We start from the raw sequence: 55,538 nt of genomic DNA, 5'->3' as shown, positions 1-55,538 counted from the left end.
GCTTGGCTCGCCGGGAGGGCGCGAGGCCCCGACCAGGCGACCGGACCACTTCGTTCATCCGCCTCGGGAATTTCCCGCCACCCTCTCGCCTTCTTCTACCTGCATGCAATATATTGCATGCAGTTGTCCGACCACCTCATCCCGAAGGAGCAGCCATGTCCACGTCCGCGTTCACCCCTGAGGGCGATCGGCCCACGGTCGTCCTCGTCCACGGCGCGTTCGCCGAGTCGTCCAGCTGGAACGGAGTCGCCACCCGGCTCCTCGCCGAGGGCCTGCCCGTCCTCGCGGTCGCCAACCCCCTCCGCGGGCTCGCCCCCGACGCCGAGTACCTCCGCAGCGTCCTCGACGGGATCGACGGACCTGTCGTCGTCGCCGGCCACTCCTATGGGGGCTCCGTCGCGAGCGAGGCGGCGGAGGGCGCGGCGAACGTGCGGGCGCTCGTCTACGTCGCCAGCTTCCTCCTGGAGCCGGGCGAGAGCACCGGGGAGCTGGCCGGGAAGTTCCCGGGCGGCGAGCTCGGCCCCGCCCTGACCCCGGTCCCCTTCGCGTCCGGCGGGTTCTCCGGCGACGACCTCTACATCCAGCAGGACCGGTTCCGCGAGGTCTTCGCGGCCGACGTCGACGAGCCCACCGCCGCTCTGATGGCCGCGACCCAGCGGCCGATCGCGGCCGCCGCGCTCGAGGACTCGGCCACGGCCGCCGGGTGGAGGAGCATCCCCTCCTGGACCCTGATCACGCGTCAGGACCTCGCCGTCCACGCCGAGTCGCAGCGGTTCATGGCCGAGCGCGCCCGCTCCACCGCGGTCGAGATCGACGCGTCGCACGCCGTGACGGTCTCGGAGCCGGACGCGGTCGCGCAGCTGATCCTCGACGCGGTGCGGGCGACGCGGTGACGGGGCCGGCGGGCCGAGGGGCCGCCTCCGGCCGCCGGACCCGGGCTGCCGCGGTCGTCCTCTCGTCGGCGCTGCTGCTCGTCGGCTGCGCGGGCGCGGCGGATCCCGGCCCCGCCGTCGAGGACGCCGCCGAGGCCGCGGCGGGCGGATCGTTCGCCCTCGCGGAGGTGGACGGCGTCGACGGCTCTGACTTCCTCGTCGTCTGCCCCTACGAGTCGCCGGAGTCGGTCGAGGAGCGGACCGGGATCTCCTGGTCCGGGCCCGACCGGTCCGAGGACGAGGGGATGCAGACGCTGGTCGTGCTCGACGGCGGCGAGGTCGTGACGACGAGCGGACTGGACCGGGACCGCGCCGACTTCTGCTCGGGCGACCGGTGGGAGCCGCTCCCGCTCGACACCCGGCTCGCGGTGAGCGGAGCGGGCGCGGTGTCGGTGGAGTGAAGCCGGTGGCGGCGGTCGAGTGGCGTATGCAATATATCGCGCGGTGCTATCGTCGCCGTATGCCCATCCCGAAGACGACCGCCGTCACCCCCCGGTCCCTCCTCCGCGACGACGTCTACCGCGCCCTGCGCGACGCGATCGTCGATGGGACGTTCGAGCCGGGGGAGCGCCTCCGCGACCAGGAGCTCGAGGCCTGGCTCGGGGTCAGCCGGACGCCGATCCGGGAGGCGCTGCTCCGGCTGGCCCGCGTCGGCCTCGTCTCGGCCAAGCCCGGCCGGGCTACGATCGTGACCCCCGCCACGGCCGAGAGCATCAGCGACGCCCAGCAGATCGCCGCCGCCATGCACGAGCTCGCCACGCGCCTCGCCGGCCCGGCCGTCACTGCGGAGGCGCTCGCCGCGATGGAGTCGGCGAACGACGACTTCGCGCGGGCGCTGGCAGACGGCGACGTCGAGTTGGCGCTGCGCTCCGACGACGCGTTCCACGCGGTGCTCACCGGGCTCAGCGGCAACGGGATGATCGAGGACGTGCTCGAGCAGGCCACTCCGCTCATCCGCCGTGCCGAGCGCCAGCGCTTCGCCTCCCTCGCGGCCCGCGGATCCGTGGAGCAGCACCGCGCGATCGTGGAGTCCCTCCGTGCGGGCGACACGGACGGCGCCGCCCGCCTCAGCCGGGAGAACTGGATGACGCTCGACCGCCACCTGCACTCGGCCTGACGCGCTGCTCCTCCGCGGGGAGGAGCCCGCGCTCGGTCATGCGCGAGGCCGACGCGATCGCATCCGCGACGAACCGCTCGGTCAGCTCGGCATGCCCTCGCCCGCGCGCTCCGCATCCATCCCGAGAGCGTAGCGCCGCCCTCCCCGCGCCTCCGCCGCCGGGATGCGGGTCGAGGCGGGTGCCGGGCGCGGCGCGGAACGACGGACGGCCGACGCGCGGGCGACCGGAGCGCTCTGGAACACTCGAGCGAGGGGCGGGGGCTCCGGAGCGGGGGAGCCGTGGCGTCACGCTTCGTCGAGCTCGACGGTCTGCGCGGCCTCGCCGCCCTCGGCGTGGTCGTCTACCACTTCACCACCGCGTTCTCGCTCGATCATCCGGATGCACCGCCGGGATCCGTCGCGCTCCCGTTCGGCGAGTTCGGCGTCCAGCTCTTCTTCGTCATCAGCGGTTTCGTGATCCTGATGTCCGCGGACCGCGCGCGGCGGCCGTCGGACTTCGCGATCTCCCGCGTCAGCCGCCTCTACCCGGCCTACTGGATCGCGGTGGTCGTCTCGATCGTCGTCGGCGCTCTCGCCCGCGTCCCCGGCACCGACCTCACGCCGCTGGAGCTGCTGCTCAACTTCACGATGGTGCAGCGGCTGCTGCTGGTGCCCAACGTGAACGGCGCGTTCTGGACGCTGGCCGTCGAGATGCAGTTCTACCTGCTGGTGCTGCTCGTGCTCGTCCTCACGAAGTGCCGGTTCACGGATCGGCTGGTCCGCGTGCTGGTGGTCGTCTGGCTCGGCGTCGCCGTGACCGCCTCCGTCGCCGCTCACCTCGCCTCGGGAGGCGTCGACGTCGTCTCGGCGCCGGTCGCCGTCCGGGTCCTGGCGAACCTGACGCTGGCCGAGTACGGACCGCTCTTCTGCGTCGGGATGCTGCTGTTCCTCTCGCGACGCCAGGGGCGCTTCGAGCTCCTCGCCGTGCCGGCGGCTCTGATCGCGGCCCTGAACGCCCAGCTCCTCCACGGCGGGCCGGACGGAGCGGTCGTCCTCGGCGTCTGCGCGGCCGTCGCGGTCGTCGCGATGCGGCGCCGGACCGCCGTGCTGAGATGGGCGCCGCTGCTCTGGCTCGGGCGGATCAGCTACTCGCTCTACATCCTCCATCTGGTCGTGGGCAGCGCGATCGTCAGCGCGCTCTGGCCGCTGATCGGCCGCGACGGAGCCGGACTCGTCGCCTTCGTCGTCGTCCTCCTGCTGTCGTGGGGCGTCAACGCGGTCGCCGAGGAGCGGTGGAGCCCCGCCTGGCGCCGCGCCCTCACCCGTCGGCGCGACCGCCGGCTCCCGGCGGGGACGGCGACCGCGGCCTGACGCGGCTGTGCACTCCGCTGGCCGCTCAGCGAGTGCGCCGCCGAGGCCTGTGGACGCCGGTGGCCGCGAAACGCATCTCCGCTCGACGTTCCCTGCACCTTGGCTGAGCCACCGGGACGTCCGGGCCCCGGGCCACGTCTTCATCATGTGCCACGGATCGTGAGCACCGCGGCCCCGGCCACGACCTCTGACCATCTGGAGAAGATCATGACCAACGTCACCCCCACCAGCCTCGCCAACGCCTCCTCGGCCAAGCACGGCACCGCCACCTCGGCCGGCAAGAACACGATCGCCGACGGCGTCGTCGAGAAGGTCGCCGGCATCGCGGCCCGCGAGGTCCCCGGCGTGCACGACCTGGGCAACGGCGCCGCCCGCGCCATCGGCGCCATCCGCAACGCGATCAACGCGCAGGACCGCGGCCAGGGCATCTCCGTCGAGGTCGGCGAGAAGCAGGTCGCCGCCGACATCACCGTCGTCGCCGAGTACCCCGTCGCGCTGCAGAAGCTCGCCGACAGCATCCGCTCCGCCGTCTCCGAGGCCATCTCCTCGGTCGTCGGCATGGAGGTCGCCGAGGTGAACGTCACCATCTCCGACGTCTTCATCCCCTCGGACGACAAGGACGACGAGACCGAGAGCCGCGTCAAGTGACTCCGTCCCACATCGGCCTGGTCCTCGGCGCGGTCCTCGCGCTGACCGCCCTCGTCTTCGGCTTCTGGGCGCTCCTCTGGGTCGCGCTCGCCACGGCGATCGGCTACGGCGTCGGGCGGGTCGTCGAGGGCAAGCTCGACCTGCGCTCCCTCGGCGACACCCTCCGCGGGCGGCGGTCCTCGTGACCGCGGCGGTGATGGCCGACGAGGCCAGCCACGGCCGCACGACGATCAGCTCGCGCGCCGTGCGCCGAGTCGTGTCGGCCGTCACCGCGGAGGCGCTGGACGTGAACTCGTCCGACGTGTCCGTCGAGCTCGACGACGAGGGAGGACGCCTCCACGTCGTCGCGCACGCCCCCATCCACGTCACGCCCCTGGGCGAGACGGGCCGCCGCTCCTCCGGGACGCTGCTGGACCGACTCAGCCGGGCGCAGACGACCATCCGCTCGCGCTGCCTCGAACTGACGGGCTCCACGATTGGCCGTGTCGACCTCCGGATCACCGGTGCCGACCTCCGAGAACGAAGGAGGGTGTCGTGACGACTCCCACCACTGCCGGCCGGGCGCTCTATCCGCGCCTGGTGCGGCGCGAGACGCACTCGTCCCGCTCCGGATCGGCGATCGGCCTCGCCGTCCTGCTCATCCTCCTGTTCGCGTGGCTGGGCACGGAGGCGGTCCTCGCCGTCTTCGGCCAGCCCGCGCTGCTCGTGGCCCCGCAGGACGGAGCGTCCTCGCTGCTCAACGCGGCCGCGGCGCCCATCGCGCTGACCGCCGCCGCCGGCGCCGTGCTCGCGCTGATCGGGCTCGTCCTGATCGTCGTGTCGCTCAAGCCCGGCCGTCGCGGCCGTCGCGCCGTCAGCACCGACCGCACCGCGGCCATCGTCGACGACCGCGTCATCGCGCGGGCCGTCGCCCGCACCGCCGGCTACGCCGGTGACGTCGACCCGGACAACGTGTCGGTGTCGGTCGGATCCCGCGTCGTCGACGTGACGGTCTCCCGCACCTCCGGCCGCAGCATCGACGTCACGCCGATCCGCGAGGCCGTCGACGCCGAGCTCGCCACGTTCGACTGCACCCCGCGCCTGCGCTCCAAGGTGCGCCTGTCCGAGAAGGGAACGGTCCGCTGATGACCACCACGAACCGATTCCTCAACCGGCTGCTCCTGTTCGTCGTGGGCCTCGTCCTCCTCCTCGCCGGCGGCGCCGTCGCGGTGGGGTCGCTGCTCCCGCAGGTCCAGGAGAACGTGTCCACCGCCGCGCAGGACGCGGCCGACCCCACGAGCCAGGCCCTCTCGGGCGGCACCCCGTGGATCCTCTGGGCCATCGCGGTCGTCGCGCTCGTCCTCATCCTGCTGCTGGTGCGCTTCATCGTGCGCCAGGGCCGCGGTCGAACCGCCACGCTGCTGCGCGTCGGCTCCGGAGAGGGAGCGGGGACGCCCACAGGCGGCTCCGTCACCATCGACGCGAAGGTCGCCGAGCAGGTCCTCGAGGAGGCCCTGTCGCAGGAGCCGTCCATCGTCGCGGTCGACGTGACCGCGTTCGAGATCAAGCACCAGAAGGTGCTGCGCGTCACCGCGCACACCCGCCGCGGCGCCTCGCCCGCCCGCACCCGGCAGACGGTCGACCAGGCCGTCCGCCAGTGGGACGCCCTCCTCGGCGAGGAGACGCCCGTCGTCATCCAGATCGTCAGCGGTCTGCGGACGAAGATGAGCGGCACCGCCCGCGTGCAGTAGCCGCCGGCGCCACCGTCCGGCCCTCCCGATCGGGAGGGCCGGAGAGCCCCGCTCAGGCGGGATGGAAGTCTTTCTGAAGGAGCACCCCATGTCCGATCCGATGGAGCCCGGCACCGTCGAGCGCATCCGCACCGATGAGCAGCCGACCCCGAACCAGCAGAGCCGGCGCGAGTCCGCCCGCCGCGACGGGAAGCCGTCCGAGCCCGAGTCGACCGAGAGCCGGGTCGCGACCGCCGCCGGCGAGAGCGCCCAGCGCGTGTCCGGCGTCCACCACCTCGGCGGAGCCGTCGCCCGCGGCCTCGATCGCGCCTCCCGCCGCGTGCTGGGCACCAGCACCGTCCCCGGAGTCACGGTCTCGAAGGCCGACGGCGTCACCACCGTCGACATCGACCTCGTCGTCGAGTACCCCCACCCCGTCCGCGAGGTCCTGGACGCCGTGCGCGATCAGGTGCAGCGCGTGGCGGAGCCGGTCGCCGGCGGCCACGTCGTCGTCAACGTCGAGGCGACCGACGTCCACGGCCCGTTCGACCCGATCGAGAAGCCGGAGGAGGACGAGGAGCCGCTCGTCGACACCGCCAAGCGCGCCGCGTCCGACGCCCGCGACTCCGCCAAGGAGGCTGCCGGGAACGCCCGCGACGCCGTCTCCGGTGCCGTCGACTCCGCCCGCGGACGCCTGGCGGATGCCGCCGACGACGCCGCGGACGCGATGGACCGCGCGGCCGACGAGCGCGCAGCCGCCCAGAAGACGGCCGTCGACGAGCGCGCCGCCGAGCGCGACGAGGACGACCCCCGCGTCGAGACGCACGCGGCTCCGGCCGTCGTCGAGACCGCGGAGTTCGTGGTCCGCGTCCAGGTCGAGCCGGTGGACGACGACGGCGACCCCCGCACCGCGACCGTCGAGGTCGCTCCTGCGGAGGAGTCCGAGCACGTCGAGCGCGACGAGGCCGCGGCCGATCGCGACGCCGCGTCCGACGACGCCGACGCCCACCGCTCCGAGGACGACCGCGCGTCGTCCACCGCCGGTCGGGAGTAGTCCCGTGCGCACCCGCTCGTACGGCGCGCGACGCAAGCCGCGTGCGGCCTGGATCGCGCTCGGCACGGGCGTCGTGCTCTCGTTCGTGGTCGTCGTCGCCGTGCTGCTGCCCGTCCTCGGGCTGATCGGCGCGGCCGACGGCACCACGGCCGGGGCGCTCGACGTGCCGGTCGGCGCGATCGTCCTCTCGATCGTCCTCAGCTACGCGGTCGGCCTGGCCTGCCTCGCCGTCGCGTTCCTCTCCCGCAACGCGGCCCTCGCCTGGGTCGCCGCAGTGGCCGCCGTCATCGCGACGCTCATCGGCTCGACCTGGCCGCTCGTCGCGACCGGATTCGCCAGCGTCGACCAGGCGAAGGACGTCATCCCCTTCATCCAGGACCTGATCGCCCGGGTCCGGGGGTAGCGTCGGGGCGATGAGCTCCGACTACCTCCGCGCCTACGACGACCAGCTCCGCTCCGACGCCGAGACCCCGAGCGCCGTCTCCGTGACGCACGAGGGGCCTCTGCGTCTGGTGACCTTCGCCGGCGGACGCGGCTTCGTCACCTACCGCGACCTCGCCGGCGCCTCCTCCGCGGAGATCGCCCGCCTGGTCGCCGCGGCCTGCGCGCACTTCGACGCCGATCCCGGCATCACCCGCGTCGAGTGGAAGACCCGCGGCCACGACGAGGCCCCCGGCCTGCACGACGCCCTCGTCGCGAACGGCTTCGCGCCGGACGCGGCCGAGTCGATCATGATCGGCCCGGTCGAGGCGCTGCTCTCGGACCGGCCGGTCCCGGAGGGGGTCGTGCTGCGGCGGGTCGTCGACGAGCCGGACGTCCGCGCGTTCAGCGCCATGATCGACGCCGCCTTCGAGGAGGAGATCGACGTGTCGATCGCCGATTCGCTCGTCGCCCGCCTGGCGCGCGGCGACGGCATGGAGCTGTGGGTCGCCGAGGTCGACGGGCGGATGGCGTCCGGCGGCCGGCTCGAGCCCGTCCCGGGCACCGCCTTCGCCGGCATCTGGGGCGGAGCGACGCTGCCGGAGTACCGCGGACGCGGGCTCTACGGCCTGGTCACGGCCGCCCGCGCCGCCTCCGCACAGGCACTCGGGAAGACCCTCGTGCACAGCGACTCGACCGAGTACTCGCGGCCCATCCTGGAGCGCGCGGGCCTCGTCCGGGTGTCGACGACGACCCCGTACCGTCGACGGCGTCCGTAGTCCGCTTCTCCGGGCGTGCGCGGGGATGTCGAGACGCGCGCGGTGCGCGCTACTCGATCAGCATGTCGGGGACTTCTGCTGGTCGAGTAGCCCGAAGCGGCGTATCGAGACCTGCCCGTTCGTGCGTGGAGATCTCGATACGCGCGCTGCTCCGATCAGCTCGGGGACGTGATCTCGAGCGCGATGTTGTCGGGGTCGCGGAACTCGAGGAGGCTCATGCCGCCGGCGTCCTTGATCGGCTCGTGGGCGATGCCGAGGTCGTCGAGCACGGCCGCGGCGGCCTTCAGCGCGTCGAGGTCGGGGACGGTGAAGCTGACGTGGTCGAGCCCGACCCGGTCCTCGTCGAAGCGGTCGTCGCCGGCCGCGACGGGGCGCAGGCCGAGCAGTCCGCCCGGGAACTGGTAGATCACCCCGCCGAACACGAACGCCAGCTGCTCCTTCTCCTCCGGCGACGCGTCGGCCGGCGGCGCCTCGAAGGCGACGTCGAAGCCGAAGACGGAGTCGTAGAAGGGGCGCGAGACGGCGATGTCGCGGACGGTGAGTCGGACGTGGTTGTAGTCGACAGCGGGGATCGGCACAGGGGTTCCTCTCGGCGGGGCGGGCGGAGTGCCCGTCTCCAGTGGTTCGGAGGCGGCGGGCCGCCGGTTCGGGGCTGGCGCCGCCTCCGAGGATCGGGTAGCGCGTCAGTCCAGCTCGGTCGGGCGCGCCGGCTCGGCCAGCAGGGCGCGCGCCGCCATCCCGATCACCGCGCTGTAGGTGGGGTAGGCGAAGCGGACGTTCGCGAGGGTCGCGAGGTCGACTCCGGCCGCCATCGCCGTGGTCACCGACTGCACGACCTCGATCGCGTTCTCGCCGACCGCGTGCGCGCCGAGCAGCAGCTCGCGGCGCCGGTCGGCGATCAGCGTGAGGAACCCGTTCTCGCGGTCGTCGATGACGGCGCGGTCCAAATTGGAGAACGGCACCGAGGCGACGACGCACTGCGGGTCGCGCTCGCGGGCCTGCTCCTGCGTGAAGCCGACGCCCGCGTAGTCAGGGTCCGTGAATCCGCCCGCGGGCAGGAGGAACTGGGGCGTGCGCCGGTTCGCGCCGAGCACCGCGTTCTCGGCGGCGGCCTCCGCCTCGAACTGCGCCGCCTGGACGAGCATGTCGCGCCCGTTCGCGTCGCCGACCGCGAAGATGTGCGGCACGACGGTGCGGAAGTACTGGTCGGCGGGGATCGCCGAGCGGACGACCTCGATGCCCGCGTTCTCGAGTCCGAGGTCCTCGACGTCGGCGGGCCAGCCGGTGGCCATGATCACCGCGTCGACCTCGGCCGTGCGGTCCTCGCCGCCCTCGCGCCACGCGATCGCGAGCGAGCCGTCGTCCTGCCGCTCGATGCCCGACACCGTCTCGATCCCTGTGCGGACGCGGACGCCCTGGCGCTCGAAGGCGGCGCCGACGTGCTCGGAGATGCTGGAGTCGGAGGTCATCAGGATCCGCGGGGCGACGTCGAGGAGCGTCACCTCGGAGCCGAAGGCGTTGAAGACGGTGACGAGCTGGGCGCCCGTGTTGCCGCCGCCGATCACGGCGACGCGGCGCGGCAGCTCGGTCAGCCCGAGCACGTCCTCCGGCACGGTCGCGAGCTCGGCGCCCGGGATCGGCAGCCGCCGCGAGTGCCCGCCGACGCAGACCATGATCGAGCGCGCGCGGATCCGCCGCCCGCTGTCGAGCACGAGGGTGCTCTCGTCGACGAAGCGGGCGCGGCCCTCGTGGATCAGGTCGACCCCCGCCTCCTCGAACCGCTGCGCCTCGCGCTTGATCGAGCGCACCAGGTCGACGCGCTCGTGCACGTGGCGCACGGTCGCGGCCCAGTCGAGGACGGGAGTGCCGATCTCGATCCCGTAGTCGCCGGCGGAGCGGGTCTCGCGCATCATCCGCGCCGTCTTCGCGAGGACGCGGGTGGGCACGCAGCCGGTGTTGACGCAGGTGCCGCCGACGCGCGCGGCCTCGAGCACGACGACGCGCGCTCCCAGCTCCGCGGCGCGGAGGGCGGCGGCCGTCCCCGCGGGTCCTGCGCCGATGACGGCGACGTCGTACTCGGCCTGCTCGGGAGTGCTGTCGGGCACGGGGACCTCCGGTTCTGGGTGTGCTCCGATCCTGCCGCTCCGCGCCCCGCTGCACCCGGCCTTGACAGCCCGCCCGCGGACCGGCGTCGCGGGCGTCCCGACGCTGAACATCGGCCGAGGACGGTTGCCCGGCGGGCGCCCGGCACGGTGGGATGACCGGGTGGGCTGCGGCGGGGGACTCGAGCGGAAGGCGCTCCGATGAGCGCCCGCACCTTCGGGGTGGAGGAGGAGTACCTCCTCGTCGACGCCGGCATGTTCCTCCCGACGCCCGCGGCGCCGCTGCTGCTCGGCTCCGTCCGCGGCTCCGCGGCGGTCGCCCTGGCCGCCGAGCTCAAGGCGGAGCAGATCGAGGCGGTCGGCGCTCCCGCCCGCACGCACGACGCGTTGCTGGCCGGGCTGCGCGAGGGCCGCCGCCTGGCCGACGACTCCGCCCGCGAGGTCGGCGCCCGCGCCGTCGCGGTCGCGACCAGCCCCGCCGCGTTCGAGCCGCACCTCTCGGCCGACGAGCGCTACGACCGGATGGCCGAGCGCTTCGGCCTCGTCGCCCGCGAGCAGTTCACCTGTGGCCTGCACGTCCATGTCGGGATCGGGTCGCCGGAGGAGGGGATCGCGGTCCTCGACCGGCTGCGCGGCTGGCTGCCCGCCCTCCTCGCCCTGAGCACCAACTCCCCGCTGAGCGCCGGCGTCGACACCGGCTTCGCCAGCTGGCGCTACCAGTCGTGGGGGCGCTGGCCCACCGCCGGCCCGGTCGGGATCTGGGGCGACGTCGAGCAGTACCGGAGCGTCGTCGCCTCCCTCACCTCCTGCGGCGTGCTGCTGGACGAGGGCATGCTCTACTTCGACGCCCGTCTCTCCCGCGCGCACCCGACCGTCGAGGTGCGCATCGCCGACGTCCCGCTGCACGCGGAGGACTCGGCGCTGATCGCCGTCCTGATCCGGGCGCTCGCCGAGACGGCCGTGCGCGACGCGGGCGCCGGGGTCCCGCCCGTGCCGCTGCCGACTCCGGTGATCGCCGTCTCCTCGTGGCTGGCGAGCCGCCACGGCACGACCGGCGACCTGATCGATCCGGTCGACGGCTGCCCGGCCCCCGCCCCCGCGGTACTGGCGCGCCTGCTCGACCACGCGGGTCGGGCGCTGGCGGAGTCGGGCGACGAGGAGGTCGCGGCGTGCGGCGTCGAGCGGGTCCTGGCGCGGGGCACGGGCGCCGAGCGGCAGCGCGCGGTGTGGGAGCGGACGGCGTCCGCGGCCGAGGTGATCGCGGACGCGGCGGAGGCGACGCGCGCCTAGCGGCTCACTGGTCGCAGGCTCACGGCTCGCTGGTCGCGGGCCCGGCGGTTCAGGGCTCGCTGGTCGCGGGGTCCGGTGACCCGGACTCCACCGTTCCGGACTCCTCCGCCTCGGGCTGCGGCGGCTCCGGCACCAGCTGGTAGCCGCCCTCGATCGTCCCGTCCGGGCGGAGCAGGATCTGCGTGTACACCGGGGCGCCGCTGCGGAGCGTCGTGCCGCTGACCCGGAGGGGCTCCCCGGCGAAGAACGCCTCCGAGCCGGTGCAGCCGGCGAAGAAGGACGCGTCCGGGCGCTGCACGGCGAGGCACACCGTGGTGCCGTTCGGCTCGGTGATCAGCAGGCGGTCGTTCTCGGCGGTGTCGAACCCGGAGCCGTAGACGACGGCCTCCCCGGCGAGCAGGGCGAGACCCGGCGGGACGTCGGTGGTCGGCTCCCAGCCCTCGACGAGCGCGGCGAAGCGGTCGGCGGGATCCGCGGAGGCGGTCGGCGGGGCGACGGGGTCCGCGGGCGGAGGGAGGAGGAGCGCAGTGGGGACGATCGCGCCGACCGCGGCACTGCCGACGATCGCGGCGGCGAGCACGAGGCGGCGGCGGCGGGGGTGCGGCGTCCGCGGGGCCGGCCGGTCGGGGTGCTCGGCGGGCGACTCCGCAGTCTCGGAGCCGGCGGTCGCCGACAGCGGGAGTGCGGTCGCCGGCAGGGGGGCACGCGAGCCGGTCGCCGTCCCGGGATGCGCCGCGCCCGGCTGCGCTCCGGACGGCGCGGCGCCGGTCTGAGCGCCGGATCCCGTCACTCCGGGAGGAGCGTCCTCCGCCTCCAGCTCGCCGAGCCGTCGCAGCGCCTCGCGCCGCTCGTCCCGGTCGGCGCCGTCGTCGCGGGGTCGGGCCGACAGGATCCGCTCGAGATCCCTGCGCTCATCGTCCTCGGCCTGCACTCCGTCAGTATGGCGGCGCCGGACACGGGAACGGCCCGCGACCCCCGGGACTCCGCCTTCTCAGCGGTGTCCCGGTGGCCGCGGGCCGTTCCGGTGCGGGCGTCAGCCCGACGGGTTCTCGACCGGGTCGCCCTCGGGGTCGGTGGCCGTCTCGGGGTCGACGTGCTCGGGGTCGGTGGTCTGCGGGTCCTCGGGAGTGTTCTTCTCGGTCATCGGATCCTCCTTGTCGCCGGATGCGGAACGTGCGGACAGGTTCCACGCTACGGCGGGAGCTCCGTGGAGCGCGCCCGGTTGACTCCGCCGCCCGGTGTCCGGAACCGAGGTCAGGAGCGGCGGATCCGCCCGAGCGGCCCGTCACGCTGCTTCCCGCCTCGGCTCCGGACGCCGCTCGCCTCAGCCGGCCCCTTCACCCGTGGCAGCCGCGGGCCTCCACCGCAAGGCCTGGCAGCGCTCTGTCGCGATTCGTACGCTGAACCCATCGAGCCGAGGAGCAGCAGCGCCACATGATCCGCACCACCGTCACCATCGAGGGCAAGACCTACGGGCTGTCCCAGGGGACCGACGTCGCCGAGCTGAAGCGGTCGGCGACCGAGGCGACGCAGGCCGGAGGAGGCCTCGTCGACTTCGTGATCGTGGGCAACCGCCAGGTCAGCGTCCTGATCTCGACGGGTGTTCCGGTGATCTTCGAGGAGCTCGAGGTGCCGGACGACGACCGCGACACCGGTGACGTCCACCAGCCGTGGGACGACATCGACTACCTCGACTGACCCCGTCCTCCCGGTCGCGCCGAGTCGCGGCCGGGTCCCAGACGCCTGAGGGGCGCCGCCGGCTGGACCCGGCGTCTCTCGGGCACCTCGTGCCGCGCTACTCCGCGGACTCGCTCTCGGCCAGCTCGCCCTCGACCAGCGTGCGGGCGGCCGAGGCGAGGGCCGAGCGGATGCGCTCCGCCGGCTCCTGCAGCATCGCCGCGATCGCGTCGACGTCGTGGCCGCCGGTGTGCCGGAGCAGCCAGGCCTGGCGCTCGAGCGTCGGCAGGGCGTGCAGGCGGCGGTGGAAGCCCGAGCGCAGCAGGTCGTCCTCGCGGATCGCCGGCGGGGCCTGCTCGGTGCGCTCCATCGCGGAGCCGCCGCGCTGCACGCTCGCGCGCCCGACCTCGGAGCGCATCAGGTCGAGGGCGCCCGTGTCGTCGAGTCCCTGCGGCCGTCCGCTGCGGACGGTGACCGCCGCGTGGCGGAGGGCGGCGCTCGCCGCGGAGTCCGACAGCGTGAGGCGGTAGGCGTACGCGTAGAGGCCGAAGGCGCGGTTCTCGAGGGCGCGGCCGGCGAGCAGCTCGCCCTGCTGCTGCGACTGCGTCATGCCGACGGCGGCGACGGGTCTGTCGTAGGTGGTCACGGTGACTCCTCGGCTCCGCGCGCTCCCGGTCGGGAAACGCGTCGGAGGCGATGCTAGGGAGTCGAGAACGATCGTTCTACCCTTGACATTTCAGAATCTTTTTCGATGCATGCGCATGGAAGCGCTTTCCCGACAACCGTCCTGGAAAGTGGAAGCGCTCTCACTCCCGCGCCGAGAGGATGCAGAACTCGTTGCCCTCCGGGTCGGCGAGCACGACCCAGGACTGCTCGCCCTGCCCGACGTCGGACCGCGTCGCCCCCAGGCCGACCAGCCGCGCGACCTCCGCCTCCTGGTCGTCCGGCACGAAATCCAGGTGCAGGCGGTTCTTCACGGTCTTGCGCTCGGGTACGTCGAGGAAGAGCAGGCTCGGCCCGCGGCCCGACGGGGCGAGCAGCTCGATGCCGTCCTCGTCCTCGTCCACGACGTCCCAGCCGAGCGCCTCCTGCCACCAGTGCCCGAGGGTCCGGAAGTCGGTGCAGTCGACGATGATCTCTTCGAGTCGGAGGGCCATGCACCGACGCTAATCGGCGCGGGGCGTGTCGGGGAAGTGCGTCCGGCGGGTCCGCGCGGCGCCGCGGCTCCGTCCGGACGTGTCGTCCGCGGGACGGGTGCCCGTGCCGGTTCGGCACGACGGCTGGCGGCCGGAGCGGCGGCGCGGCATCCTCGACGCGGGTGCCCCTGCGCCCGGGGACGAGGAGCAGCATGAGCACCGCACGCGAGCAGTGGGAGGCGCGCTACGCCGACTCCGATCGGATCTGGTCGGGCCGGCCGAACGCGACGCTGGTCGGGCTGGTCGGTCCGGTGCCGCCGGGCCGCGCCCTCGACCTCGGCGCCGGCGAGGGGGCGGACGCGCTGTGGCTGGCGTCGCTCGGCTGGCGCGTCACCGGGCTCGACCTCTCCGAGACGGCGTTGGGCCGGGCGCGCGCGGCCGCGGCCGAGCGGGGCGCCGATGTGGACTTCGTGCAGGCCGACCTCGCCGAGGACTGGCCGGTCGTGGGGGAGTTCGATCTGGTGACGGCGAGCTTCCTGCACTCGATGGCCGAGTTTCCGCGGATCGACGTGCTGCGGCGGGCGGCCTCCGTCGTCGCTCCCGGCGGCCGCCTCGCCGTCGTCTCGCACGCCGCGCCCCCGCCGTGGGCGAGCGGCGACGACCACCGCCACGGAGCGATGCACCTCGTCGGCCCCGAGGAGGAGCTCGCCGAGCTGGCCCTCGACCCCGCCGAGTGGACCGCGGAGCTCGTCGAGACGAGGGAGCGCGCCGTGACCGCTCCCGACGGCACGGCAGCCGTGCTCCTGGACGGCGTGATGCTCCTGCAGAGACGCGGCTGAGTAGGCGCCGCTCGAGGACCCGCGGCCGGGCTAGCGTGGTCCGCGACCCCGACCCCGCAGGAGGCGCCGATGCCGCTCGATCCGTACCTCGCCGCCCGGCTGCCCCTCCTGGCCGGCCTCGCGTATCCGCTCGACGCCGAGCAGACCGCCCGCATGGCCGCGTTCGAGGAGGATCCGGGGCCCTGGTCGCTGCCCGAGGGGATCGACGTCGTCACGGAGACGGCGTCCGGCCCGCACGGACCGGTCCCGCTGCGCGTGTACTCGCCCGCCGCGCCCGAGCGCGCTCTGCTCTGGGTGCACGGAGGAGGGTTCGCCGCCGGGAGCATCGACATGCGCGAGTCGCACGTCGTCGCGGCGGAGCTCGCGCACCGGGCGCGGGCCCGGGTCGTCTCCGTCGACTACCGGCTCGCCGGCCCCGACGTCCGCTACCCCGTCCCGCTCGACGACGTGCACGCCGCCTGGCGGCACCTCCGCAGCACGGAGTCCGGATCCACGCCCGTCGCGATCGGCGGCGCGAGCGCGGGAGCGGCCCTGGCACTCGGCGCGGTCCTCCGCGAGCGCGACGCCGGTGCGCGGCTGCCGGAGCACGTGCTCCTGGCCTACCCCTTCGCCCACTTCCCCAACCCCGCCGTCGACGACGCGATCGCGGCCGAGCTGCGTGAGCTGCCGCCCGTCCTCCGCTTTCCTCCGTCGAGCATCGAGGGCATGGTGCGCACCTACCTCGGGCGGATCTCCGACCTCCCCGTCGAGGCGCTGCCCGGCTCCGCGCCGCTGGCGGGTCTGCCTCCGGTCACGGTCCTCGTGAACGAGTACGACGAGCTGCGGGGGTCGGCCGAGCTGCTCCTGCGCCAGCTCGCGGAGGCGGGCGTCGCCGTGACCGGGCACCTGGCCGTAGGCATGCCCCACGGGCACCTCAACCGGACGCCGGCGCTGCCCGAGGTCGACCGCTCGCTGCACCTCTTCGCCGCCCAGCTGCGCGCGATGGGCTGAGGCGCTCTGCCCCGTCCCGTCCCGCTCTGCCCCGCTCAGCTCAGGCGCGGTCCGCACCGTCCCGCTCAGGCGCGGTCGTGCAGGGTGACGTGGTAGCCGTCCGGGTCGGCGAAGGTGAAGGTGCGCCCGAACGGGCCGTCGATCGGAGCCGCGACGACGGGGTGCCCGTCGGCGACGAGCGCGTCGTGGATCTCCTGCACGCCGGTCGCGTGCAGCCAGATCGCGGCGCCCACACCGGGGCGGGAGGCGGCGTCGAGGTCGGTGCCGGGCGCGAGGTCGCGCAGGGCGAAGGCGATCGGAGTCGTCGCGAAGACGACGGCGTGCGGCGGGCCGGCGGGCGAGCGGACCAGGCCGAGGTACTGCTCGTAGAACGCCTGGGACGCCGCGAGGTCGCGGACCTGGAGCGAGACGAAGTCGGGGCCGGTGACGGGCATGGGGTTCCTCCTCGGTTGTGTCAGATTTCTGACACACAGGAGCGTATGTCAGAATACTGACATGAGTCAAGACGGCATCGACCTCGAGACCTCGCTCGGCTACCTCCTCAAGGAGGCGTCGAGCGCCCTGCGCGCGGCGATGGAGGCCGTGCTGCGCCCGCTCGGGATGACGGTCACCCACTACTCCTGCCTCGAGCTCCTCGCCCAGCGGCCGGGCCTCTCGAACTCGGAGCTCGCGCGGGGCGCCTTCGTCACCCGGCAGTCGATGAACGTCCTGCTGCAGACTCTGGAGCGCGACGGCGTCGTCACCCGCCCCGACGCTGCTCCGGTCGGCAAGGCGCTCCCCGCCAGGCTCACGGAGCGCGGACGCCGGAGCCTGGCCGAGGCGTCCGCCGCCGTCCGCGGGGTGGAGCTGCGGATGCTGGAGGAGCTCGCGGAGGAGGAGCGGCAGGCGGCGGCGCGCCTGCTCCGCGGGATGATCCGGTCGCTCCGGGCGGACGACCGCGCCTGAGGGGCGCTGTTCCGCCGTCTGTAGGAACGGGCGCCGCCCGCTCGCCGGTACGGTCGCGCTCATAGCAGCAGGAGGAGCGGTGCGCCCGCTCGACGTCGGGATCGTCGGCGGCTCGATCGGCGGACTGTTCGCCGCGGCCCTGCTCGTCCGCGACGGGCACCGCGCGACGGTCCTCGAGCGGTCGGCGACAGGCCTGTCGCGGCGGGGAGCCGGGCTGGTGGCCCAGCAGGACCTGATCGACCTCCTGCACGCGATCGGCCGCGACGACGAGGCGCGGGTCGGCGTCGTCGCGCACGAGCGGATCACCCTCGACCGCTCCGGGCGCGTGATCGGCCGCGACCCCTCCCCGCAGACGCAGGTGTCGTGGGACCACCTCTACGACAAGCTCCGCTCGCGGATCCCCGCCGACCGCTACCTCCTCGGCCATGCCGTCGCCGGGGTGCGCCCCTCGACCGGGACGGACCCGGTCGTCGTCGAGCTGCGCGACGGGAGCGGCGTGGAGTTCGACGTCGTCTTCGGAGCCGACGGACTCGGATCCGTCGTGCGCGCGGCGGTCGCGCCCGAGGCGCGGGGGAACCGCTACGCCGGCTACTCGACCTGGCGCGGGCTGATCCCGGAGTCGGCGCTCCCCGCCGAGGCCGCGGCGACTCTGCTCGGGCGCTTCGCCTTCTACACCGCGCCCGGCGAGCACATGCTCGGCTACCTCGTCCCCGGACCCGCCGGCGAGGTGGAGCCCGGCCGCCGGCGCTACAACTGGGTCTGGTACCGGCCCCTCTCGGAGGACGCCCTCCGCGGAGTGATGACGTCGTCGGGCCGTCCGCCGGAGAGCGTGTCCCTCGCGCCCGGCGATCTCGCTCCCGATCTCCGCCGTCGGCTCGAGGAGGACGCGGTCGACCGCCTGCCGCCGCCCTTCGCGGCTGCCGTCCTGGCCGAGCCGCAGCCCTTCCTGCAGGCGATCGTCGACTACGTCCCGCCGCGGACGGTCCGCGGCCGGGTCGCCCTCCTCGGTGACGCCGCCGTGACGGTAAGGCCGCAAACGGCCATGGGTGCGGCCAAGGCGGCGGGCGACGCGCTGGCCCTCGCCGGCTCCCTCGCGCGGCACCCGGTCGACGAGGCGCTCCAGCGCTACGAGGCCGAGCGGCTCCCCGTCGGCCGCGCCATCGCCGAGTACGGCAGGCGCCTGGGCCGCTCGATCCCGCTGCTGTCCGAGTGACCGCAGTACCGCGCTCCTGATCGATCCCGGACGTCCGCAGTGACCACCGCCTTCCCGGTGACGAGCCGCCACTGCGAAAGAGTGCGATCGAGAGCGAAGAAGAAGGTCTCCGCTGGAAGTCCTCAGGTGAGCCGAGGGCCGTGCTCGTCACGAGTTCATCCCCCGCCCCCGCCTGGCCGCTCCCCGCCGTCCGCCGCGCGTCCCTTGCTCCTCGACCGCGGAGACGGCACCCTCGGGTGACGGCCCACGGCGAAGGAGACGCATGGACGACGACGGACTCCTGGCTGCGCTGCTGCGGGGACGGCCGGCGACGCTGGCCGACGCGGCGGAGCTGACCCACATCGACGAGGCCGAGGTCGCTGCGGCGATCGAGCGGCTCCGCGGCCGGGGGCTCATGGGCGGCGAGGGCGAGCAGCTCGACTTCCCGGCGCCGATGGAGTGGGCGGCCGCGGCCATCGCCCGGCACACCGAGTCGGCGCGGCGGGCGGGCAGGGAGTCCCTGGACGGGATCGAGCGCGTCGTCGCGGGCCTGCCGATGCTGCTCGGCGCCTGGCGGGTCGGCGAGGACACGACGGATCCGGTGCCGACCCTCCTCCGTCACGGGCCGCACGCGTCCGAGGACCTCTGGTTCGACCTCGTCCGCCGCGACTCCGGCTCGCTCGTGGCGGTGCTCCCGAACGTGGAGCGGTTCCTCGATCCGCCGACGGAGCGGGCGATCCGCTTCGGGCACGCGCTCGCGGCGAAGGACCGGGTGCGCGTCATCATGCCGGCCGCCGGCGCGCGCGACCCCCGGGTGCTCGCCCGGGTGGAGGCGTACCAGGCGGCGGGCGTCGAGTACCGGCTCCTCGAGAGCCCGCCGAGCTGGTTCTGGGTCGACGGCGACCACCTCGCCGTCCCGTTCGAGTGGGGTGAGACGAAGCCGACCAGCGTGCTCGGCGTGCGCCACGCGGCGCTGGCGGGGCTGGTCGAGTCGTACTTCGAGGTGCTGTGGCGGCAGGCCGCTCCGATCGGCGCCGTCGACCAGAGCTGGCTGCCGCTGCTCCGGCTGATGCGCCAGGGCGTCACGCTCGAGACCGCGTCGCACCGGCTCGGCATGAACCCTCGGACCGGCCGCCGCCGCGTGGCCGCCGCGATGGAGCACTACGGAGTGGCGACGCTCTTCGCGCTCGGCACGGCGTGGGCGGCGGACTCGCGCACCCGCGACGGCGACGCCGGTGCCGGCGAGTCGGTGCTCGACGATCCGGAGGCGCTCGAGCCGGGAGCGCTGGACGACGGCGAGATCGACCTCGCCGAGACGGTGCCGCGCGATTGAGCTCCCGCGGGACCGAGCCGTGCGGCCGACCCCTCGACGCCTTCGGGTGGCAGTGAGGAGTCGGCCGACGCGCCCGCCCGGGCACCTCTCCAGGGTCCGGACGTGACCACTGCGGGGACAAGAGCCTGTAGCGGACACGTCCGGAAGAGGACACCGCACCCGGGAGCGGATCGCCGGCGCTCCCGCTCCGGGGTGGGCGCGTGCCAGGCTTGCCGCATGGATCTCGAGGTGCGGCCGGGGCTCGTCGTCCCCGCATCGGAGCTGCAGTGGCGGTTCTCGCGCTCCTCCGGGCCCGGCGGGCAGCACGTGAACACCTCCGACAGCCGCGTGCAGCTCACCTGGAGCGTCGAGGAGTCGACGGCCCTCTCGGACGAGCAGCGCGCGCGCCTGCTCGAGCGCCTCGGGAGGCGGCTCGTCTCCGGAGCGGTCACCGTCACGGTGGCGCAGGAGCGCTCGCAGCTGCGCAACCGCGAGACGGCCCTCGAGATGCTCCGCGGGATCATCACCGCGGCCCTCGCGCCGCCCTCCGCCCCGCGGCGCCCGACCCGGCCCACGCGCGGCTCCACCCGCCGCCGGCTCGCCGCGAAGCAGCAGCGCTCCGAGACGAAGCAGCAGCGCCGGCGGCCGCCCGGCGACTGAGCGGAGCCGGGGGTCCGCCTGGCGGTTGCGCGGGGTCGCAGGGTCCGCCCGCACAATGCGCGGCGCCGCGGACCCCGATCGCGCCGGACCCGGCTCAGGGAGTGAAGAACGCCTCGATCGCCGCGGTCAGGGCGACCAGGTCGTCCACGTGGGCGAGCTCGCGCGCCGAGTGCATCGAGAGCAGCGGCACTCCCACGTCGACCGTGGAGATGCCGAGCCGGGTCGCGGTCAGCGGGCCGATCGTGGATCCGCACGGCACCGAGTTGTTCGAGACGAACTCCTGGTACCCGACCCCGGCGCGCTCGCAGACGCCCGCCCACAGCGCCGCGCCGCGCGCATCCGTCGCGTAGCGCTGCGTCGCGTTGATCTTGAGCAGCGGCCCCTTCCCGGCCACCGGCTGGTTCGCGGGATCGTGCTTCTCGGAGTAGTTGGGGTGCACGGAGTGGCCCGCGTCGGCCGAGAGGCACCAGGAGGCGGCGATCGCCCGGGCGCGCTCGTCGACGCCGGCGCCGAGGGCCGTGCCGATGCGCGAGAGGACGTCCTCGAGGAACGGCCCGCTCGCTCCGGACCGGCTCGCCGAGCCGAGCTCCTCGTGGTCGAAGGCGGCGAGCACGCTGATGTGCGCGGGCGGCGCCGCGGGATCGGCGCTCGCCGCGAGGAGTGCGACGAGGCCGGCGTGCACGGAGCTGAGGTCGTCCATCCGACCGGCGGCGAGGAACATCTCGTCGAGGCCGAAGCGGCGCGGCGCCTGCGTGTCGGCGGTGAGCAGGTCGTAGCCGGCGATGTCGGAGGCGTCGTCGAGCCCGGCGTGCGCGGCGAGCAGCTGGAGCAGGTCGACCTCGGAGGCGTCGCCGATGCCGAACACGGGGACGGTGTGCTTCTGGCGGTCGAGGGTGAGTCCCTCGTTCGCCGTGCGGTCGAGGTGGATCGCGAGCTGCGGGATCCGCAGCAGCGGGCCGGTCCGGAGCAGGCGCGTCGAGCCGTCGCGGGTGACCACGCGCCCGGCCAGCTCGAGCTCGCGGTCGAGCCAGGAGTTGAGCAGCGGGCCGCCGTAGATCTCGACGCCGGCCTGCAGCCAGCCCTTCGAGCCGATCGTCGGCCGGGGCTTGAGCATGAAGCCGGGGGAGTCGGTGTGGGCGCCCAGGATGCGGAAGGGCGTGGTCGCCCCGGAGCCCTCGGGCAGGTGCCAGGCGATGATCGCGCCGTCGCGGACGACGTAGTACCGGCCGGGCCCCGCAGGCCACGCCTGCGTCTCGTCCAGCCCCGTGAATCCGGCTCCCTCGAGGCGACGTGCCGCCTCGGCGGCCGCGTGGTACGAGGAGGGGGAGGCGGTCAGGAACTCGGCGAAGTCGGCGATGTGGTCGTCACGCGTGGTCATCCCTCCAGTGAAGCACGCGGCGCGGCCGGGACGGGGAGGGTGCCGGGGGAGCCCCTGCGGCGGCCGTCACGGCCGGGCAGGGGCACCCCGGGGCGGAGGGTCAGCGCCGGGTCAGGTCGACGTCGGCCTCCGCGGCGATCGCCTTGATCAGCGCCGAGGCGTTCTCCCCGCCGAAGCCGGCGGCCATCGCCTCGTCGATGTAGTGGCGGGCCGTCGCGACGCCGGGGACGGGTGCGCCGACGCTGTCCGCGTAGGCCTGGATCAGCCCCGCGTCCTTCTGCATCAGCGCGAGGGCGAAGGACGGCGAGTAGTCGCCGGCGACAGCCTGCTCGACCCGCTGCGGGCGTCGCACTTCCCCGTTCGAGTCCGCGACGGCCGAGGACGCGGTCATCACGGACGCGGAGTTCAAGTCAGTTGCCGCGGATCTGATGAACATCCGCAGCACGATCGGGTACGTCTCGAGCAACCTCAACCAGCTCGCCCCTCGGTGGCGCCAGCGGGCGAGGGCTGATGCGCAGAAGTTGTGCGCGGGAAGAGGTGCTGAACCGCTCGTCGCCGCGTGAGGAGGGGGCGACGAGCGGTTCAGCGCTGGTCTTACGGGTGTCGTTAGCGCACGACTCCGTCGATCTCGAAGCTGTCGAAGCTGCCGGCGAGGTACGGGTCGGGGAACTGCGACTTGCCGAGGAAGTTGCCGCTGGTGCGGCCTAGGTCCTTCGGAGCGAGCGGCATGGCGGTGTTCTGCCCGACCTGCACTCCGTTGGCGAAGATCGTTCCCGTCGTCGTGCCGTTCGTATTCGCCTTGAAGGTCACCTTGATGTCGGTCCACTGCCCAGCGGGCATCGTGAAGTTCGTCGAGATCCGTGTCTCCGCTCCATTACCGGAGGTCGTGAGGGCGAGCCCTAGCTTCCCGTCAGTCGACTTCGGCGTGAGGAACACGTACTTCTGGGTGCTGCTGCCGAAGTCGAACAGCCGGCTGAAGGTGGAGATCGAATCGACCTTCACCCTCATCGAGATGGTCAGGTCCTTCGAGCGTGACAGGATGTCCGACGGCAGCTGGGCGAAGGCCCCGTCGCTTCCGTTCAGCCGCAGCACGCTCGCCGTGCCGTCGGTGGAGGTTGCCGCCGTCCCCTTGAGCGCGAGCGCGTTGCCGTTGCCGGAGGCGTCGGGGACGGTGCCGTTCGACGATGAGTCGAAGGTGTAGGTCACCCAGTCGGCCGGGAGCGGCTGCAGGGCTTGAACGGTCACGGACACCGTGTCGGTGGTCGCAAGGACGCCGTCGCTTGCCCGGAGTGCGAACACGTAGCTGCCGGCGGTACTCACCGACGCAGACGTGCGGCGAGCAGTCGGCCACGCGAAGGTCGCGGTGGCACCGGCAGGAGCAGACTGCACGCTCCACTGCGTCGTCAGGGTTCCGTTCGGCGAGCCGAGTCCGTCGTCGGAGGCGGATCCGCTGAGCTGGATCGGATCGAGTCCGAGGGACAGCCCGGCCTGGTCGGGTCCGGCGTTGACGGTCGGCGCCGCATTCGCGCCCGGGGCGGTCGAGACCAGGTGGACGATGTACGTGCTGCCGGCGGGCGCATCGAACGGGACGCGGACCGGCGCGGGAAGCGTTCCCGCGAGAGAGGCGGGCCGGTAGACGTTGACGGTGCGCTGGCGCACGCCGTTCACGATGACCGCGTAGCTGCCCTGCGCGAGGCCGCTGACCTCCGCGATGCCGGAGTGTGCGGTGCCGGTGCGGTTGAGCATGTCCAGGCGCAGGTCGGCGCTGTTCGAGCCGACGATCGCCTGCGAGTAGGCGTCGTTCTCGAGGTCGACCGACAGCTGCTGGGTCACCAGGTTGAGGCGGCGCTGCAGGCCGTCCTTCGGGATGACGGTGGTGGAGTAGGCGTCCCGCGAGACGTCCGCTCCGTATCCGACGACTCCGAAGATCGGGTCATCGGTGACGACGTCGGCGCTGAGGGTCTGCAGGGTGCCCCACAGTCCGAGATCGCTCTCGCCGGTCATGCCCCGCCAGCCGTTGTTCAGCTTGACGTTCGCGCCTCCGCCGACCCCGAGGGTGCCGAGGTTGCCGCGCTCGGCCTGGTACGACCACGATGCGGCTCCGATGTTGGCCGGCGCGTTGCTGATCTGGCCGGAGTTGATGGTCGCGAGTCCTGCGACCTTGCCGGCGTAGTTCAGGCGCTGCAGCTCGGCGCGGCGCGCGGCGGTGATGGCCGTGGTTCCGGTCTCTAGTGCTGCGGTGTGGTTGATGTAGTCGTCCATCGTGTAGCCGGCGAGGGAGGCGCTGTACTGGAACTGCCACCAGTTCTCGCCCGTGATGGTGGTGGGGTCGGAGTACCAGTACCAGACGGGCATGCGTCCGCGGGCGGCCTCCGTCTTGGCGACGATGTCGCGCATGACGCGCAGGGCGTTCGTCTTGTCGTCGTTCACATTGAGCTTGGCGAGGGTGTAGACCGCCTCCTCCCCCGTGTTGTCGTAGCTGTACTCGGAGCCGTAGGGGTAGGCGTTGGAGGAGAAGTTGGCGTACTTGATCGCCATCTTCGCTTCGATGTCGTTGGCCTGCGTGTCCAGTCCCTCGGCGCGCAATGCGGCGATGAGATCGGGTGTCGAGAGCTCACCCATGAGTCCGGTCTCCCAGTTGTAGGCGACGGGTCCCTCGTAGAGCTCCTTGAAGATCCCGTACGCCGTCGTCAGGTACCACTGAGCGGGGTGGGCGTAGGCGATCGCGGAGGGGTTCTGCTTGGCGATGTTGTACATGCCGAAGAACGTGTTGTAGACGTGCGGGTAGGCGTAGCCGCGGTAGCCGGGCGTGGTGTTCAGGCTGCCGGGCTTCCCCTGCTCCCAGAAGTCGTAGACGGTGTACTTCGGCGCGGCGCTGGGCGACGTGTTCCCCATCAGGTTCTCCCAGACGGCCTTCTGGAGGTAGTCGTCGAGGGCCTTGATCTGGGTGGCGTCGGGCAGGGCGACGAGCTTCTCCGCGAGGAACTGGCCGTGCGGGAGTCCCCAGTCGTCGCCGAGCCCGTAGTAGCCGGCGTACTCGTTGCGGCGGCCCTGAGGGGCGTTCGTCGTGGTGGCGAGGCTGCCGTCGGGGGCGTTCATCATCCAGTCGTCGAAGGTGTAGTTGCGGATGTCGCTCGCGGAGAGTCCGTCGGACGGCTTCCACTGGGTCTTCTCGACCATGAACTTCGCATGCGTGTCGAGGAGTCCCGCGACACTGTCGATCACGGAGAACTGGAGGACGGACTGCCGCGCGGCGCCGGTCTGGTCCGTGTACGAGACGGTGACGTCGTTGGCGCCCAGCTGCGTGCGGTCGAAGGTCATCCCGTAGATCCGGTAGTCGCCGTTGCTCCGGGAGAACGTCACGACGGGGTTCGTGGGCGCTGACCCCTTGAGGTCGTTGCGGTTGCGCGCGGTGACTGACGTGATGGTGCCCTTGATCCGGAACGCCATCTCTGCGCGCCGGTCGATGGGCACGATGAGTCCGGGGACGACCGTGGTGTCGAGCAGCCCTCGATCGAACATCGTCTGCTTGAGTGCTGCGTCGTCATCGACCTTGCCGATGCGATAGGTGTAGCTCTTCGTCGCGCCCGGCGCGATGGCGACACTGGTGGAGCTGAGGTAGCCGCGGTTGGTCTTCTGGATCGCGGTGGAGTGCGGGTAGTAGATGTTGAGGCCCTTGATGTTCGAGCTCTCGTTCGCCGAGTTCCAGGCCCAGGAGGTGTTGCCGACTTCCTCGGTGCGCCAGCGGTCCTGGTACTCGAAGCCGGAGCCGGATGCGGTGTCGGCGGTCATGGCGATGAACGGGCCCTGGCCGCTGGGACGCTCGAGAGTGACGTAGGAGCCGTTCTTACCCACGTAGGAGTGTGTGAGGACCCGGGTCTCGTAGATCGAGTCGCCCTGCCTCCATAACTCGTTGCCGGGAACGGGGACACCCCAGTCGCCGATGACGAGCTGCGTGGCCGCGGTGTTCTTGACGTCCTGCTTCCAGACCAGGGAGCCGTCGGAGGCGAGAGAGTACGTCTCGGTGACGGTGAAGCCCTTCACGCCTTCCGCGTTGGTGGAGTTCTGGTGGGTGACCGTCACACTGCTCGACGTCGCCGAGACGGTGCGGCCGTCGGCCGACTGGGAGGTCCACGCGGTCTTCCAGGGGTTCGCGCCGACACCGGTGGTCGACACTGCTCCCGTGCCGTTCGCGTAGGAGAACATCAGGTTCCCGAACCACTGGCGGTACTTGCTGTTCGTCTCGCGGGCCTGCTCCGGAGCGCTGTCCGGGTTCATCAGGTATTCGGTGTCGTGTAGGTCGCCGACGATCTTGAGCGACTGCATCGACCCGTCCGCGGCGAAGCTCGCGCGGATCTTGTCGGAGGCGAGCGTGTAGGGGTAGCTGGTGGCGGCGTCGGCGGTCTGGCCGACCACCACCGATCCTGCTGCGGCGATGACGCTGATCGTGAGTGCCGCGAGCAGCCGAGAGGCTCTGCGTGAGAGGAGGGACATGTCCTGCCTTCTTCGTCGAAGTGCGGATACGGTGACCGGCGGCCGCCGCAGAGGAGCGAGGATCCGCCCGGCGGTGGGAGCTCGCCCGGGAATCAGGAGTGGTTCACGGGAAGCCAGATGCGCATCGACACGGGACCTCGGGATCCCCACGACCGGTACGGGGTGAGCGCCACGGTCAACGGCCGTCGGTGCGGGGTTCGAGGGATTCTGGAGAAGGGCCATTCGTGCTCGTCGCGTTCGGCGACGCTGCCGGCGAGAGTCACACGCCCCTCTCGTGCGATCGGGACCGCTCCGGCGTCCAGGGCGATGTCGTCGACGTGGGCGCCGGCGGGGAGGTCGACGGACTCGAGGCAGAGGATGTCCGGTCCGTGCTGGACGGCGACGGTGCCGCGGGTGGCATCGATCCTCTCGTCGGGCTGCACGAGGACGGGTTCGAAGGGGAGGTCGAGTTCGATCCGGTCGCCGACGCGGAAACGCCGTTCGAGGTGGAGCGTGCCGTGGAACGGTCCGGTCGGCGTCTCGGCAGCATCCCCGCCGGCGGAGACGACGACGACGTCCGCGTTCGTCGCCCAGGTCGGGATCCGCAGCGTCAGAGTCCACGGCTCGACGGGTGTGCGCGTGATGGTCACGGCGACTCGCCCCCGCTCCGGCAGGTCGCTGGAGACCTCCATCGAGACGTCTCCCTGGAGGAGAGCGGCGGAGATCGTGGCGGACGCGTACTGGTGCAGCTGCACACCCTTCGCATCGGTGGTGGCGAGGTAGCCGGACAGCGAGGCGAAGGTGCGGGCGAGGTTGTTGGGGCAGCAGGCGACGTCGAACCACGCCGCCCGCTGACTGGAGTCCGCGCGCTTGGACTGCTCCTCCGGGGAGGACGCGACGCCCGGCTCGCGCCGGTGGAGGGTGTTCGCGTAGAAGAAGGAGCGGCCGTCCTCGGACACGGCGGTGGCGATGATGTTGTGCAGAGTGCGTTCGATCAGGTCCGCGTAGCGCGGGCGGCCGGTGGCGAGCAGCAACCTCCACGAGAGCATGATCGAGCCCACGCCGGCGCAGGTCTCGCAGTAAGCGCGGTCATTGGGTAGCTCGAAGTCGGCGCCGAACGCCTCGTCCTGGTGATGCGAGCCCATTCCACCGGTGATGTAGGTCCGGCGTGCGACTGTGGCCTCCCACTGCCGCTCGACGATCGCGAGCAGCTCGGCGTCATCAGTGTCCACGGCGACGTCGACCACCGCGGACGTGAGGTAGAGGGCGCGCACCGCGTGTCCGCGGAGGACCTTGGCCTCGCGGATCGGGACGTCGTCCTGGAAGTAGGCGCGACCGAACTCGACGTCTTCCAGGCTCTGGTGACCGCGGCGGTCCAAGAACACGCGGGCTTGCTCGAGGTAGCGCTCCTCCCCCGTGGCGCGGGCGAACTCCGTGAGCGCGACCTCGATCTCCGGATGTCCGCAGACCGTCTGGCGGCCGTCCGCCCCGAACTCCGAGCAGATGTGGTCGGCGAGACGGCGCGCGGCCTGCGTGAACCCGTCCTCACCGTGGGTGCGCAGTCGCGCGACCGCGGCCTGGAGGAGGTGTCCGGCGTTGTACAGCTCATGGCCCCACTCGAGGTCGCTGTAACGCTCAGCCTGACCGTGCCGGCCGAAGCGGGTGCCGAGATAGCCGTCGCTCTCCTGCGCACTGACGATGCGGGCGGTGAGAGCGCGGATGATCGATTCGGTCTCCGGGTCCTCACGTCCGGCGGTGTGCCAGCAGAGCCCTTCGAGGGTCTTGTAGACCTCGGAGTCGGCGAACTCGCGTCCGCGACGGCCTTCGGCGAGTCCGCCCCCGACGGCGAGCTCGAAATTGCGCAGCCATCCGGCGCGCTCCAGCCAGCCGAGGTTGTGCTCGAAGGTGGCGGTCGCGTTGACGGCGACCCGACGTCCCCAGAACCCCTCCGGGTCCAGCTGGACCCGGTCGATGGCGAGGGGTGTCAGGGTCCCGGCGGCCGGGTCAACGGGCAGGGCTGGGGAGAAGGTCATGACGGGATCTTTCAAGAGTGGCGCGGGACGAGAGGAAGGACGACTGCTACTTGACGCTGCCGACGGCGAGGCCCTCACGCAGCAGCCGGAACGACAGCACGTAGACGGCCAGCAGCGGCAGCGAGGAGATGACCGCGAGAGCCATCAGCCCGGGCCAGTCGATCCCGTACCCCGACGTCTGCTGCGCGATGAGAGCGCTGATCGGGTAGTTGACCGGAGAGAGGAAGAGGTTGATCGCGAAGAGGAACTCGCCCCAGGCGACGAGGAAGATCAGCGAGCCGACCGTCGCCATGCCGTTTCGAACGATCGGGACGACGACGGCGAAGAAGGTGCGCAACCGACCGGCCCCGTCGATGGAGGCGGCCTCTTCGATGGCGTCGGGCACCGCGGCGAAGAACGGTCGCAGCAGCAGCACGGCCCACGGCAGCAACATCGCCGTATCGGCGAGGACGAGACCGGCGGTGGTGTCCAGAAGACCGAGCCTGCTGAAGATCGCGAACAGAGGGATGATGCTCGCCGTCTGCGGCACCATCTGCAGGAAGATCAGCAGCCCGAGGACGAGACCGGCGACGACGCCGTCGACGCGGCGCAGCGCGTAGGCGAACGGGACGCCGAGCGCGAGCACCAGTGCAGTGGTCCCGAGGGCGATCTGCGCCGACTGGGCGAGCGCCGTCGCGAGGGCGGGGTTCGCGAGCGCCTCCGCATAGGCGTCGAAGGAGGGCGCCGAGAGGATCGCTCCGCCGACGACGTCGCCCTGGCGCTTGAGGGAGGTGAGCACGATCCAGACAAGGGGCAGCCCGTACAGGACGTAGAGCACCACGCGTACGGTGAAGGCGACCGGCTCCCGGGTGCGGGACGGTCGCGCGACGCGGGTCGCAGCGCCGCCTCGCAGGCGGGTCAGGGGGGCGGTGAGGGTGCTCATCAGGACTCGCTCCTGGTCGATCGGACGTAGACGACGGCGAGGACCGCCACGATAGCGAGGGCGATGATGCCCGTCGCGGAACCAAGTCCGTAGTCGTGCTGGACGAAGGCCTGGGAGTAGCTGAGGTAGGGCAGCGTGGACGTCGCGTCTCCGGGGCCGCCGGCGGTCATCACGTAGATGAAGTCGAAGCTGCGGAAGGCGTAGACGACGGTCAGGATCGCCAGGATGACGGCGGTCGGCCGCGCCGCGGGGATGAGGATGCTCCGGATCTCCTGCCAGCGGCTCGCGCCGTCGACCGAGGCCGCCTCGAGGATCTCGGGGTCGATGCCCAGCAGAGCCGACCGGAAGACCAGCGCATTGAAGGGGATGACGGCCCAGGCGTTCACAATCGCGACCGAGAGCAGCGCGAACCTCGCGTCGTAGAGGAAGGGGACGCCCTCCGCCGAGAGGCCGGTCGCCCGCACGAGCGTGTTGACCAGACCCTGATCGGCGAGGAGGAACTTCCAGATGCTGCCGTTCACCACGGGCGGCATGGCCCAGATGAACACCATCATCCCGAGGAGGAAGGCACTGCCCAGTCGGGAGGACCGGAGGGCGATCGCCGCTCCGAGTCCTCCGACGACCCCGACGACCGTGACCAGGACCACGAAGGCCCCGGTGCGCAGCGTGGCGCCGCCGAGGTCGGAGCCCTCGAGCAGCGCGAGGAAGTTCTGGACGCCGACGAACGGCCAGTCCCCGTTGAGGGTTCCGGAGCTGACCTCGCTGACGCTCATCCTCATCAGCAGGTAGATGGGGTAGAGCGACAGCGCCGCGAGCAGCACTCCTCCCGGTGCGGCGAAGCCCAGTCGGCCGCCGCCGACGCCGGATCGTCTCCGGGTCGTGGTCGAGGTGCTGCTCACGGTCGCTCCATTCTCTCGTCGGGGTCTGCTACTGCTGGAGCAGCGGCGTCAGGGTCGTCATCAGGTCGCTCGAGAGCTGCTCGGGGGTCCCGCTGCCGGCGACCGCCGCGCTCCAGGACTCACCGACGGTCTGCAGCACCTTCGCGACGTTCTCGGACGGGATCGCCGGGTCGGGCGAGGTGTGGCCGTCGTCCTGGAGGATCGCCGCGAACTGGGAAAGGATCGGATCGCTGCCGACCTTGTCGTCGGCAGCCGCGTCGGCGCGGGCGGGGATCGAGCCGAAGGCGTCGAGCAGCGTCAGCTGCCCCTGCTTCGAGAAGAACTCCTGCTCGAGGTACTCCTGCGCGAGCGCCTTGTTCTCGGAGAAGGCGCCCACGTTCTGCACCTCACCGCCGAGGTAGACCGAGCCGCCCTCACCGACGGGGATCGGCACGACCCCGTACTCGAACGCGGCGTCCTTCTCGGCCGAGGTGATCTGCCAGTTGCCGTTGACGGCGAAGGCCGTGTTCCCCGCGGCGAACTGCTGGAAAGGGACCGTCTGGTCCCACGTCGCCGCCTCCTTGGTCAGGTAGCCCTTCGCGGTCCAGTCCTGCACCATCGCGAACGCGTCCTGCAGAGGCTGCTGCTCGGGTGCGGCGTAGTCCCACCCGGCACGCGAGAGCCACGGGAACGCCTGCCACTCGCCCTCGGAGTTCGCCTTGCCGGTCAGCGTGATGCCGTCCTTGCCGGCGGCCGTGGCCGAGGCGAGATCCGCCTCGAGCTCCTCGAACGTGGTGGGAGCCTCGACACCCAGCTCGGTGAGGATGTCCTGGTTGTACCAGAGGCCGATCAGGTTCACGAAGCCCTGCACGCCCATGACATCGTCGCCGACCTTCTGCACGACGGCGTCGGGGAACTGCCCGGCGTCGGCGTACTGGTCCCACCACTCGTTCATCGGCTCGATGGCCTTCGCCTCGGTGAGGGTGAAGGTATCGGCGGCGTTGTAGACGACCACATCGGGGCCGGTGCCCGTTCCCGCGGCCTGCACGAGCTTGTTCGTCAGCTGGTCGAACGGAACGTAGACGTTCTCGACCGCGACCCCCTCGTGCGTCGATTCGAAGTCCGACGCGAGCTCCTCGAGTCCGGCGGTCTGGCCGTCGACGGAGTAGTAGTGCCAGACGGTCAAGGTGTCGCCGCCGTTCCCGGCCGAGGCGCCTCCCGCGGACGACGGCGTGCAGCCGCTGAGAAGAAGGGCCGCAGTCGCGGCTGTGACCGCTGCGACGATGCTGATCCGGGTGCTGTGACGCCTCACGACGTGCCTCGCTTTCACTGTCTTCATTGACTCGGCCACCTGGTGCAGGCATTTCATCGATGAAATCGAGGACCGCTGTCGGCGATAGTAGAGCCGCCGGGCCGACCCCGTCAACATTCGACACCATCCCTTTCGGATCGCGGTGTGCTGGTCGAGGCGTGCATACTGTGCGCACCAGTTCATCGATGAAACGGAATGGCCATGACCTCGCACCCCGTCCACCGAGCGCACGGCATCGTGCACCCCGCCTTCACGGTCGGGACGATCGATCCGCGGCTCTTCGGATCGTTCGTGGAGCACCTGGGCCGAGGCGTGTACGGCGGCCTGCTCGATCCTTCGCACGAGAGTGCCGACGCCGACGGATTCCGCACCGACGTCCTCGCGCTCGTCGAGGAGCTCGGGGTCACGACCGTCCGCTACCCGGGCGGTAACTTCGTCTCGGCGTACGACTGGCGCGACGGCATCGGTCCGGTCGAGGACCGTCCCGTCCGGCTCGATCCTGCCTGGCACACCGTCGAGCCGAACCGCTTCGGGGTCGACGAGTTCGTCCGCTGGTGCCGGGCGGCACGCGTCGAGCCGATGATGGCGCTGAACCTCGGGACCGACGGAATCCGCTCGGCCCTGCACCTGCTGGAGTACGCGAACCACCCCGGCGGCACCACTCTCTCGGACGAGCGGCGCGCGAACGGCGCCGACGAGGCGCACGGCATCCGTCTCTGGTGCATCGGCAACGAGATGGACGGGCCGTGGCAGATCGGCCACCTGAGCGCCGACGAGTACGGGCGTCTCGCCGCCCGCACCGCCGCCGCCATGCGCGCACTCGACCCCTGCCTCGAACTGATCGTCTGCGGCAGCTCGAACGACCGGATGGCCACCTTCGGAGCCTGGGAGCAGGAGGTACTGCTGCACACGATCGAGCACGTCGACTTCGTGTCCTGCCACCAGTACTTCCGCTACGACGGCGACCTGGCCGCGTTCCTCGCCTCCGGCGTCGCGATGGATCGCTTCATCACCGCCATCGCCGACACGATCGGACAGGTGCGCGCACAGACGCGATCAGAGCGTCCGATCGCCATCTCCTTCGACGAGTGGAACGTGTGGGACTTCGTCGCCCACGACGAGCGCGTCGCCGGAGGGCTCGAATGGGAGGAGGCGCCCCGACTCCTCGAGGACCGCTACACGGCAGCGGACGCCGTCGTCGTGGGCGACATGCTCATCAGCATGATCAACAGAGCCGACATCGTCCGTGCAGCGAGCATGGCTCAGCTGGTGAACGTCATCGGTCCGATCATGACCGAGCCGGACGGCCCCGCCTGGCGGCAGAGCACCTTCTGGCCGTTCGCCCAGGCACGGCGTTCCGCCGGCGCGACCGCGCTCCGGACCGTCGTCGAGGCGGACAGCACGGGAGAGGGCGAGGACTCCGCTCCCGTCCTCGCCTTCGCCGCAGCGGCACACGCCGACGGCTCCCTCGACCTGATGATCGTCAACCGCGCGACCGACGGCGTCACGGAGACCACGGTCGACCTCACCGCGTTCCCCGCCCTCACCGTGACGGAGGCGCTGATCCTCCGACACGAGGACCCGTTCGCGACAAACTCGGCGGAGCTCCCCGACACCGTCACTCCGCGACTCCTCGCCGTTGCGCTGTCCGACGGCGTCCTCTCGTTCCGGATCCCCGCCATCGCCTGGGTGACCGTGCGCCTCTCGCCGACCGTCGACCTGGGATGATCGGGGAACGCTCATGGGAGGGATGATGCCGATGCCGCGATCGCGAACCCGCCCGGTGACCATGGCCGATGTCGGCGCTGCTGCAGGCGTCACCGCTCGCACGGTCTCCAACGTGCTCAGCGGCAACGCCAACGTCAGACCCGAGACCCGCGATCTCGTCCTCAAGGCAGTCCGCGATCTCGGATACCAACTCAACGTCTCCGCGCGCGGACTGCGCACCGGCCAGACCGGGCTCATCACCCTCGCGATCCCGGATCTCGCGATCGAGTACTTCGGCCAGCTCGCGACGGTCATCATGTCGGAGGCCGAGCGGCACGGCTGGACCGTGATCATCCAGCAGACCGGAGCGCGCCGAGACGCCGAGATCGCCGTCCTCTCCGGCTCCAGCCGCCAGCTGTCGGACGGACTGATCTTCCAGCCTCACGCACTCGGCCCCGGAGACGAGAAAGTACTCGTCGGGGACCGCCCACTCGTTCTCCTGGGCGACAGGATCTTCGACGGCCCGGTCGATCACGTGACCATGGCGAACACAGCCGCCGCGGCCACCGCCACGCAGTACCTGATCGACCGCCAACACCGGCGCATCGCCGCGATCGGCAGCAACCCCGCCGGCGGATCCGTCAGCGCCGCAGCACTCCGCTTGGACGGATACCGCGGTGCTCTCGAGGCGAACGCGATCCCGTTCGACCCCGCCCTCGTCGCGGTCGCCACCGAGTGGCACCACGCCGACGGCGCCGTCGCGATGACGCAGCTGCTCGACTCCCGCGTCCCTCTGGACGCCGTCTTCTGCTTCAACGACACCCTGGCCTTCGGGGCACTGCACGCACTGCACGTTCGCGGCATCCGCGTACCGGAGGACATCGCGGTCGTCGGCTTCGACAACGTCACCGCCGCCGCCTACGCGATACCCTCCCTCACCACGATCGATCCCGGCAGCCGCCAGATCGCCAAGACGGCCGTCGACCTCCTCGCTCAGCGCATCCGGAACGGCCCTCCGGCGCACCCGAGCGAGATCGTCGTCGAGCACTCGCTCATCTCCCGCCGCAGCGCGTAGCACAAGCACATTCGTCAGCGACGAGCCGGTCCGCGCCCGAGAACACGTCTCCGAGCGCACACCGCTCGGCGTGCCCCGTCCACTGACCGACGCCCCACCGGCGCAGCGACCCGGCGCGAGGACTGGCCGGTGACGTCGCGAACGGATCCGTATGGAGAGCAGCACCTTCGCATGCATGTCGAGGTGGCTGGTCCGGTAGCCGTGAGCCTCCGATACGTCGCGCAGGCCGCGCCCGCTCACCCCGCGCCGGAACCGGCCCGGAAGTGAGCAGATTGCCAAGATCGATGCCCTTCGGGGAGGGGCTGGAACCGCTTCTACTAGATCTGAATATCGGTGTCGAACATTCCGACGGGCGGGGTCCTGTAAGGCAACGGTTCGCCCGGCAGGTTCTCGTCTGTCGCTCCCGTGAACGGTCCGTCTGTGGATAGCAGGGCGGCCATGTGTGGTTCGGCGTGGTTGATCCACCAGGCGCTGATCCCGAGTCCTGCGTCGAGGCGGGATGCTTCCCAGCTGCGCCAGAGCGCTTCGATGCGTTGCACGGCCTCATCGACGGTCCACCAGTCGGCGCGCCAGCGTCCGGTTCCCTGACCTTTGGCGGAGACGCGGCGGCGGTACGTGTAGCGCCAGTACTTCCGCAGCCACTCGTCCGCGGATCCGTAGACGAGGGTCGGGGCGGAGTCCTCTTCGAACGAGCGCTGCACGGCCGCTTCGGCGCGGGCCTGCATCAGCTCGACCCGCTCGGGCGTCAGTGCTCGTTCCAAGGCTTCCTTCGTCATCCCGGCGATGATCCCGGTGATGACGTCCGCGACCTCTCTCGCGGCGATCGCGTCGACGTCGAACGCGCCGAGCATCGATGCGGCCGCGGTGTCGCCCTCTCCGTCGACGGCGGCTGAGAGGCCCGCAGCCTCTTGCACGTCTCCGCCCGCGAGCGGATCGTCGTCAGTCACGCTGCGCCTCCGTCCGCGTCGCGTCCTCGTTCTCCATCAGAGCCCGCATCGAGGCGGCGAGGTCGATCGCCGGAGCCGGCTCGACGCTCGCAACGACCGGCTCGGCGCTGGTCACGACCGGCTGCGCGGCCGTCGCTACGACAGGAGCCGGCTCGGCGCCGCGTACCGGCGCGGTCGCGGGGTCGTGGGCGGCGATGGAGGCTTTGATCGCTGCGACCTTCTCCTTCGTGCCCTCGTACCAGGGAACGGTGCGCAGCAGTGCGGCGCGGGAGCCAGTAGAGAGCATCACGGCGCGGCCGCGGGGCATCGCTCCGAGCTCGTCCACGGTCAGGATCCGTTCGCGCTTCAAGGCGGTCGAGGTCGAGCGGACGCCCTTGTTATAGCTGGCGGAGGTCGTTTCGCGGTCGTAGTCACCGACGAGCTCGGAGACGTTCTGCAGGAAGTCGTTCTCCTTGACGCTGCCGAGGTAGAGGAACGCGTTCGATGCGCTCCACAGCTTCAACATGCCCTCCTTGCCCCGTGCCGCTCATCCAGGCGTCGATCCTCCCGCCCGACGGCAGGCGCGCCTAGCCGCGAAGCCCGCGCCTCTGCGGGACGGAGGTGCAGTCATTCCCGCGGCGGGACGGCGCTCGTCACTCCTGTGGTGGAAGCGTGCCCGTCACTCCTGCGCGCCCGTCACTCCTGCGCGGCCGCTGCGAGGGCGCGGTCGAGCCAGTCCGCGAGCAGCAGGCGCTCTGCGGGCGTGAGGCCGGCGAGCTCCGGTGCGAGGGCCCGGACGCCGACGAGGGCTGTGAGCCGCCCGCCGTCGCCGGGGGAGGGCGGGTCGGCGAGGACCCCCGCGAGCACGCTGTCGAGCGCGGCGTCGGCGAGACCGGGGTCGCGGTCGGCGGCGGGGGTGGAGAGCAGGGTGGTGACCACGCCGGTGCCCGCCGCCTGGATGAGGCCGACGGCGCGCTCCTCCGGCACGCGGAGGCGGCCCTCGGCGGCCACGCGCTGCACGCGGGCGGCGAGGACCCGCCGCCCGGAGAGGGCGGCCGGCGATCCGGAGGCGCGGCCCGGATCGCTGAGGAGGCGGAAGAGCGCGGGGTTGGCCAGGCCGAACTCCACCTGCGCGGCCCAGCCCGCGCGCAGGTCCTCGACCGGGTCGACGCCCCCGGCGACGGCCGCCTCGACCGTCCGCGCCTTGGAGTCGACCCAGGTGGCCAGCACGTGCTCCGCGACCGCCTCGAGCAGGCCGTCCTTGTCGCCGAAGAGGCGGTAGATCGCCGGGGCCTGCAGCCCGGCCGCCTGGGCGACCGCTCGCGTGGTGACGGCGGCGGGGCCCTCGTCGCGGAGGAGGCCGGCGGCCGCCTCGACGATGCGCAGGCGCGTGTCGGTCGGAGGAGTGGAGCTGGTCACGTATCGACGCTAGCGCACGGTTGCTATCAAGGGAGTTCCGTGGTTATCTTCGTCGTGGTATCGCTGATACCCCTCATCGGAAGGCTCTCCCCATGATCATCGTGACCGGTGCCACCGGCGCTCTGAACGGCGCCACCGTCGACCACCTCCTCGACTCCGTCCCCGCCTCCGGAATCGCCGTCGTCGCCCGCGACGCCTCGAAGGCCGCCCGCTTCGCGGAGCGCGGAGTGGAGGTGCGCGTCGGCGACTACGCCGACCCCGCCTCCCTCCCGGCCGCCTTCGACGGAGCGGATCAGCTGCTCCTCGTCTCCTCGAGCGATCCGCGGGCCGACGCCGTCGCCCTGCACCGCACCGCCGTCGAGGCGGCCGTCGCGGCCGGAGTCGGACGGGTCCTCTACACGAGCCACCAGGGCGCCGCCGCCGACACCCCCTTCGGCCCGGGCCGGGACCACGCGGCGACCGAGCGCCTGCTCGCCGAGTCCGGACTCGCCTGGACGTCGCTCCGCAACGGCTTCTACGCGCACAGCCTGGGCCTCTTCCTCGGACCGTGGCGGGAGACCGGAGTGATCGAGGTCCCCTCCGACGGCCGCGTCTCGTGGACGGCCCGCGAGGACGAGTCGGAGGCGGCCGCCCGGCTCCTCCTCTCGGGGAGCCCGCACGACGGGCCGGTCACGCTGACCGCGACGGAGGCTCCGACGTTCGAGGAGATCGCCGGGATCGCGGCCGAGGTCGGCGGGCGGCCCGTCGAGCTGCGCGTCCTCGGCGATGACGAGTGGGTCGCCGTGCGCGTCGCGGCGGGTCAGCCCGAGTTCCTCGTGCGCTTCACCCTCGGGATGCACCGGGCGGCCGAGCGCGGCTTCTTCGCGGGCACCGGCCCCGAGCTCGGGCGCCTCCTCGGACGCGAGCCGCGCAGCGTCCGCGACCTGCTCGAAGCCGGGCAGGCAGCCGTCGCCGGATGACGCCGGGCGGGCCGCCCCGGGCCCGCCCGCGTGACGAGGCGCCGCGCCGTCCGTCGAAGCGCGGCCGAGGCGGCGGCGTCTCGGCGTCAGGGCGGTTTCCCGGCTCCCCCCCCGCACGACGACGGGAGCCCGCCGCACCGGTGAGGTGCGACGGGCTCCCGGGGAGTGCCGTGCGTCAGCCGCAGCTGCGCGCGCTGTACGGCGCGGTGGCCGTGGCCGTGACGGTCTTGCCGCCGACAGTGGCCGTGCCGGTGACTGTCGCCTCGCCCGCGGCGAGCTGCGTCGAGCGCACCGTGAACGCGGCGGAGCCGGAGGCGCCCGGCTTCACGCCGGCGATCGTCTTCACGCCCTCGGGGATGCTGATCGAGACGTCCATGGGCACCGTGTCGCCGTTCTTGCCGACGACCGTCAGCACGACCTTGCCGGCGACGCAGCGCGACGTGGCGGTCGCGCTCACCTTCAGCGAGGACTGCACGGTGACCGTGACCTGCACCGGCATGCGCGACGCGTCCTGCGCGACGCCCGAGACCGTGAAGGTCCCGGCCGTGGCGTAGGCGGCGGGCGCGACGGCGTCCCAGGCCACGTCGACCGTGCTGGTGGTGCCGGCGGCGGTCGTGATCGTGGCGCGGGGCAGGACCGGCGCGGTGCCGACCGTGGTCGTCGCGGTCAGCGGAGCGACCGAGGCGACGGCCAGGCCGGGGGCGTAGCCCTCGAGCACCTTCTGGTACTCGGAGCGCGTCACCGGGATGACCGTGCCGTGGCGCGGCTTGCCGCCGTCGGCGTTCTGCGGCAGGCCCGTGCGGAGCTTCGCTCCGAGCGGCTGCCAGGAGTCGCCGTTCGCGAGGTCGTCGGTGCCGAACGGGATGTAGTGGTTCGGCCCGTCGTGGTAGTTCGGCTGGTCGATGAAGAGGAACCAGTCGAGGCCGTTCACGTCGCCCTCGTTGGCGGGGAAGACGTTGGGGCCCTCACCGCTGGTGAAGGTCTTGCCAGGCTCGCCGTTGGGCAGGCCCGAGGCCACCTTCTCCTTGACCAGCGACCACTCGTCCGCCGGTCCGCCGGTGCCGGGCAGCGAGCCCGAGACGGTGGCCAGCAGGTCGGTGCTCTTCTCCTCGCGGAGGGTCATCGACGCCTCGTCCTTGGTGAAGCGGTAGTAGGTGTCGCCGTCCTTCGCGACCGTCGAGTCGATGGTGCCCTTGCCGGCGCCGCGCTTGACGTCGATCCACGGCTTCGCCTCCGAGAAGGAGGTGAAGTCCTCGGTCGTCGCGTACATCATCTGGTTGTAGGTGACGGAGGCGCGATCGGCCGTGTTCGTGGTCGGGTACATGTTCGAGGCCCAGAAGACGACGTAGGTCTGGAGCTCGTCATCCCAGTACGCCTCGGGGGCCCAGGTGTTGCCGGCGAAGTCGGTGGAGACCTTGACGTGGCGCTGGGCGGACCAGTTCACCAGGTCGGTCGACTCCCAGACCTCGATGTACTTCGAGCCCGACTTCTGCGCGGTGTCGAAGCCGCCGGGGAGCCCGTCGATCTTCAGGTCGGTGGCGAGCATGAAGAACTTGTCGCCCTCGTGCGAGCGGATGATGAACGGGTCGCGCAGGCCCATCGTCCCCAGGTTCGAGGTGAAGACCGGCTTGCCGCCGTTCAGCGTGTTCCAGCTCAGCGCGTCGTTGCCCTTCGAGGCGGCGAGGCTGATGCGCTCGGCGCCGTCGCCCTCTCCGGTGAAGAACGCCCAGACGTACGCCTCGGTGTCGTCGGTGCCGGCGGGGAGCGGCTGCACCCGGAGGGTGAAGTCGCGGGTCCGGGTGGTGGATCCGCTGGTCGCGGTCGCGCGGACGACCACGTCGATCGCGGGGCTCCCGGTCGCGGGGCGGTCGACGTCGATGGTGCGGGTGCCGGCGGCGCTGCCGTCGCGGACGGTCGCTCCGCTCGGGCTGACGACGCTCCAGGCGATGCTCGAGCCGAGCGTGCCGGTGGTGGGCACCGAGACGTTCGTCCGGATGTCGCCGACGTTCGGGATGGCGATCGCGGCGAGGTCGCGCTGGACCTTCGTCGCGTCGTCCAGCTGCGCGGCGACGCGCACCGCGTAGTCGACCGAGCGGGTCTCGGTGCCGACCCTGTAGGTGGCGGTGAGGGTGGCGGTGGCGTCCGGCTGCCCCGCGGCGGGGCGCGTGACGGTCGCGGTGCCGCCGGTGATGGCCACGGCCGCGCTGTTCGACGTCCAGGTGATGCCGACGCCGCTGGCGGTGGTGGGCACCGTGAAGCCGGCGGTCGCCTCCGTGGGCACCGTGACCGACGCGACGGCGCGGTCGAGGGCCTGCGAGGAGTAGAGCGCCTGCACGGAGCTGCTGCTGAGGGCGCTGTCGTAGACGGCGAAGTCGTCCATCTCGCCGTTCCAGCCCGGGTCGTTGTAGGTCGAGCGCGCGATGTACGCGACGAGCGACGGGCCGAACGAGGAGACGTCGCGGGCGATCGTGCTCTGCGAGATCTGCGCGCCGTTGACGTACACGGTGAGCTTGCCGGTCGAGCCGTCGATGACGGTCGTGTAGAGCGAGAGGCCCGAGGGGGTGCGCGCGCCGACGGTCGGGGTGCCCGTCGCTCCGGCTCCGACCTCGGTGTTGTAGGGAGCGCCCGCGTTGACCGAGTTGGTGACGACCGACTTGGTGTAGCCGGAGAGGTTGCTCGGGTTGAGCAGCCAGTAGCCGGAGGAGAACGAGGCGCCGGAGGCGACGGGCGCTCCGACGAACGCGGCGGCGACGTTGCCGGTCCCGCCCTTGTGGGCGAGCCAGGTCGAGAAGGTCAGGTCCTTCTTGCCGACGAGGCCGGCGGTGGGGATCTCGAGGTAGGGGGCGGCCGCGGCGGATCCGCCGGGGAGGCTGATGAGCCCGTTGCGGAACTGGGCCCCGGAGCCGCGCAGCGTCGCGCTGTAGCCGTTGCCACTGGTGTCGGCGACCGTGGTGCCGGTGGGGGCGGTGTCGAACGTGTAGTGGAGGAGCGGGGTCTCGGTGGCTCCGAAGGCGGAGCTGGGGACCGTGGCGCCGAGCAGCGCCGTGGCGGCGACGGTCGCGACCGCCAGAGCGGTCCTCACCGCCGATCGTGATCGTCTCATGCAGATAGGCCCTCGTGATCGGGTGCGGCGTCGAGGCACGATCCGCAGGGCGGCGGAGGTGTGCGTCTTCGCACGGAATATGAACGTAACATCCTAGATCGCGGGGCCGGATCCTGACCAGACCCCGGGAGAGGTCTGCGGGCTCGTGCAGAACGCCCGCCGAGAGCGCGGTCCCTCGCCCGCCGACGCACAGGCCCTCCTCTCCGCCGACGTTCTGCAGGAGCCGGCCGGGTGGCACGATGTCCGCATGGCCTCCGACCGCCCCGTCCTGCTCGTCGTCGACGTCGCCGACGGCGGCCGCGAGGATCCCGAGTTCGAGATCGAGCTGCAGCTGCTGACCGCGAGCGTCGTCACGGCCGCCACCGCCGCGGGCTTCGTGGTCGACCGCATCCCTGCCGAGCAGGCCGGCGCCGCCGAGCTCGAGCGCCGGCTCGCCGCCGCCGACGCCGTCGTGGTCACCGGAGGGGAGGACGTCGACCCGTCCCTCTACGGCGGCCGACCCGACGACCCGCACCGCGGCCAGTCCTTCCCCGCCGCCGATCGCGCGCAGATCGCGCTCGTCCGCCGGGCCGTCGAGACGCGGACCCCGCTGGTCGGGATCTGCCGCGGGATGCAGCTGGTCAACGTCGCTCTCGGCGGCGACCTCGTGCAGCACCTGCCCGGCGCGGGTCACGTCGGCCGGTCGGTCCCCGGCGAGCACCTGTCGGGGATGGTCGACCACCGCGTGGCGCTCGAGCCGGGCAGCGCCCTCGCTCGCATCCTCGGCGCCGCCGAGCTCGACGTCCGCAGCTCCCACCACCAGGCCGTCGACCGTCCCGGCGAGGGCCTCGTCGTGGTCGGCCGCGCCGACGACGGCACCGTCGAGGCCCTCGAGCACGAGTCCGCGCCGCTCTGGTGCGTGCAGTGGCACCCGGAGGACGCGGGCTCGCGAGGCACCGTGCTCACGGACCTGCTCGAGGCGGCGCTCGCCGCGACCGCTACTTGATCGACCCGCGCATCACTCCGCTGACCACCCAGCGCTGCGCGAAGAGGTACACGATCAGCAGCGGCGCCATCGCCATCAGGTAGGACGCGAAGGCGACGGTGTAGTTCGTGTTGAACTGCCCCTGGAAGACGTACTCGGCCAGCGGCAGGGTGCGGGCGGACGGGTCCGAGAGCACCACGAGCGGCAGGATGAAGTCGTTCCACGCCCATACGCAGGTCAGGATCCCGACGGTCGCGTTCATCGGGCCGAGCAGCGGGAAGATCACCTGCCAGTAGGTCCGCCAGGTCGAGGCGCCGTCGGTGCGCGCCGCCTCCTCGAGCTCGATGGGGATCGAGCGGATGAAGGCCGTGTAGATGAACGTGTTGATCGAGAGCCCGAACACGGCGTAGAGCAGGATCAGCCCGGCCTGGTTGTCCAGGCCCAGCAGGGCCGTCTCCTTCACCACCGGCAGCATGATGATCGGGAACGGCACGAAGACCGCGGCGAGCAGGTAGAAGTAGACGCCCTTGAAGAACGGCCTGTGCATGTTCCGGGCGACCGCGTAGGCGACCATCGAGTTCGAGAACAGCGTCAGCACGACGGCTCCGACCGTGATCAGCGCGGTGTTCACGAAGGCCTGCGGGAAGCGGGTCGCCGTCCACGCCTCGGCGAAGTTGCCCCACGAGATCGAGGTCGGCAGCTCGAACCCGGTGCCGCCGAGCTGGTCGGGCGTCTTCAGCGCGGTCACGACGGCGAAGTAGAGCGGCAGGAGGATCGTCAGCGAGCAGACCGCGATGAGCGCGGTCGCCCACCAGTTGATCCGGTAGGTGTCGCGGGAGGGCCGGCGCCGCCCCTCGGGCTCGCCGAGGGCGATCGCGGTCGTGGGGGTGATGGTCGATGTCATCAGAACGACGCCTCTCTGCGGCTGAGGACTCGGAACTGGATCAGCGAGACCACGATGATGATGAGGAAGTAGAGGACGGCGTTGGCCGTCTGATAGGCGTACTCGCCGCCCTGGAAGCCGCCGCGGTAGATCAGCAGCGTGATCGACTCCGTCGAGGTGCCGGGACCGCCGTTGGTGAGGGCGATGATGTGGTCGAACACCTGGAGGAAGTTCTTCATCGAGATGACCATGTTGATCGTGAAGAAGGAGGCGATCAGCGGGAACGTGATCGAGGTGAACTGCCGCCACCTCCCCGCTCCGTCGAGCGAGGTCGCCTCGTAGAGCTCGCCCGGGATCGTCTGGAGTCCGGCGAGGTAGATGATGATCGAGAAGGCCGAGGCCTGCCAGACCGCCAGCACCACGATCGCCACCCACGCCCAGTCGGCGTTCGCGAGGATGTTCTCGCCGATCACCGGGATCGCGCCGAGGATCTGCGGCAGCGAGTTCGCGAAGAGGTACTGGAACACGTAGCCGATGACCAGGGTCGAGAGCACGTAGGGGATGAAGTAGATCCCGCGGAACGCCGTCTGGAACTTGATCCGCGCGTTGAGGGCGACGGCGATGGCGAGCGAGATCACGTTCACCAGCACGGTCGCCACGATCGCGAAGCCGAAGGTGAACCCGTAGGCCTTCCAGACGCGGTCGTCCTGGAGGAGCGCGAGGTAGTTCGAGGCGCCGATCAGGTCCCAGGAGCCGTAGCCCGCGTAGTCCGTGAAGCTGAAGAAGATTCCGGTGAGGACCGGGACCGTGTGGAGCACGAAGAAGAGCAGGACGGCGGGGACCGTCATCCAGTAGAAGGTCTTCGAGGTGCGCCCGATGGTGCGCTTGCGGCGCGCGGGCGGCGGAGGAGTGGTCGCCACCGCCTGCGCGGCGGCCGTCGTGGTCGTGGTCATGGGGTCACTTCCTGGTCGTGCGTGCCGCGACTTTGCGCCACTCACTGTCGAGGGTCCGGAGCGCCGCGTCGGCGTCCCCGCTGGCGAGGAACGCCTGGAGCGTGGGGTTGAGCGGGATGCTCGCGGGGATCTGGTGGTCGACGAAGCCGATCAGCCGTCCCTGCTCGAAGTAGGGCTGCAGCTCGGCCAGCGTGGGGTCCGAGTTGGGTGCGGCGCCGACCAGCGGCGAGAAGGCGGCCTGGCTCTCGACGTACGGCTCGACGACTCCGGGGGTCAGCAGGAAGTCGACGAAGCGGCGGGCCGCGTCGAGCTTCGGAGTGCCGCGGCCGATGGCGACGGCCACGTCGACGCCCGAGGTGACCCGCGTGTCCGCGGGGTCGTCGAGCACCGGGTAGGGGAAGACGCCGAGATCGATGTCGGGGTTGTTCGTGCGCACCGGGTTGATCGCCCAGATGCCCTGCGGGTACATGGCCGCCTCGCCCGCGGCGAAGGCCTGGTTGCCGTCGTCGTAGCCGCGGCCGAACGAGCCCTCCTGCGTGTACGAGAAGAGCTGCCCGAGCCGCTCCATCGTCGTCGCGTAGTCCTTCGTGAACGAGACGGGGGAGTCGGGGCCGAGTGCCGCTCCCTCCTCGCGCATCGCGTCGAAGAAGCCGTCCGGCTGCAGCTGCCCGCCGAGCGCGTTGAAGGCGGGGGCGCCGGTCCAGTTGTCGAGCAGGGCGCCGTAGAAGGGAGTGATCCCTGCGGCGGTGAGCGTCTCGCAGACGGCGATCAGCTCGTCCCAGGTGGTCGGCACCTCGATCCCGTTCTCGGCGAAGATCGTGCGGTTGTAGAGGATCCCGTCCGCGTTGTTCGCGAAGGCGAGCGCGTTCACCTCGTTCCCCTCGAAGCTGCCGAGGGCGGCGAGGATGTCGAGGGCCGCCGGGTTCACCCGCTCGACGAGCTCGTCGCCGGTGAAGTCGTGGAACACGCCGGCCTTCGCGAGGTCGGCGTAGTAGCCGCTGCCGTTCAGGGTCAGCACGTCCGGCACCTTGTCCTTGACGAGCAGGGTGCGGATGGCCGTGTCGGGGTCGGGCACGTTGTTGGCGACGACCCGGATGTCCGGGTTGGCCGCCTCGAACTCGCGGATGATCCGCGCGAAGTCCTCCACCGCCTCCGCCTTGAACTGGAAGAAGTCGAGCGTGGTCACTCCGTCGCCGGCGCCGGGGGAGGCGCAGGAGGCGAGGGCGGCGGCGGACGCCGCGGCGAGCGGCACCGAGAGGAACAGCCGCCGGGAGAACCCGGGGGGATGCGGATGAGCGGACATGCGGCGCCTCCTTGCGCGTGGGGACAGGTCTCAGGGCGCGCTCGACCGCGGAGGGCGGTGCGAGAGCAGGTGCGGCGGCGGGGGAGCGGGGTCGGCTCCGGCGCCGGGAGGGCGGGTCAGAGGGCGGTGAGCACGAGCACGACGAGCTGCTCCGGATCGAGGACGGGGGCCTGGAGCCCGACGGTGCCCAGCACGCGGCCGCGGAGCGCGGTCCCGTGCTCGGCCCAGCCGAGCGGCGACTGCCCGGGGCCGCCGAGCGGCGACGTGACCGGGGCGAGCGCCACGGAGTAGGTGCGCTCCGGATCCAGGCCCGGGAGCGTGATCCGGCCGGGCGGGTAGGTCTCGCCGGTGCGCAGCTGGGCGAAGGTGAAGAGGGCGGCGGAGCGGTCGGCGGCGACGACTCCGGAGAGCGAGGCGGCGTCGTCGGCGAGGTCGGCGCGCACGACCGTCCCGGTGTGCAGCAGCGCCCGGTGCTCGCGGTGGAAGGCGACCCAGGCGGTCAGCTCCTCCTCGACGGCGGGGGCGAGATCCGAGACGTCCCACTCGATGCCGAGGTGGCCGGGCAGCGCGGTGCCGGCGCGGAAGGCGAGCGAGTGGGTGCGCTGCGTCGAGTGCGACCGCGGCCCTCCGATGTGCTGCCCCATCAGCTCGGGCGGCACCACCAGCTGGGTGAAGGGCTGGATGGTCTGCCGCTCGAGCGGGTCGATGCAGTCGCTCGTCCAGATGCGATCGGTGCGGGCGAGGATCCCGAGGTCGACGCGGGCGCCCCCGGAGGCGCACGACTCGATCTCGACGCCGGGATGCCGGGAGCGCAGCTCGTCGAGCAGGCGGTAGAGCGCGAGCACGTTCTCATGGACGGCGGAGCGACCGGTGGCGGGCGAGACCGCCTCGATCACGTCGCGGTTGTGGTCCCACTTGAGGTACGCGATCGGGTACTCGATCAGCAGCGCGTCGAGGGCGTCGAGCACGTGCTCGAACGCGCCGCGCTGCGAGAGGTCGAGCACCTGCTGCTGCCGCCCCGAGGCCGGGAGATGGCCGGCAGGGCCGAGGATCCACTCCGGGTGCGCGCGGGCCAGGTCGGAGTCGGGGCTGATCATCTCGGGCTCCACCCAGAGGCCGAACTGCATGCCCAGGCCGGTGACGACGTCCGTCAGCGGGGTGAGGCCCTCCGGCCAGACCGCGGGATCGACCATCCAGTCGCCGAGCGCGGCGGTGTCGTCGCGGCGGCCGAGGAACCAGCCGTCGTCGAGCACGAAGCGCTCGACCCCGATCCGCGCGGCCCGCTCGGCGAGGGCGGTGAGGCGAGCGAGGTCGTGGTCGAAGTAGACGGCCTCCCAGGTGTTCAGGGTGACGGGCCTCGGAGTGACGGGGTGCTGCGGGCGGGCGCGGAGCGACGCGTGGAACCGGGCCTGCAGAGCGCTGAGCCCGTCGCCCCAGGAGCCGTAGGCGACCGGGGTCTCGTAGCTCTCGCCCTGCGCGAGCTCGATCTCGGCGGGCCGCAGCAGCTCGCCGGCCGCGAGGAGCGAGACGCCCTCGACGGTGCGCTCGGCGCGGAGCGAGGTGTCGCCGCTCCAGCCGAGGTGGACGCCGTGCACGAGCCCGCGCTCCCAGCCGAAGCCGGGCGTGCCCGCGGCGAGGAGGAGGGTCGCGTCGGCGCCGGGGCGGCCGCGGCGGGTGCGGCGGGTGTGCTCGCCGATGGTCAGCGGGCGGCGCTGCGGGTGGCGCTCGCGGAGGTGGTGGCCGGTGGTGTCGAGGATCTCGCGCGCGGTCGCGGGGAGCGGGAAGCCGAGCTCGAAGCGCTCGAGGCGGAACGGGCGGGCGTCGAGGTTCTCGACCCGGGCGCGCTGGGTGAGCAGGCCGGCCGCGTCGACCTCGAGGTCCACGGTCAGGCGCACGCCCGCGCCGGTGGCGACGGTCCGGAGGGCGGAGCCGAGCGCCTCGATGCTCTCGACCTCGAACCGCTCCGACGCGGCCGCGCGCTCGTGGGTGCCCTCGAAGGTGGGGGCGTGCTGCCAGCCGTCGGCCTCGACGGCGACGAGCCCGAACGGCGCGAAGGCGTCGAGCCCGCCCGAGACGCGCTGGGGGAGGGCGGCGTCTGCCAGGGCGGATAGTTCGGCGGCGGAAAGATCTCCGAGCGCGGCGCCCCAGTGCACGATAGTGGGGAAGGTGACGAGGCGGGCGTCGACGACGACGCTGGTGCCCCCGTCCTGCAAGTGGAAGAGGCGCGATTCCCGGCCGGAGAGGGTCACGGAGTCGTTCGTGGGGGCGATGCTGCGGTGCATGGCTTATTTCTAGAGCAGAAGTAATAGGGGTGTCAAGAGCGGCAGGAGTGGCCGGATCCGTTCCTGGTTCGGCGCAGTGCCGGTAGCTTTCTACCAGGCCGGAAAGAAGGAGCCCCGTGACCGACACCATCGTCGCCGAGGACGCCTCCGGGAGCTCCTCCGAGCTCCTGGCGCGCGAGGTCCTGATCCACGGTCCCGTCTCGCGGGCCGAGCTCGGCCGCCGCCTCGGCCTCTCGCCCGCCAGCCTGACCCGGCTCGCGCGCCCGTTCCTCGACGGCGGCCTGGTCGTCGAGGGCCCCGAGCAGAGCACCGGAGTCGGCCGCCCCGCCCGCCCGCTCGACATCCGCGCCGACGCGCTGAGCTTCGCGGGCGTGAAGATCACCGGCACCGAGGTCCTCGCCGTCCGCACCGACCTGCGCGCGCGGACCGAGCGGGAGCTGGTCCGCCCGCTGCCGGGCACGGAGCCCGCCGACGTGATCGCCGCGATCGTCTCGGTCGTCGACGAGCTCGGCGGCCCCTCCGCCTTCGCCGGCCTGGGCGTGACGCTCGGCGGGAGCATCGCCGCCGACGGCCGGGTGAGCCGCGCGCCGTTCCTCGGCTGGCGCGACGTCGACCTCGCCGCTCCGCTCTCCGCCGCCCTCGGGCTGCCGGTCGCCCTCGAGAACGACGTGGTCGCGCTCACGGGCGCCGAGCACTGGTTCGGGCGCGGCCGCGGCATCCCGCACTTCGCGGTGCTCACGGTCGGCGCGGGCGTCGGCTACGGACTGGTGGTGCACGACCGGGTGGTCGCGCCCCCGGAGGCGGGGCTCGGCCTGGGCGGCCACTACCCGCTGGATCCCACCGGCCCCGTCTGCGAGGTCGGCCACCGCGGCTGCTCGACCGCGATGCTCAGCCTGCCCTCGCTCCTCCGCCAGCTCTTCGTCGCCACCGGCCGCGAGCTGACCCTGGCCGAGGGCTTCGCCGCCGCTCGCGCGGGCGACCCCGGTGCCGAGCGCATCCTCGCCGACTCCGGCAACGCGCTCGGGACGATGATCGCCGCGATCGGCAACCTCTCGATGTCCGGCACGGTGATCCTGGCCGGGGAGGGTGTCGCCCTCTACTCGGAGCAGGCCGCGGTGGTGGACGCCGCGATCGCGGCCACGCGCGACCCGGACGCTCCGCCCCTGGCGCTGCTCGTCGACGACGGCGGGCTCGTGGAGTGGGCGCGCGGCGCGGCGGCCGTCGCGATCCAGCGGCTGCTGCCGCGGATGGCGCTCGGGACGCTGGGGTAGCGGGGCTCTGCGGCGCGCGGGCGCTCGGGGTGCCGGGCTGGCGGGTCTTCGCGCCCAGTGGGCCGTCGGCACGCTCGCCCGGCGGATCTCAGCGCCGCGCGGAGGCTCGGGATGTCGGCCCGGCGGGTGTCCGCTCCGGACGGGTGCCGGGACGCCGGCCTCGCGGGCTAGGCGCCGAGCGCCGAGCCGGGCAGGTCGCGCTGCAGGCCGTCGACCATCCGGCCGAACGCCGCGATCGCCTGGTCGTCGCCGAGACGGCCGGAGTCGACTCCTCCGGCGATGCGCAGGACCTCGGCCCGGCGCTCCGCCCGCTCCACCGCGTCGAGCCCGGAGGCCCCGATCGCTGCGGATGCGCGCACTCGCGCGACGATCGTGCCGACGTGCCATCTGCCGCGTGCCATCTGTCTCCTCCTGAAGTCCCCGCCCTTCTTCGGAGCGGACGCACACCCGGATGGGTGCGCGTCCCCGCGTCCTCACCCCCTGTCGCTCCGGCGATGCGTCACGAACGGTCGTCATCCGCCCGCCGTGGCGACCGTTCGTGACGCATCGATCGAGCTGGGGAGGCGGAGCGCCCGCTCGCGGAGAGGGGTCCGGGGCGCCAGAATGACGGCGAGCGGAGGGAGGCACGATGCGACGCCTCCGCGCCCTCGCCGCCGCGCTGCTCCTCCTGCCCGCCCTCGCGGCCTGCGCGCCGGGAGGCGCGACGGGCGCCCCGAGCGGCACCGCGGCGGCCACCGTGGCTGCGACCACCGCCACCCCGTCTCAGGCCACCCCCGACCCGGCCCGCTCCTCCGCCCCGTCCGCCCCGGCTCCCGGGGTCACCGTCTCCGTCCAGCAGAACCGCTCCGACATCGCCGGCGGCACCATGGCCTTCGAGGTCCACAACGGCAGCGGCGCCCTGATCGAGGTCACCGCGGCCCGCCTCACGGACCCGCGCCTCGCCGTCCCGCTCACCTGGACCGGCGGCACGGGCGTCCCCGACGGGACCTCGCGCGACCTCCGCGTCGACGTGCCCGAGCCCGCCTGCCCGGTCGCGGAGGCGCCCACTGCGCTCGAGGTCGTCCTCGCCATCGACGGCCACGGCGAGCACGCGTACCCCGCCGACGACCCGTTCTCGTTCGTCGATGCGCTCGCCCGGTCCGGCTGCTTCGCCCGCACCGTCGACGCCGACCTCGCCCTGCGGATCGACACGTCCGGAGGCGCCGCGCACGAGCCGGCGCGCCTCACCATCACCGCCGACGTCCGGGGCACCCCCCTCGTGCTCCGCAGCGTCGACGCCACGATCCTGCTGCAGCCGCCCGACGCCGCCGACGCCTGGACCCTCGACCGCTCCGTGCCCGCCGGGACCCTCGACTCCGTGGTCCTGGACGCCGTCCCCACCCGCTGCGACACCCACGCGCTCGCCGAGGACAAGGTCGGCACGCGCCTGCCGGTCACCGTCGAGACCGCGGGCCGGCAGGGCACCGTCGTCGTCGCCGCGACCCCCGAGCAGAAGGGCGAGCTCTACGCGTTCATCACCGCGTACTGCGCGTCCTGAGCGGGGAGGCGGGGGTCCGGGGGCGCGGACGTCGGCGCCGCGGACGCGTCTCGCCGTCCACCTCGGCCGTCACTCGCCGCCGCTCGCCCGCATCGGCAGGTTGCGCCGTCGGCCGCGCCGAGCCGGTCCCGCCCGCCGTGGGACGAGCCCGGCCTGCCCCGCCCGCCGTGGGACGAGCCCAGCCTGCGCCGCCCGGTGGCTCGGCTCAGCCCACTCGACTCAGCTCAGCCCGGTTCAGCCAGCACCCCGCTCCATTGCGCGCGCCCCAGCCGCGCCCGTCCGCTTCACGCCGGCGCCGTGCTCAGCGCCTGCAGCCCCGTCACCCGCAGCAGGTCGAGCCGCGCCTCGTCCTCGCTGCCCGGCGCCACCGTGTAGACGACGATCCGCAGGTCGGTGCCCGGAGCCGTGAGCACGTCGCAGTCGATCGTGATCGGTCCGACGGGCGTCCGCGTCACCGTCTTCCGGCTCGCGCGGTGCTCGGCGATGCGCGCCTCCGCCCAGCGCCGCTCGAACTCGGGCGACTCCTCCCGCAGCCGGGCGACGAGGGCGGCGAGCGCCGGATCGCGCGGGTAGCGTCCGGTCGCCGCGCGCAGGTCGGCCGCGAGGTCGGTCGCGAAGTCCTCCTCGTGCTGCGCGTCGAACTCGGTGCCGGCGTGGCCGGAGGTGAAGTGCCGCCAGACGAGGTTCCGCTCCAGCCCGGTGTACACCGAGGGGTCGCCGTTCAGGGCGGCCCAGAGCGGGTTCCACAGCAGGATGTCGTGGGCCGCCGTGAACACCGCGAGCGGCACGTCGCCCAGGCGGTCGACGATCCGCTGCACGCCCGGGCTCACGTGCTGCGGCACGACGCCCGGCGAGGGGACGGCGGCACCGGCGACCCGGTAGAGGTGGTCGCGCTCGCTGTCCGTGAGCCGGAGCGCGACCGCGAGCGAGCGGAGCATCGACAGCGACGGGTTCCGCGCGCGTCCCTGCTCGAGCCGCACCAGGTAGTCGACGCTCACTCCCGAGAGCGCCGCCAGCTCCTCGCGGCGCAGGCCCGTGGCGCGGCGGCCCGAGCCCGCGGGCAGGCCGACGTCGGCGGGACGGATGCGGTCGCGCCACGAGCGCAGCACCGTGGCGAACTCCTCCATGCCGCCCATCCTCCTCCGCCCGCCGTCGCCGAGCCAGGTACTGACGGTCCCCCCGTCGAGCGCGGCCTGGTCGAGGCCCGACGACCCGCGCAGGATGGGCGCATGACCACGACACTCATCACCGGAGCGAACCGCTCCCTCGGCCTCGAGACCGCCCGCCGACTCCTCGAGGCGGGCCACACCGTCTACGCCGGCATGCGCGACACCGCCGACGGCGACGCCGCCCGCGCGCTCGGCGCCCACCCCGTCCGCCTCGACGTCACCGATCAGGCGAGCGTCGACTCCGCGATCGCCTCCCTGCCCGGGCTCGACGTGCTCGTCAACAACGCCGGAGTGCTGGGCACCTCGTTCGGCGTCGACGACCTCACCCCGGAGGCGATGGCGGGCGTCCTCGAGACGAACGTCGTCGGCATCGTCCGCGTCACACAGGCCGCGCTCCCGCTGCTGCGGGCCTCCGCGGCCCCGGTCGTCGTGAACGTGGCGTCCGGAGTCGGCTGGCCGCGCTGGCTGAGCACCGAGGGCCACGACGAGTTCCCCGTCACCGCGATCCCCTACGCGGCATCGAAGGCGGCGGTCGTCGCGCTCACCGTGCAGTACGCGAAGAACCTGCCGGCGATGCGGATCAACGCGAGCGACCCCGGCTACACCGCGACCGACTTCAACGGACACGGCGGGCACCAGACCGTCACCGAGGGCACGGACGCGACCGTCGCGCTCGCCCTGCTCGGCTCCGACGGGCCGACGGGCGAGTTCCACGACCGGCGCGGGCGCATCGAGTACTGAGCGGTGGGGCGGGCGGGCGCGGCCGGGCGGAGGTGGCCGGACGCCGGCCCGGACCCGGCGGGCGTCCACGTGTCCGTTCGAGGAGCCGCAGCCCCGAGCCCGGCGTGCGCCCACGCGCCCGATCGGGAAGGTCCCGGCCCGACCCGGCGAGCGTCCGCGCACGCCAGAGACGCGGTGAGGTCCCCGAACCCGCCCTCGGCGCACCGGCCAGCACATGGTGATGAGGTGTCCTGTCTGCGCGGTCACCGGTCCTCGGTGCTGGGCTGTGAGTGACGGCCGGAGCCGGGACGCTGCCCACCGCGTGACAGAGGGCCGGATGAACCGCCGGCCCGACGGTGCGTGCTCGCTCCGGTGCGCCTACCGACTCACCGCGTCTCGTGTCAGCTCTGCAGCTCGACCCCCCAGTTCGTCCTCTGGACGTCGGCGTCGAGCCCGCGCAGCTCGCGCGCCACGGCGTCCGCCTGCTCGCGCAGCTCCCGCACCGGCAGCGCGGGCAGGCGGCGCAGCTCGCTCCGGAGCTGGCGGTAGCCGCGCTCGCCGGCGGCCGCGTCGGCCGCGCGGGTCAGGAGGCTGTGCCGGGCGCGCAGGGCCTCGCGCCGGGCGAGCGCCGCGGTCAGCACCTCTCCGGTGGGAGTGGTCGCCGTCGCGTTGGTGAGGTTGATCGCCGTGACCAGCCGCTCGAGCTCGCCCAGTGCGCGCGTGCAATCGGCGAGCAGCTCGGCCGGGTCCTCGGTCGGCTCCTCTCCCTCCTGGTAGGAGGCGTTCGCGACGATCCGCGACTGGAGGGCCTCGATCCGCTTCTGCAGGTCGGCCCGCTCGAGGAGTGCTTCGGCGAGAGTCATGCGACCAGGCAAGCACACATCGACGCGACCCGCGCCCCTAGGCTGCGACCGTGCCGCTGCAGAACCATCCCGGAGACGTCGAGTTCCCCGTCCGACCCCGGCTGCGCTACGCGCGGGCGGCCGATGCGCACCGGCGCGGTCAGGGCGCCGGACGCCGCGCGCTCCTGGTGACCGCCTTCGCGGCTCCGGTGGGCCTGGTCGGCTTCGCGTGGGGGCTCGCGCTCGGCGGCGGCGAGAGCGTCGCGTTCACGGCGTTCGCGTTCGCTCTGGCCTTCGGGCTGCTCGCCGCCACGGTCGGCTTCCAGCAGTGGGATGCGCGCGCGCCGCGCCGCGAGCAGCTCGCGTACCTCGGCGCGGCCGGCTCGCCGACCCCGTCCCTCCGCCAGCAGCAGCTGCTCGCGCTCGACGCGGTCAGCGACTTCTCGTTCGCCGGCTGGAACTCCTCCCTCGCGTTCCAGCCCTCCTGGGCCGAGCTCCCGGAGGAGCTGCGGCGCCGATACGCCGACGGAGCGAAAGGAGCGCCCTGGCAGCAGCTGTCGCTGCATCCGCTCGTCGAGCACCGGGTCGCGCTCGACCGCGACTTCCGCATCGCCTCGGCCGACGACGTCGAGCTGCTGGTCGCCGACGTGCTCACCCGCGGGCCGCTCTCGACCCGCTTCGCCGAGGTCTCGGCCTCCGGCGACGCCGAGCGGATGCGCTCCCGGGTCGCCGCGCTCACGGGCGGCAGCGAGTTCCACCTCCTCGAGCTCGCTCAGGCGGTCGACGGGCGTCCGCCGCTGCTCCTGCTCGCGGGCGACGCCGAGCGCACGATCGGCGCGATCCGCTACGCCTACGTCGCCGGCTACCTCCCGGCGGCGCGGGCCTGGGAGCTGCTGGCCGCGGTCGGCGACCGCGTCTTCGAGCGCTACTCCGGCTGGGACGCCTACTGGGCCGACGCGGCCCTCGCCATCGCCTTCCGCACCGACTCGCTCGGCGCAGTGCAGCACCACCACCGTCTGCGCGCGGAGCTCGCGGCCTCGGGGTGGCCGGCGGCGTCGGTGCCGTACCCGGGCTGAGCGCGGGGCGACTGCGGAGACGGTGCGACCGAGCTGGAGCGTCCGGATGGGAGGCGTGCGCCCGCGCGGTGACCTCCCTCGCCCACGGGGCTGTCGACGCGGAGAGCGCTGCGGCCCCGGGGTCAGCCCAGCTTCGAGGCGGGCACCGTCTCGAGGTGGAGCAGGTCGCGGCGCAGGCGCTGCGAGCGGACGTAGCTGCTCAGCACGTGCCCGGGCGAGGGCGGGGAGTCGCTCCCGCCGAGGAGGGCGCGCGCGGTCGTGAGGCGTGCGCGGCGGATCTCGTCGAACACGGTGGTGCCGTTCCGCGCGAAGGTGCGCTGCAGCGTCCGCTTCGGGACGCCGAGGCGCTCGCAGATCTCCTGGACCGAGAGGCGGGGGTCGGTGGACATCGCGGCGATCAGGGCGAGGGCGCGCGTGTAGACGTCCTCGCTGCTCTCGCGCGGCAGCGAGGTCGCCAGCACAGCGCCCGCCAGCTGCTCGACGGCGGCCCGCACCAGGGGGAAGGCGGGGGAGTCGGCGTCGAGGGTGGAGCCGAAGGTCGCGTTGACGGTCGAGAGCAGGATGCCGCGGCTGGCCGCGTCGGCCTCGGTGACGACGGCTCCGCGGTCGGCCGAGTCGACCAGGCCCAGCAGCGGGCGGTCGAGGGCGATCTCGGTGCGGGCGCTCGGGGTGTCGGTCACGATTGTGAACGGGGAGTCGCAGTGGAGGAAGGCGATGTCGCCCGGCGCGACGCGGACCTCGAGTGCCGCCGGATCGTCCGGCTGGATCACGATCGCGCCCTCGAGCGGGATGATCAGGCGGACGCCCGGTCCGATGGCGGAGGTGCGGTGCAGGCGGGCCGGCGAGTGCCAGATCCGGAGCACGTCGACGCCGTCGCTGCAGAGGGTGTCGGCCACGATGCGGAACGCGCCGTTCGCGCGGACGTCGACGCCGCTCTGGGCCAGCCACGCGGCCGCCGCGGTGTCCCGGCGGGACACTCCGCGATCGACGATCGGTCGGCTGCCTTCTGCGATTCCCCTCACGGCGGAGTCCTTTCCTCTGGCGCGTCCTCCGTACGACGCGATCCCTCTACCCTGGCCGATCCGGGCCGGTGGTGAGAAGTCTTCATGCGATCGCATCGTCGCTCATCTCCACCGCAAGGTGTCGGATCCCGCCATCGGGGGGCGGAACCTGACCTCCGGGGTGCGCCTCGGATCGACGTGGATCTCGAGCGCGGCGACGTCGGTGAAGGGCCGGTCGTCGCTCGTGCGGCCCCGCAGCACGATGGAGTGGCGGAGCGTCCGCGGTGCCCGCAGGGGCGCGATCGTGTAGTGCGCGACGGCCACGAATCCCGCTCCCGGGGCGACCCGCTCGGGCCGGCCGACGACGGTGACCGGGGCCTCGTCGTAGTCGAGCTCGACGCCCGAGCCGTCGGTGAAGGAGCCGCAGAACAGGGCGAGGTCGTGCAGGGCGGCGGTGCCGGAGTTGTGGAACTGCATCCAGAAGGTGATCACGGCGACGGAGCCGCACGCGGGCGCGAGCCGCACCGCGCTGCCGTCGAGGACGAGGTGCGGAGGCGCATCGAGCGTCGGAGCTCCGAGCATCAGCCGCGCCGCCTGACGCCCGCCGCCGGTGCGGCCGCCGGTTCCGCTGCGCTTCCCGCCAGCTGCAGGAGGCCGCACGCGGCGACCACTCCGACGAGGGCGGCCGCCCAGCTCAGGTCCTGCTGGTCGAACTCCCGGACGTGCGCCGGGACGCCCGCGAATCCGAGGATCCCCTGGGCCGCGGCGACGGTGGCGAAGGCGAGCAGCGCGGCCGTGGCGGCGACCGCGGCCGGAGCGGGCGGGTCGCCCTCCGAGTCCTGGGCGAAGCGGCGGACGGCGTGCGCGAGGGCGAGTGCGCAGAGGGCTGCGGCGACGAGGGCGGCCGCGGTGTAGGCGGGGCCGGCGGCCAGCAGGAGGAGGGCGCCGACGACGACCCGCAGGCAGGCCGGGAGGACGCCGGGAGCGCTGCATCCGCGCGCGCCCGGGCCTCCGCCGAGGGCCGCGGCGCGGGCGCGGGACTCCTCGAGGCGCCTCCGGACGCCATGAGGACCAGCGGCGCGGAGCAGGGCGGTCGCGCCCGAGGCGAGCAGCGCGACGCCGACGAGCAGGGGGAAGACGAGGGCGGCCGCGGTGTAGGCGGGGCCGGCGGCCAGCAGGAGGAGGGCGCCGACGACGACC

General features: G+C 72.7%; 56 protein-coding genes. 29 read left to right on the top strand and 27 right to left on the bottom strand.

The window, feature by feature from the left end; genetic code table 11:
* Positions 1-155 precede the first annotated feature (155 nt).
* The 12 genes from C5B93_RS04380 (at position 156) to C5B93_RS04325 (ending at position 8,009) form a co-directional block, all read left to right on the top strand.
* Entirely contained in the window at positions 156-893 is a 738-nt protein-coding gene (locus C5B93_RS04380) for an alpha/beta fold hydrolase (RefSeq protein WP_104291893.1), read from the top strand.
* Positions 890-1,333 carry a hypothetical protein gene (locus C5B93_RS04375; RefSeq protein ID WP_104291892.1) on the top strand — a complete coding sequence of 148 codons (444 nt, stop codon included), beginning with the start codon at positions 890-892 and terminating at the stop codon, positions 1,331-1,333. Before C5B93_RS04380 ends, C5B93_RS04375 begins: the two co-directional genes overlap by 4 nt.
* A 59-nt stretch (positions 1,334-1,392) precedes the next feature.
* The gene (locus tag C5B93_RS04370) at positions 1,393-2,049 is read left to right on the top strand and encodes a GntR family transcriptional regulator (protein ID WP_104291891.1); all 657 of its coding nucleotides are present in this window, start codon (positions 1,393-1,395) and stop codon (positions 2,047-2,049) included.
* 279 nt (positions 2,050-2,328) lie between these two features.
* Positions 2,329-3,399: an acyltransferase gene (locus tag C5B93_RS04365; protein ID WP_181068326.1), complete on the top strand. Its 1,071-nt coding sequence runs from the start codon at positions 2,329-2,331 to the stop codon at positions 3,397-3,399.
* Between the two features lie 207 nt (positions 3,400-3,606).
* Positions 3,607-4,047: an Asp23/Gls24 family envelope stress response protein gene (locus tag C5B93_RS04360; RefSeq protein ID WP_104223989.1), complete on the top strand. Its 441-nt coding sequence runs from the start codon at positions 3,607-3,609 to the stop codon at positions 4,045-4,047.
* Positions 4,044-4,232: a DUF2273 domain-containing protein gene (locus C5B93_RS04355; protein WP_104291889.1), complete on the top strand. Its 189-nt coding sequence runs from the start codon at positions 4,044-4,046 to the stop codon at positions 4,230-4,232. Before C5B93_RS04360 ends, C5B93_RS04355 begins: the two co-directional genes overlap by 4 nt.
* On the top strand, positions 4,229-4,585 hold the full coding sequence (locus C5B93_RS04350; protein ID WP_244230558.1) for a hypothetical protein: 357 nt from the start codon (positions 4,229-4,231) through the stop codon (positions 4,583-4,585). The genes C5B93_RS04355 and C5B93_RS04350 overlap by 4 nt, the downstream gene beginning before the upstream one ends.
* A complete protein-coding gene (locus C5B93_RS04345) occupies positions 4,582-5,172 on the top strand; it encodes a DUF6286 domain-containing protein (protein ID WP_104291888.1) in 591 nt (196 codons plus the stop codon). Before C5B93_RS04350 ends, C5B93_RS04345 begins: the two co-directional genes overlap by 4 nt.
* A complete protein-coding gene (locus C5B93_RS04340; protein ID WP_104291887.1) occupies positions 5,172-5,777 on the top strand; it encodes a hypothetical protein in 606 nt (201 codons plus the stop codon). The genes C5B93_RS04345 and C5B93_RS04340 overlap by 1 nt, the downstream gene beginning before the upstream one ends.
* A gap of 88 nt (positions 5,778-5,865) precedes the next feature.
* On the top strand, positions 5,866-6,810 hold the full coding sequence (locus C5B93_RS04335; RefSeq protein ID WP_181068325.1) for an Asp23/Gls24 family envelope stress response protein: 945 nt from the start codon (positions 5,866-5,868) through the stop codon (positions 6,808-6,810).
* A 4-nt stretch (positions 6,811-6,814) separates the two neighbouring features.
* Positions 6,815-7,213, top strand: a complete 399-nt coding sequence (locus C5B93_RS04330) for a hypothetical protein (RefSeq protein WP_104291885.1) — start codon at positions 6,815-6,817, stop codon at positions 7,211-7,213.
* 10 nt (positions 7,214-7,223) lie between these two features.
* Entirely contained in the window at positions 7,224-8,009 is a 786-nt protein-coding gene (locus C5B93_RS04325; protein WP_104291884.1) for a GNAT family N-acetyltransferase, read from the top strand.
* Between the two features lie 155 nt (positions 8,010-8,164).
* On the opposite strand, the gene C5B93_RS04320 is transcribed toward C5B93_RS04325, so the two are convergent.
* Together C5B93_RS04320 and C5B93_RS04315 are read right to left on the bottom strand one after the other, a co-directional pair.
* The gene (locus C5B93_RS04320; protein ID WP_104291883.1) at positions 8,165-8,587 is read right to left on the bottom strand and encodes a VOC family protein; all 423 of its coding nucleotides are present in this window, start codon (positions 8,585-8,587) and stop codon (positions 8,165-8,167) included.
* Between the two features lie 105 nt (positions 8,588-8,692).
* Positions 8,693-10,114: an NAD(P)/FAD-dependent oxidoreductase gene (locus C5B93_RS04315; RefSeq protein WP_258068126.1), complete on the bottom strand. Its 1,422-nt coding sequence runs from the start codon at positions 10,112-10,114 to the stop codon at positions 8,693-8,695.
* Positions 10,115-10,312: 198 nt separating this feature from the next.
* Here C5B93_RS04315 and C5B93_RS04310 point away from each other — a divergent pair, with 198 nt between their 5' ends.
* Entirely contained in the window at positions 10,313-11,401 is a 1,089-nt protein-coding gene (locus C5B93_RS04310) for a glutamate--cysteine ligase (RefSeq protein WP_104291881.1), read from the top strand.
* Positions 11,402-11,450: 49 nt separating this feature from the next.
* Here C5B93_RS04310 and C5B93_RS04305 read toward each other — a convergent pair whose 3' ends face one another.
* Positions 11,451-12,332 (bottom strand): hypothetical protein, encoded by an 882-nt coding sequence (locus C5B93_RS04305; RefSeq protein WP_104250489.1) that lies wholly within the window; start codon positions 12,330-12,332, stop codon positions 11,451-11,453.
* 503 nt (positions 12,333-12,835) lie between these two features.
* Here C5B93_RS04305 and C5B93_RS04300 point away from each other — a divergent pair.
* Positions 12,836-13,099: a hypothetical protein gene (locus C5B93_RS04300; RefSeq protein ID WP_104224053.1), complete on the top strand. Its 264-nt coding sequence runs from the start codon at positions 12,836-12,838 to the stop codon at positions 13,097-13,099.
* A gap of 97 nt (positions 13,100-13,196) precedes the next feature.
* Here the strand turns inward: C5B93_RS04300 and C5B93_RS04295 are convergent, their stop codons facing one another.
* Positions 13,197-13,724: a hypothetical protein gene (locus tag C5B93_RS04295; RefSeq protein ID WP_104250488.1), complete on the bottom strand. Its 528-nt coding sequence runs from the start codon at positions 13,722-13,724 to the stop codon at positions 13,197-13,199.
* A gap of 160 nt (positions 13,725-13,884) precedes the next feature.
* The gene (locus C5B93_RS04290; protein WP_104224051.1) at positions 13,885-14,235 is read right to left on the bottom strand and encodes a VOC family protein; all 351 of its coding nucleotides are present in this window, start codon (positions 14,233-14,235) and stop codon (positions 13,885-13,887) included.
* Between the two features lie 191 nt (positions 14,236-14,426).
* On the opposite strand from C5B93_RS04290, the gene C5B93_RS04285 reads away from it, so the two are divergent.
* Positions 14,427-15,053: a class I SAM-dependent methyltransferase gene (locus C5B93_RS04285; RefSeq protein ID WP_104250487.1), complete on the top strand. Its 627-nt coding sequence runs from the start codon at positions 14,427-14,429 to the stop codon at positions 15,051-15,053.
* Between the two features lie 69 nt (positions 15,054-15,122).
* On the top strand, positions 15,123-16,043 hold the full coding sequence (locus C5B93_RS04280; RefSeq protein ID WP_104291880.1) for an alpha/beta fold hydrolase: 921 nt from the start codon (positions 15,123-15,125) through the stop codon (positions 16,041-16,043).
* 65 nt (positions 16,044-16,108) lie between these two features.
* On the opposite strand, the gene C5B93_RS04275 is transcribed toward C5B93_RS04280, so the two are convergent.
* Entirely contained in the window at positions 16,109-16,477 is a 369-nt protein-coding gene (locus C5B93_RS04275; protein ID WP_104291879.1) for a VOC family protein, read from the bottom strand.
* Between the two features lie 61 nt (positions 16,478-16,538).
* Between C5B93_RS04275 and C5B93_RS04270 the strand changes: the two genes are divergently transcribed.
* From C5B93_RS04270 to arfB, 4 genes are all read left to right on the top strand, one after another.
* On the top strand, positions 16,539-16,988 hold the full coding sequence (locus C5B93_RS04270) for a MarR family winged helix-turn-helix transcriptional regulator (protein ID WP_104291878.1): 450 nt from the start codon (positions 16,539-16,541) through the stop codon (positions 16,986-16,988).
* 79 nt (positions 16,989-17,067) lie between these two features.
* Complete coding sequence (locus C5B93_RS04265; protein WP_104291877.1) at positions 17,068-18,201, top strand: FAD-dependent monooxygenase; 1,134 nt, start codon at positions 17,068-17,070, stop codon at positions 18,199-18,201.
* A 262-nt stretch (positions 18,202-18,463) separates the two neighbouring features.
* Positions 18,464-19,513 (top strand): hypothetical protein, encoded by a 1,050-nt coding sequence (locus C5B93_RS04260; RefSeq protein ID WP_104291876.1) that lies wholly within the window; start codon positions 18,464-18,466, stop codon positions 19,511-19,513.
* A gap of 216 nt (positions 19,514-19,729) precedes the next feature.
* The gene (gene arfB / locus C5B93_RS04255; protein WP_104291875.1) at positions 19,730-20,152 is read left to right on the top strand and encodes an alternative ribosome rescue aminoacyl-tRNA hydrolase ArfB; all 423 of its coding nucleotides are present in this window, start codon (positions 19,730-19,732) and stop codon (positions 20,150-20,152) included.
* A 94-nt stretch (positions 20,153-20,246) separates the two neighbouring features.
* Here the strand turns inward: arfB and C5B93_RS04250 are convergent, their stop codons facing one another.
* Complete coding sequence (locus C5B93_RS04250) at positions 20,247-21,530, bottom strand: M18 family aminopeptidase (RefSeq protein WP_104291874.1); 1,284 nt, start codon at positions 21,528-21,530, stop codon at positions 20,247-20,249.
* A 100-nt stretch (positions 21,531-21,630) separates the two neighbouring features.
* Positions 21,631-21,882 carry an NAD-binding protein gene (locus C5B93_RS04245; RefSeq protein WP_181027148.1) on the bottom strand — a complete coding sequence of 84 codons (252 nt, stop codon included), beginning with the start codon at positions 21,880-21,882 and terminating at the stop codon, positions 21,631-21,633.
* Between the two features lie 76 nt (positions 21,883-21,958).
* Between C5B93_RS04245 and C5B93_RS17590 the strand changes: the two genes are divergently transcribed.
* Positions 21,959-22,093 (top strand): hypothetical protein, encoded by a 135-nt coding sequence (locus C5B93_RS17590; protein ID WP_258067579.1) that lies wholly within the window; start codon positions 21,959-21,961, stop codon positions 22,091-22,093.
* 43 nt (positions 22,094-22,136) lie between these two features.
* Here C5B93_RS17590 and C5B93_RS04240 read toward each other — a convergent pair whose 3' ends face one another.
* From C5B93_RS04240 to C5B93_RS04220, 5 genes are all read right to left on the bottom strand, one after another.
* Positions 22,137-26,024: a DUF5695 domain-containing protein gene (locus C5B93_RS04240; protein WP_104291873.1), complete on the bottom strand. Its 3,888-nt coding sequence runs from the start codon at positions 26,022-26,024 to the stop codon at positions 22,137-22,139.
* Positions 26,025-26,116: 92 nt separating this feature from the next.
* Positions 26,117-28,036 (bottom strand): glycoside hydrolase family 127 protein, encoded by a 1,920-nt coding sequence (locus C5B93_RS04235; RefSeq protein WP_104291872.1) that lies wholly within the window; start codon positions 28,034-28,036, stop codon positions 26,117-26,119.
* A gap of 46 nt (positions 28,037-28,082) precedes the next feature.
* A complete protein-coding gene (locus C5B93_RS04230; RefSeq protein WP_104224039.1) occupies positions 28,083-28,958 on the bottom strand; it encodes a carbohydrate ABC transporter permease in 876 nt (291 codons plus the stop codon).
* Positions 28,958-29,857, bottom strand: coding sequence for a carbohydrate ABC transporter permease (locus tag C5B93_RS04225; RefSeq protein WP_104269559.1), 900 nt, complete (start codon positions 29,855-29,857; stop codon positions 28,958-28,960). The genes C5B93_RS04230 and C5B93_RS04225 overlap by 1 nt, the downstream gene beginning before the upstream one ends.
* A 28-nt stretch (positions 29,858-29,885) precedes the next feature.
* Positions 29,886-31,148, bottom strand: coding sequence for an extracellular solute-binding protein (locus C5B93_RS04220; protein ID WP_181027149.1), 1,263 nt, complete (start codon positions 31,146-31,148; stop codon positions 29,886-29,888).
* Between the two features lie 201 nt (positions 31,149-31,349).
* On the opposite strand from C5B93_RS04220, the gene C5B93_RS04215 reads away from it, so the two are divergent.
* Positions 31,350-32,876, top strand: a complete 1,527-nt coding sequence (locus C5B93_RS04215; protein WP_104291970.1) for an alpha-N-arabinofuranosidase — start codon at positions 31,350-31,352, stop codon at positions 32,874-32,876.
* 31 nt (positions 32,877-32,907) lie between these two features.
* On the top strand, positions 32,908-33,930 hold the full coding sequence (locus C5B93_RS04210) for a LacI family DNA-binding transcriptional regulator (RefSeq protein ID WP_104291969.1): 1,023 nt from the start codon (positions 32,908-32,910) through the stop codon (positions 33,928-33,930).
* A 317-nt stretch (positions 33,931-34,247) separates the two neighbouring features.
* Here the strand turns inward: C5B93_RS04210 and C5B93_RS17455 are convergent, their stop codons facing one another.
* The 3 genes from C5B93_RS17455 to C5B93_RS04195 all read right to left on the bottom strand — a co-directional run bounded on the left by C5B93_RS17455 (position 34,248) and on the right by C5B93_RS04195 (position 36,275).
* Positions 34,248-34,877 carry a DUF4913 domain-containing protein gene (locus C5B93_RS17455; protein WP_219814019.1) on the bottom strand — a complete coding sequence of 210 codons (630 nt, stop codon included), beginning with the start codon at positions 34,875-34,877 and terminating at the stop codon, positions 34,248-34,250.
* Positions 34,870-35,382: a TraM recognition domain-containing protein gene (locus C5B93_RS04200; RefSeq protein ID WP_104260520.1), complete on the bottom strand. Its 513-nt coding sequence runs from the start codon at positions 35,380-35,382 to the stop codon at positions 34,870-34,872. Before C5B93_RS04200 ends, C5B93_RS17455 begins: the two co-directional genes overlap by 8 nt.
* A gap of 170 nt (positions 35,383-35,552) precedes the next feature.
* Positions 35,553-36,275, bottom strand: a complete 723-nt coding sequence (locus C5B93_RS04195) for a TetR/AcrR family transcriptional regulator (RefSeq protein WP_104291871.1) — start codon at positions 36,273-36,275, stop codon at positions 35,553-35,555.
* Between the two features lie 92 nt (positions 36,276-36,367).
* Between C5B93_RS04195 and C5B93_RS04190 the strand changes: the two genes are divergently transcribed.
* Positions 36,368-37,234, top strand: coding sequence for an NAD(P)H-binding protein (locus tag C5B93_RS04190; protein ID WP_104291870.1), 867 nt, complete (start codon positions 36,368-36,370; stop codon positions 37,232-37,234).
* A gap of 175 nt (positions 37,235-37,409) precedes the next feature.
* Here the strand turns inward: C5B93_RS04190 and C5B93_RS04185 are convergent, their stop codons facing one another.
* Positions 37,410-40,316: an immunoglobulin-like domain-containing protein gene (locus C5B93_RS04185; protein WP_181068324.1), complete on the bottom strand. Its 2,907-nt coding sequence runs from the start codon at positions 40,314-40,316 to the stop codon at positions 37,410-37,412.
* Positions 40,317-40,584: 268 nt separating this feature from the next.
* Between C5B93_RS04185 and C5B93_RS04180 the strand changes: the two genes are divergently transcribed.
* Positions 40,585-41,322, top strand: coding sequence for a gamma-glutamyl-gamma-aminobutyrate hydrolase family protein (locus tag C5B93_RS04180; RefSeq protein ID WP_146078435.1), 738 nt, complete (start codon positions 40,585-40,587; stop codon positions 41,320-41,322).
* Here the strand turns inward: C5B93_RS04180 and C5B93_RS04175 are convergent.
* The 4 genes from C5B93_RS04175 to C5B93_RS04160 all read right to left on the bottom strand — a co-directional run bounded on the left by C5B93_RS04175 (position 41,315) and on the right by C5B93_RS04160 (position 46,722).
* Entirely contained in the window at positions 41,315-42,205 is an 891-nt protein-coding gene (locus C5B93_RS04175; RefSeq protein ID WP_347877594.1) for a carbohydrate ABC transporter permease, read from the bottom strand. The two genes, C5B93_RS04180 and C5B93_RS04175, sit on opposite strands and share 8 nt — an antisense overlap.
* Positions 42,205-43,137 (bottom strand): carbohydrate ABC transporter permease, encoded by a 933-nt coding sequence (locus tag C5B93_RS04170; RefSeq protein WP_104225874.1) that lies wholly within the window; start codon positions 43,135-43,137, stop codon positions 42,205-42,207. Before C5B93_RS04170 ends, C5B93_RS04175 begins: the two co-directional genes overlap by 1 nt.
* A 4-nt stretch (positions 43,138-43,141) precedes the next feature.
* Positions 43,142-44,440, bottom strand: a complete 1,299-nt coding sequence (locus tag C5B93_RS04165; protein WP_104291867.1) for an ABC transporter substrate-binding protein — start codon at positions 44,438-44,440, stop codon at positions 43,142-43,144.
* Positions 44,441-44,556: 116 nt separating this feature from the next.
* Entirely contained in the window at positions 44,557-46,722 is a 2,166-nt protein-coding gene (locus tag C5B93_RS04160; RefSeq protein WP_104291866.1) for an alpha-galactosidase, read from the bottom strand.
* A gap of 116 nt (positions 46,723-46,838) precedes the next feature.
* Here C5B93_RS04160 and C5B93_RS04155 point away from each other — a divergent pair, with 116 nt between their 5' ends.
* Positions 46,839-47,993: an ROK family transcriptional regulator gene (locus tag C5B93_RS04155; RefSeq protein WP_104291865.1), complete on the top strand. Its 1,155-nt coding sequence runs from the start codon at positions 46,839-46,841 to the stop codon at positions 47,991-47,993.
* A 167-nt stretch (positions 47,994-48,160) separates the two neighbouring features.
* On the opposite strand, the gene C5B93_RS04150 is transcribed toward C5B93_RS04155, so the two are convergent.
* On the bottom strand, positions 48,161-48,394 hold the full coding sequence (locus C5B93_RS04150) for a hypothetical protein (protein ID WP_104291864.1): 234 nt from the start codon (positions 48,392-48,394) through the stop codon (positions 48,161-48,163).
* Between the two features lie 227 nt (positions 48,395-48,621).
* Here C5B93_RS04150 and C5B93_RS04145 point away from each other — a divergent pair, with 227 nt between their 5' ends.
* The gene (locus C5B93_RS04145) at positions 48,622-49,530 is read left to right on the top strand and encodes a hypothetical protein (protein WP_104250466.1); all 909 of its coding nucleotides are present in this window, start codon (positions 48,622-48,624) and stop codon (positions 49,528-49,530) included.
* 284 nt (positions 49,531-49,814) lie between these two features.
* Here the strand turns inward: C5B93_RS04145 and C5B93_RS04140 are convergent, their stop codons facing one another.
* Positions 49,815-50,657 carry a helix-turn-helix transcriptional regulator gene (locus C5B93_RS04140; RefSeq protein ID WP_104291863.1) on the bottom strand — a complete coding sequence of 281 codons (843 nt, stop codon included), beginning with the start codon at positions 50,655-50,657 and terminating at the stop codon, positions 49,815-49,817.
* 102 nt (positions 50,658-50,759) lie between these two features.
* On the opposite strand from C5B93_RS04140, the gene C5B93_RS04135 reads away from it, so the two are divergent.
* Positions 50,760-51,440: an SDR family NAD(P)-dependent oxidoreductase gene (locus tag C5B93_RS04135; RefSeq protein ID WP_104227483.1), complete on the top strand. Its 681-nt coding sequence runs from the start codon at positions 50,760-50,762 to the stop codon at positions 51,438-51,440.
* 380 nt (positions 51,441-51,820) lie between these two features.
* Here C5B93_RS04135 and C5B93_RS04130 read toward each other — a convergent pair whose 3' ends face one another.
* The gene (locus C5B93_RS04130) at positions 51,821-52,282 is read right to left on the bottom strand and encodes a DIP1984 family protein (RefSeq protein WP_104224023.1); all 462 of its coding nucleotides are present in this window, start codon (positions 52,280-52,282) and stop codon (positions 51,821-51,823) included.
* Positions 52,283-52,332: 50 nt separating this feature from the next.
* Here C5B93_RS04130 and C5B93_RS04125 point away from each other — a divergent pair, with 50 nt between their 5' ends.
* Positions 52,333-53,337 (top strand): DUF1266 domain-containing protein, encoded by a 1,005-nt coding sequence (locus C5B93_RS04125; protein ID WP_104250464.1) that lies wholly within the window; start codon positions 52,333-52,335, stop codon positions 53,335-53,337.
* Between the two features lie 122 nt (positions 53,338-53,459).
* On the opposite strand, the gene C5B93_RS04120 is transcribed toward C5B93_RS04125, so the two are convergent.
* From C5B93_RS04120 to C5B93_RS17450, 3 genes are all read right to left on the bottom strand, one after another.
* Positions 53,460-54,359 (bottom strand): helix-turn-helix domain-containing protein, encoded by a 900-nt coding sequence (locus C5B93_RS04120; RefSeq protein WP_181068323.1) that lies wholly within the window; start codon positions 54,357-54,359, stop codon positions 53,460-53,462.
* 102 nt (positions 54,360-54,461) lie between these two features.
* Positions 54,462-54,920 (bottom strand): hypothetical protein, encoded by a 459-nt coding sequence (locus C5B93_RS04115; protein WP_104250462.1) that lies wholly within the window; start codon positions 54,918-54,920, stop codon positions 54,462-54,464.
* On the bottom strand, positions 54,920-55,538 hold a 619-nt coding region (locus tag C5B93_RS17450), incomplete at its 5' end, for a hypothetical protein (RefSeq protein WP_219814018.1). The genes C5B93_RS17450 and C5B93_RS04115, both read right to left, overlap by 1 nt.

Source organism: Rathayibacter sp. AY1A2 (assembly GCF_002930935.1).
GTDB lineage: Bacteria > Actinomycetota > Actinomycetes > Actinomycetales > Microbacteriaceae > Rathayibacter.
Note: the sequence above shows the minus strand (reverse complement) of the source record. Positions and strands in the feature narration are given on the sequence as shown.

Coding starts and splice junctions, on each gene's coding strand:
- C5B93_RS04235 (WP_104291872.1), bottom strand. CDS start 28,036: ATGACCTTCTCCCCAGCCCTGCCCGTTGACCCGGCCGCCGGGACCCTG.
- C5B93_RS04290 (WP_104224051.1), bottom strand. CDS start 14,235: ATGGCCCTCCGACTCGAAGAGATCATCGTCGACTGCACCGACTTCCGG.
- C5B93_RS04150 (WP_104291864.1), bottom strand. CDS start 48,394: ATGGCACGCGGCAGATGGCACGTCGGCACGATCGTCGCGCGAGTGCGC.
- C5B93_RS04335 (WP_181068325.1), top strand. CDS start 5,866: ATGTCCGATCCGATGGAGCCCGGCACCGTCGAGCGCATCCGCACCGAT.
- C5B93_RS04180 (WP_146078435.1), top strand. CDS start 40,585: ATGGCCTCCGACCGCCCCGTCCTGCTCGTCGTCGACGTCGCCGACGGC.
- C5B93_RS04200 (WP_104260520.1), bottom strand. CDS start 35,382: ATGTTGAAGCTGTGGAGCGCATCGAACGCGTTCCTCTACCTCGGCAGC.
- C5B93_RS04215 (WP_104291970.1), top strand. CDS start 31,350: ATGACCTCGCACCCCGTCCACCGAGCGCACGGCATCGTGCACCCCGCC.
- C5B93_RS04380 (WP_104291893.1), top strand. CDS start 156: ATGTCCACGTCCGCGTTCACCCCTGAGGGCGATCGGCCCACGGTCGTC.
- C5B93_RS04275 (WP_104291879.1), bottom strand. CDS start 16,477: ATGCCCGTCACCGGCCCCGACTTCGTCTCGCTCCAGGTCCGCGACCTC.
- C5B93_RS04160 (WP_104291866.1), bottom strand. CDS start 46,722: ATGCACCGCAGCATCGCCCCCACGAACGACTCCGTGACCCTCTCCGGC.
- C5B93_RS04300 (WP_104224053.1), top strand. CDS start 12,836: ATGATCCGCACCACCGTCACCATCGAGGGCAAGACCTACGGGCTGTCC.
- C5B93_RS04260 (WP_104291876.1), top strand. CDS start 18,464: ATGGACGACGACGGACTCCTGGCTGCGCTGCTGCGGGGACGGCCGGCG.
- C5B93_RS04140 (WP_104291863.1), bottom strand. CDS start 50,657: ATGGAGGAGTTCGCCACGGTGCTGCGCTCGTGGCGCGACCGCATCCGT.
- C5B93_RS04230 (WP_104224039.1), bottom strand. CDS start 28,958: ATGAGCACCCTCACCGCCCCCCTGACCCGCCTGCGAGGCGGCGCTGCG.
- C5B93_RS04370 (WP_104291891.1), top strand. CDS start 1,393: ATGCCCATCCCGAAGACGACCGCCGTCACCCCCCGGTCCCTCCTCCGC.
- C5B93_RS04360 (WP_104223989.1), top strand. CDS start 3,607: ATGACCAACGTCACCCCCACCAGCCTCGCCAACGCCTCCTCGGCCAAG.
- C5B93_RS04135 (WP_104227483.1), top strand. CDS start 50,760: ATGACCACGACACTCATCACCGGAGCGAACCGCTCCCTCGGCCTCGAG.
- C5B93_RS04325 (WP_104291884.1), top strand. CDS start 7,224: ATGAGCTCCGACTACCTCCGCGCCTACGACGACCAGCTCCGCTCCGAC.
- arfB (WP_104291875.1), top strand. CDS start 19,730: ATGGATCTCGAGGTGCGGCCGGGGCTCGTCGTCCCCGCATCGGAGCTG.
- C5B93_RS04115 (WP_104250462.1), bottom strand. CDS start 54,920: ATGCTCGGAGCTCCGACGCTCGATGCGCCTCCGCACCTCGTCCTCGAC.
- C5B93_RS04270 (WP_104291878.1), top strand. CDS start 16,539: ATGAGTCAAGACGGCATCGACCTCGAGACCTCGCTCGGCTACCTCCTC.
- C5B93_RS04145 (WP_104250466.1), top strand. CDS start 48,622: ATGCGACGCCTCCGCGCCCTCGCCGCCGCGCTGCTCCTCCTGCCCGCC.
- C5B93_RS04340 (WP_104291887.1), top strand. CDS start 5,172: ATGACCACCACGAACCGATTCCTCAACCGGCTGCTCCTGTTCGTCGTG.
- C5B93_RS04175 (WP_347877594.1), bottom strand. CDS start 42,205: ATGACATCGACCATCACCCCCACGACCGCGATCGCCCTCGGCGAGCCC.
- C5B93_RS04280 (WP_104291880.1), top strand. CDS start 15,123: ATGCCGCTCGATCCGTACCTCGCCGCCCGGCTGCCCCTCCTGGCCGGC.
- C5B93_RS04285 (WP_104250487.1), top strand. CDS start 14,427: ATGAGCACCGCACGCGAGCAGTGGGAGGCGCGCTACGCCGACTCCGAT.
- C5B93_RS04310 (WP_104291881.1), top strand. CDS start 10,313: ATGAGCGCCCGCACCTTCGGGGTGGAGGAGGAGTACCTCCTCGTCGAC.
- C5B93_RS04130 (WP_104224023.1), bottom strand. CDS start 52,282: ATGACTCTCGCCGAAGCACTCCTCGAGCGGGCCGACCTGCAGAAGCGG.
- C5B93_RS04240 (WP_104291873.1), bottom strand. CDS start 26,024: ATGTCCCTCCTCTCACGCAGAGCCTCTCGGCTGCTCGCGGCACTCACG.
- C5B93_RS17590 (WP_258067579.1), top strand. CDS start 21,959: ATGAACATCCGCAGCACGATCGGGTACGTCTCGAGCAACCTCAACCAG.
- C5B93_RS04170 (WP_104225874.1), bottom strand. CDS start 43,137: ATGACCACGACCACGACGGCCGCCGCGCAGGCGGTGGCGACCACTCCT.
- C5B93_RS04165 (WP_104291867.1), bottom strand. CDS start 44,440: ATGTCCGCTCATCCGCATCCCCCCGGGTTCTCCCGGCGGCTGTTCCTC.
- C5B93_RS04210 (WP_104291969.1), top strand. CDS start 32,908: ATGCCGCGATCGCGAACCCGCCCGGTGACCATGGCCGATGTCGGCGCT.
- C5B93_RS04250 (WP_104291874.1), bottom strand. CDS start 21,530: ATGACCACGCGTGACGACCACATCGCCGACTTCGCCGAGTTCCTGACC.
- C5B93_RS04190 (WP_104291870.1), top strand. CDS start 36,368: ATGATCATCGTGACCGGTGCCACCGGCGCTCTGAACGGCGCCACCGTC.